Origin of the sequence: Mycobacterium asiaticum (assembly GCF_001673365.1) — a bacterium.
In the GTDB taxonomy this organism is placed as follows: domain Bacteria; phylum Actinomycetota; class Actinomycetes; order Mycobacteriales; family Mycobacteriaceae; genus Mycobacterium; species Mycobacterium asiaticum_A.
Window position 1 is genome coordinate 57,672 of the sequence record NZ_LZLS01000191.1, and the last position, 56,518, is coordinate 114,189.

Here is a 56,518-nt window from a genome sequence, read left to right on the forward strand (position 1 = left end):
GACGCTCAACGGCGAGCGCACCGGGTGGTCGGGGCTCGGACTGTTCGGCGTGCGCTGTGCCGCCACCATCACGGTGGCCGCCATCTCCTACTGGGCAATCGAACAACCGATCCGACGGTGGCGTCCGCAACGGGTGCCGCTGTTGCCGTTGGCCGCGGCCACCGTCGCCAGCGCGGCCGCCGCAACGATCCTGGTGGTACCGGTCGGCACCGGACTGCACGAGATCGGATTGCCGCCGGGCGTTTCGGCCGTCGCGGCGGTATCTCCGTCACCGCCGGGAGCCGGCCAACCCGCTCCGGCGCCCCGACCGCGAGATCCCAACCAACCGTTCACCGTTTCCGTCTTCGGCGATTCGATCGGCTGGACGATGATGCATTTCCTGCCACCGACGCCTGGCTTCAAATTCATCGACCACACCGTCATCGGCTGCAGCCTGGTGCGCGGCACCCCGTACCGCTACATCGGCCAAACCCTGGAACAGCGTGCGGAATGCGACACCTGGCCTGGTCGCTGGGCCACCCAGATCAACCAGGACCGACCAGACGTCGCGCTTCTGGTCATCGGACGCTGGGAGACGGTCGACCGGGTCAACGAGGGCAAGTGGACCCATATCGGGGACCCGACGTTCGACGAGTATCTCAACTTCGAGTTGCATCGGGCGCTGGATATCGTTGGTTCGACGGGTGTTCGGGTGATGGTCGCCACCGTGCCCTACAGTCGGGGCGGTGAGAAGCCCGACGGCCGGTTGTACCCCGAAGATCAGCCTGATCGGGTCAACCAGTGGAACACGATGCTGCGCAACGCGATTGGTGAGCGAAAGAACGTCGGCATTGTCGATCTGAACAAAAAGCTATGCCCGGACGGTGTTTACACGGCCAAGGTCGACGGCATCAAGGTGCGCAGCGACGGCGTCCACCTGACGCCCGAGGGGGTCAAGTGGCTGTTGCCGTGGCTGGAGGAGTCGGTCCGCTAGTTAAGTGCCGGTCCAGCAACTGATTTCCATGCTGTCGCTCTCTCGGGCCGGGAGATTGAAACTCACATAACCATTTTCGGTGTTGCGCACATGGTCGAGGTAGGGTCGGGTGTCGTCGGCTTCGGCGTTGTCCGCGACCACCAACGCGCCCGGCGACAACGCCGGTTCCAACAGGTTGATCACCGGCAGGTACAGGTCCTTCCAGCCGTCGAGCAAGACGAAATTGACCGGGCCGTCCAGATCGGCCAGCGTGGCAAGCGCATCCCCTGCCAAAATCGTTATCACCTCGGCCAACCCGGTGTCGGCGAAAGTCTGCTTCGCCGCCGCGATCTTGGTGTCGCTGAGTTCGGTCGTCACCACCCGGCCGCTGCCGTTGTCACGAACACCCGCCGCCAGATGAATCGCCGAAATGCCGAAAGACATCCCGAATTCGACGACCGTCGCCGGGCGCGCCGCGCGCACCAGCGAGTACAGCAGCCGCCCGGCGTCGGGGGTCACCGGGATATAGAACTCGCTCAACGCCTCGGTGCGTTCTGCCGGCGTCATCGGCCTGCTGAGCTCACCTCGTTTCTCCCGCAGCTTCGACATCTGCTGTGCCGACGCGGTGTACATGCGCTCGAGAGTCGAGGCGACCTTCGGGTCCTGCAGAGTATTTGCCATACCGTCGACACTAGGCTCCAGTCCCGCCTGCGTTTGACGCGCCGTGATCCCGGTGCCACCATGGGAAGCTGCAAGCACCTCGGTAGGTGAGGCGTCTGCACGGATACAGGCCACTGACCCCGAACGTCGAGAGACGCCCCGGGTCAGGACAGCTCTTCCCGGCTCAAGGGTTGAGCCCAAGTGGCTTCCGGTCTACCGACCGGATACGCCGTGCAGTGCCAAAGCTCCGACGAGAGGGGTGCGCTTGGCGGTGGTTTCCGTCGAGCATTCCTTCTCGTGTCCAGGTGGATGTGGTGACACCCCCGTGTGTCCTGGCCGTGAGGAGGTGAGGGCGAGATGAGCACTAGTCCAGGCGATAGTCCGTATCTGAAATCCGTCTTGTCCCGATCCGGTTCCGGCATTTTCGCTGCTGCCTGAGCGCATGCACTCTTGGTGACGCGGGCCGGTTGGGCTTTCCATCAGGAGTAGGCCAATGACCATGGTGACAATGCCTTTGATTGTCGTTCCTCGCTCAACGCCGATGCGGCGACGAGCAATTCGGCGCATGTTCCACGTGTGGACCGCAGCGCTGAACATGACCGCGCAGGAACGTGCAAACGCATACGTTGCACGGATGTCCGTCTCGGCGGTCGCCGGCTAGCGGACCGACTGGGTTTCGGGGTGCCGGCTACTAGCCGGTTCCTGGTACCGAACCAACCCTTCTGCACACCCAAAGTGCCTGCATGCCTACGTTTTCAAGTCAGATTGTGAGACACACATGACCTCGATCGCCGCCACCAGCACAGGCGCGGCAGAGCCGACGGTGCTGGATTCGGCGCACGCCGGAGACATCGTTGGAGCGTTCGGACGCATCGGGCGCGACGCCAACGTCAGCGGTCGTTGGCGTCGACTCCGCACACTGCTGGTGATCAGCGGTCCTGGCCTCATTGCGATGGTCGGCGATAACGATGCCGGCGGTGTCGCGACCTACGCGCAAGCGGGGCAGAACTACGGAATGGCACTGTTGTGGACCTTGGCGCTGATGGTGCCGGTGCTATATGTAAACCAGGAAATGGCACTGCGACTGGGCGCGGTCACCCGAGTTGGCCACGCTCGATTGATCTTTGCCCGCTTCGGCAAGTTCTGGGGCGCATTCAGCGTCGGTGATCTGTTGGTCCTCAACGCGTTGACGATAGTCACCGAATTCATCGGCGTTTCCTTGGCGCTCGGGTTTCTGGGCTGTCCGAAGGTCGTGGCGATTCCGGCGGCCGCGGTGTTGCTGTTCGCGGTTGTCGCCGGTGGCTCGTTCCGCCGCTGGGAGTCGCTGATGTTCTTGCTGATTGGGGTGAATGTGTTGATCATCCCGATGGCGCTGATGGTGCATCCGACCTGGACTGCGACCATCGACGGCTTGCTGCCCCGGTTCCCGGGCGGGCTTAACTCCACGGTGCTGTTGCTGGTCGTTGCGATTGTCGGCACCACCGTCGCACCCTGGCAGCTGTACTTCCAACAGTCCAATGTGGTGGACAAGCGAATCACGACACGCTGGATCTCCTACGCGCGAGCGGATTTGGCGCTGGGCATAGTCGTGGTGGTGGTCGGGGCGACAGCCCTGATGGCGGTGACGGCATTCGGACTGACCGGTACCACCGCCGCGGGAAACTTCACCGATGCGGGCGCGGTTGCGGTGGGACTGGCCGGCCACGCTGGGCATGCCGTGGGGGTGCTGTTCGCCGTCATCCTGCTCGACGCATCCTTGATCGGTGCCAACGCAATCGGGCTGGCCACCACCTACGCAGTGGGCGATGCGATGGGCAAACGGCATTCGCTGCACTGGAAGATCACTGAAGCGCCGATGTTCTATGGTGGTTACGCGTTGCTGCTTGGCGTTTCGGCGGCCATCGCGTTCAGTCCCGATCACGTGCTCGGACTGGTTACTCAAGGAGTGCAAGCGCTCGCCGGTGTGGTGTTACCGTCGGCCACCGTGTTCTTGGTGTTGTTGTGCAATGACCGAGCGCTGCTGGGGCCATGGGCAAATACGCTGCGGCAGAACATCGTTGCGTGGACGATCGTGTGGTGCCTGGTGCTGTTGTCGCTGGCGCTGACGGCGGCCACCTTCTTCCCGCACATGTCGACGAACACCATCGGGTGGGGTCTGGCCGCGGGTGTGCTGGTCGGAATCGTGAGCGGTGCCGGTGTTATCCTCGCTAGCCGTCGACAGTACGGTCGCGAAAACGCGGCGGTATCAGTCGATATCCCGACCCTGACGCGGACTCGACGTAAAGCCGCCCGCCGAGAGGACCTCGCGAGCTGGCGCACTCCCGATCTGAGCACCCTGCAGCGTCCGACCATGGCGCTGACGCGCCGTGCGGGATTGCTTACTCTGCGCGGTTACCTGGTGGTCGCCGTCGCGCTGGTCGTCGTCAAGATAGTGCAGACCGGGCTGGGCTGACGGGTTCAGCTCATGACGATCGAGCGGGTCAGGCCACGACGTCGATCGGATCACCGATGGTGACCATGTTGAAGTACCACGCGGCATTGTCCGGACTCAGGTTGATGCAACCGTGACTGACGTTCGCGTAGCCCTGCGAGTTCACCGACCACGGCGCCGAATGCACGTACACCCCACTGCCGGTGACGCGAACGGCGTACGAGGCGGTGATCAGATACCCGTCCGAAGAGTTCAGCGGGATGCCGATAGTGCGTGAATCCATCACTACCGTGCGCTCTTTCGACATCGCGTTGAAGTTGCCTATCGGAGTGGGGCGACTCGGCTTGCCCATCGATGCCGGCATGGTCCGAAGCACCTCACCGTTTCGGCTCACCGTAAAGGTGTGCGCTGAAATGCTGGCGACACCGAGCAATTCGTCGCCGGTCTCGAAGCCGTCGGTCATCTCCTGCACGCCGACCGAGACGCGGGTGTGGCCCGGCCAGTACCGGTCCGGAACCCATTGCACGACATTGCCGTCGAGCCAACGGAAGTGGCCGGTCATGTTGGCGGGTGAACTGATGTGGATGGACCGCTCGGCCGCGCGGCGATCGGTCACTGGCGCGGTGAAGGTCACTTCTACCGGAGCCCCGACGCCTACCACCGCACCATTGGACGGAGATATCGACGCCGGCGCCGGCACCGGATGCGGCACGGGGACGGCGCCAGTGGCGGGGCTGCCGGACCCGGCTGCGGCCATTGCCGTTGTTGCGACCAGAACGAATAGGTAACGAACTGCTCGACGCATGGCCTTCCCCCTCCGGGATGGTGCGATATACACGACTCGCATTCTAGTGGTTGTCCCCGCCATTCGGTCATAGCAAACAATTTGGACGTAGCGCGCTGACCGGGTTTTGCGGGACTGGCCGGGGTGGGGATCAACGCGTTAGCCTCAGCGAGATCGTGCCCCACTGGCTAGTCCTGAACGGGGGTCCGATAGAGCGTCCGATAGAGCGTCCCATAGAGCGGAGGTACGGGTGCTCTTCCGTCAGCTGGAGTACTTCGTGGCGGTCGCGCAAGAGCGTCATTTCGCTAGGGCCGCCGAGAAGTGTTACGTGTCGCAGCCGGCGCTCTCAGCAGCGATCGCCAAACTTGAGCGCGAACTCAACGTGACCTTGATCAACCGCGGCCACAGCTTCGAAGGCCTGACCCCCGAGGGGGAGCGGTTGGTGGTGTGGGCCAAGCGGATTCTGGCCGAACATGACGCGTTTAAAGCCGAGGTGCACGCGGTGCAGTCCGGTATCACCGGGACGCTCCGCTTGGGCACCGTGCCGACCGCGTCCACGACGGCGTCGTTGGTGCTGTCGGCCTTTTGCTCGGCCCACCCCCTGGCAAAGGTGCAAATCAGTTCCCGACTGGCGACAACCGAGCTGTACCGGCGTCTGCACGAGTTCGAACTCGACGCTGTTATCGCGCACCCGACGGCCGAAACAGCTCAGGACGTCGAGCTGGTGCCGCTGTATGAGGAGCACTACGTGCTGCTGTCGCGGGCAGACATGTTGGGATCTGGTGCGGCAACGCTGCGGTGGCCCGACGCCGCGCAGCTCCCGTCTGCGTTGCTGACACCGGACATGCGGGACCGTCAAGTCATCGACGCGGCGTTCGCCGACCACGACATCGTCGTCAGCCCGCAAGTTGAAACGGATTCAGTAGCATCGCTATTCGCGCAAGTGGCCAACGGCAATTGGGCGACCATCGTTCCGCACACCTGGCTGTGGATGACCCCGACCCGGGGCGAGATTCGCGCGGTCGAACTGGTCGACCCGCCGCTCAAAGCTTTGATTGCTCTGGCTACCAACGCCTCTGGACCGGGATCCCCGGTCGCGCGTGCCTTGGTCGCGTCGGCACGTCAGCTCGCACTCGACGAATTCTTCGACGGGCAACTACGCAGTATCACGCAGGCCCGCTAGGACCCCCGCTAGACCTTTGCCGCGCTGGTGGGGTTGAGGTTGGCCAGGTGCCCGCTCTCCACCCCGGCGGACGGGTCAAGTTGGCAGTCGATCAACGCGGGCCCGCCGGAGGCCAATGCTTCGGTCAGCGCCGCCTCGAGCTCAGGCGGCGTGGTGACGTGGTATCCCTTGCCGCCGAAGGCCTCCGCCAGCAGTTCGTGACGCGCGCCCGCATTGAGCACGGTGGGTGCGGGGTCGGTGCCGGCGACCGACTCGTCGCCTCGGTAGACACCGCCGTTGTTGAGGATGACGACGATGACCGGCAAATGATAGCGGCAGATGGTTTCGATCTCCATGCCACTGAATCCGAACGCGCTGTCGCCCTCGATGGCGAGGACGGGCCGTCCGGTCTCGACCGCGGCAGCGATGGAATAGCCCATGCCGATGCCCATCACGCCCCACGTGCCGGTGTCAAGCCGGTGGCGCGGCAGTTCCATGTCGATAACATTGCGGGTCAGGTCCAGCGCGTTGGCGCCCTCGTTGACGACGTAGACATCCGGGTTCTGTTGCAACACAGAGCGAATAGCACCGAGCGCGTTGTAAAACCGCATCGGGTGCGGATTCTCGGCGAGCCGTTCGCGCATCTTGGCGTCGTTGCGTGCCTTACGCTCGGCGAGCTCACCGGTCCACGTGGAAGACGCGGCGACCGAACGGGTGGCCAGACCGTCGATGAGCGCCGCCATTACCGAACTGATGTCGCCGGTCAACGGCGCCGCAATGGGCGCATTGCTGTCGAATTCCGAAGCGGCGATGTCGATTTGGATGAACCGTGCGTCGCTCGACCACTGGGGTGATTCTCCGTGTCCCAGTAGCCAATTCAGTCTTGCTCCGACCAGCAGCACCGTGTCGGCACGGCCGATCGCAAGCGAGCGGGCCGCGGCTGCCGACTGGGGGTGCGAGTCGGGCAGCAGACCCTTGGCCATCGACATCGGCAGGAAGGGAATTCCGGTTGCCTCGACGAACTCGCGAACTTCGTTGTCGGCCTGTGCATATGCGGCACCCTTGCCTAGTACGATCAGCGGCCGTTGGGCCCGGGCAAGCATGTCGAGCGCACGATCGACCGCCTCGGGTGCCGGCAGTTGACGCGGAGCGGGGTCGACGATCCGCCAGATCGACGCGGCGCCCGCCGCAACCTCCATAGCCTGGCCGAGCACCTCACCGGGGATGTCGAGGTACACACCGCCCGGTCGACCGGAGATCGCGGTGCGGATGGCCCGGGCTATGCCGCGACCGATGTCCTCCACGCGCCCGATGCGGTAGGCCGCCTTGGCAAACGGGCGCGCGACGTTGAGTTGGTCGATGTCCTGATAGTCACCGCGTTGCAGGTCCACCATCGGCCGCCCGCTGGAACCCGAGATCTGGATCATCGGAAAGCAGTTCGCGGTGGCATTGGCCAGAGCTGGCAAGCCGTTGAGGAAGCCGGGCCCCGAGGTGGTCAGGCACACGCCGGGCCGTCGGGTCAGAAATCCGGCCGCGGCAGCGGCATTGCCGGCTGAACCCTCGTGGCGGAATCCGATATACCGGATCCCGGCGGACTGAGCGGTACGCGCCAGATCGGTGATCGGGATTCCGACGACGCCGTAAATGGTGTCGACGTCGTTGGCCTTCAGCGCGTCCACCACCAAATGGAAGCCGTCGGTCAGTTGAGCCGGCGCTGGGTTGGCCGATTGGGTGGTCATGGCCATCACTGTTGTCCAGTTGGGCGGCTGTGTCCAAGACCCGATCCCTATTCAGCGATACACGCCGTCTATTGAACGGATCGATAGACGGCGACTATCGACCGTTAGCGCATCGGTATTGGACAGCGAGCATCTACCAGCGGCAGGGTTTCCAGTAGCTGCCGCACGGGGCACAGCTGGGGAAGGAGCACCCGATGACATTCGAGCCGATCGCCAGTGACCAGGCTGTCGCCGAGGGCAATCCGCGCCTGAACGATCTGATCGAGGCAGTGGCCACCAGTACACCCGATGCGACCGCACTCGTCGTCACCGCCAACCGTGTGCCGATCAGTTACCGCGAGTTGGTCCGTCTGGTCGACGGGCTTGCCGCCCAACTGAACCGGGCCGGCCTGGCGATCGGTGACCGGGTGGGGTTACGCACGGGCAGCAACGCCGAATTCGTCGTTGCGCTGTTGGCGGCGTTGCGTGCCGGGCTGATCGTCGTACCGCTGGATCCGGCGCTGCCGGTGGGTGACCAGCGCACCCGCAGCCAAGCGGCCGGAGCCCGGGTGGTGCTCGTCGACGGTGAAGGACCGGGCGACAGCAATGAGCCGTCGGTGGCGTGGTGGAACGTAGCCGTGACAGTCGACCAGGACGCCTGGTCGGCTCATCTGGACGCGGTGACCGAACCGAACCCCAGCAGTTCGTCTCCGGAGGGCTTGCGCCACGACGACGCCATGATCATGTTCACCGGCGGAACCACCGGCTTGCCGAAGATGGTTCCGTGGACGCACGACAATATCGTCAACTCGGTGCGGGCCATCATCGCCGGATACCAGCTGGGTCCAGAAGATGCGACGGTCGCGGTGATGCCGCTCTACCACGGCCACGGTCTGATCGCAGCGCTGTTGTCCACCTTGGCATCCGGCGGGACCGTGTTACTGCCGGCGCGCGGCCGTTTCTCGGCGCATACCTTCTGGGACGACGTCAGCAGCGTCGGGGCGACCTGGTACACGGCCGTGCCCACGATCCACCAGATCCTGCTTGAGCGGGCCGCAGGGGCACCGGCGGAAAACACCAAGGCTGCTTTGCGTTTCATTCGTAGCTGCAGCGCTCCGCTGACTCCGGAAGTGGCGCAGGCGCTGCAGGTTGAGTTCTCGGCTCCGGTGTTGTGCGCCTTCGGCATGACCGAGTCGACCCACCAGGTGGCCAGCACCGGTATCGACCAAAAGGTAAACCCTGCCGTCTCAACCGGTCTCGTCGGCCGCTCCACCGGTCCAGAGATCCGCATTGCGGGAAGTGACGGGCAGCCGTTGGCGGCCGGTGCCGTCGGCGAGGTGTGGCTGCGCGGCGCCACGGTGGTGCGCGGTTATCTCGGAGATCCGAAGATCACCGCCGCGAACTTCACCGACGGCTGGCTGCGGACCGGGGATCTTGGCACGCTGTCCGAGACGGGCGATCTCAGCATTCGGGGACGGATCAAGGAACTCATCAACCGGGGTGGTGAGAAGATCTCGCCGGAACGGGTCGAGGGTGTGTTGGGGACGCATCCAAACATCATGGAAGTAGCCGTGTTTGGCGTGCCGCACCCGATGTACGGTGAAGCCGTCGCAGCGGTGATCGTACCCCGGGGCCCGGCTCCCAGTGCCGACGACCTCGTCGAGTTCTGCCGGGATCGGTTGGCGGGCTTTGAGATTCCGGAGACCTTCCAGATCGCCGACGAGCTGCCTCACACCGCGAAGGGTTCGCTGGATCGCCGCGCAGTCTCCGCGCGGTTCGGTAAGCCAATCTGACGGCCTGCTGAGGAGTGTCACCCGAGGGTTGTCGCTCGGAGCCGGGCATTTGGGGAGGTGTCTCCGGCTCGGCGCGGTCTTCGGGGGTATGCCCCAAACCTGGCGCGGTCTCCGGGGATGGGTATGCCCTAACCCGGCGCGGTCTCCGGGGACGGGTATGCCCTAACCCGGCGCGGTCTCCGGGGGCATGTATGCAAGTGCCCGGCTCCGAGCGACAGAATTTTTGTCGCTCGGAGCCGGGCAAAGGTTACATAGTCCTACTGCCGCCTTACCGCCTCATGCCGAATACGCCCACGGCGGCCTTGCTTTGCTGCGGCGTCATGATGAAGCGGTGACGCTACCCCACGCAGCCCGCGCGCCGGAGTCGCCAACGCGGTAGGTCTGCACCAAAGTGGCGACCGCAGCCCCGACTACCAAAACCGCGATCACCACGTGCGCAACGGATTTCACGGCTCGGCCGCGTGCCAGTCGTAGGTGCACGATTGACAGCGCGGTGACGGTGACGACCAGCGCCGCGACGAAATACGCCAGAGTTTCACCGAGTTCGGCGTGCCTGCTGATCGCCGGTGCATCGCCGACCTTGCCAGCCAGCCACTCACCAGAATTGGTCGTAAGCGGCGTCACGGCCAGGGTGCCAACTGCTAACACCAGGGTCAGCCAGATCAGACGTTGCCGGGCCGCCGCTGATACCGCACACAGCACGGCCAGGATCGCCGCCAGCGGACCCAACACGACAACCAAATGGTTGAGCAGGATGTGGGCTGGAAGTCGGCTAACCGTCGACATAAAGTTACGCGCTGGTCGCCACCCGGGCCGCCGCGGATTCAGGCATGGGCTCGTACCGGGCGAACGAACGGGTAAATGACGCCGCACCGTGCGCCAGCGAACGTAGGTCGATGGCGTAGCGGGTCAATTCCACCTGCGGCACTTCGGCATTCACGACCGTACGTTCGTGGCCCGCGGTCTCGGTGCCCAGCACCCGACCGCGTCGGCCCGATAGATCACCCATCACCGCACCGACGAAATCGTCGGGCACCATTACCGAAATCTCGTCGATCGGCTCGAGCAGGATCACCTTCGTCGCCGCCGCGGCCTCTCGCAACGCCAGGCCGCCCGCCATCTGGAACGCGAAATCCGACGAGTCGACGCTGTGCGCCTTGCCGTCGAGCAGCGTGACGCGCAGGTCTACCACCGGATAGCCGGCGTGAACTCCCTTTTCCATCTGCGCGCGCACGCCCTTTTCCACGCTCGGAATGAAGTTGCGCGGTACGGCCCCGCCGACCACTTTGTCGACGAACTCGAATCCCGAGCCCTCCGGCAGCGGCTCCACCTCGATGTCGCACACCGCATACTGACCGTGCCCACCGGACTGCTTGACATGGCGGCCATGTCCTTTTGCCTTGCCGCCCAGAGTTTCTCGCAGTGGCACACGCAGTTCGACGGTGTCCACTGTGACGCCGTAGCGGTTGGCCAACGCATCGAGCACCACGCCCACATGGGCCTCACCCATGCACCACAGCACCACTTGGTGGGTCTCGGGATTCTGCTCGATCCGCAATGTCGGGTCTTCGGCGGCCAACCGGCCTAGTCCCACCGACAACTTGTCCTCGTCGGTCTTGGCGTGGGCTTGAATGGCCACGGGCAGCAGCGGTTCGGGCATCGTCCACGGCTTCAGCACCAACGGCTCTGCTTTATCCGACAGCGTGTCACCGGTTTCCGCGCGGCTCAGCTTGCCGATGGCGCAAATATCTCCGGCCACCACCGTAGGGGCGGGGCGTTGCTGCTTTCCAAGTGGAAACGACAGCACCCCGATGCGCTCGTCTTCGTCGTGGTCGGGATGGTTGCTGCCGTGGCCTCGCGAACTCCCGTTTTCCCCGAAGAACGATGAAAAGTGGCCTGACACATGCACAGTCGCATCCGGCTTGATCGTCCCCGAGAAAACCCGGACCAGACTGACCCGCCCCACATACGGGTCCGAAGTTGTCTTTACCACCTCGGCGAGCAACGGCGAGTTGACATCGCAGGACAAATCCTCGTGCGCGGCGCCCTGCGGCGTGAAAACCTCGGGCAGCGGATGCTCCATCGGGGACGGGAATCCGCGGGTGGCCACCTCAAGAAGTTCATAGGTGCCAACACCGGTGCTGCTGCACACCGGGATCACCGGGAAGAACGAACCCCGAGCGACCGCTTTCTCCAAATCGTCGATCAAGACCGTTTCGTCGATCGACTCTCCGCCCAGATAACGCTCCATCAACGACTCGTCCTCGGACTCCTCGATGATCCCCTCGATCAGCGAACCGCGCTCCTCCTCGATCCGGTCGGCATCGGACGGGTCGGGCGAAGATTCGGTGCGTTTGCCGTCGGAGTAGGTGTACTGGGTTTGGGAAAGCAACCCGATCAACCCCTGGCAGTTCGATGAGCTGGTCGGAAGGTACAGAGGTAAGACTTTGTCGCCGAACGCGTCCTGCGCTGCCGTCAGCGCTTCCGCGTAATTGGCGCGGGCATGGTCCAGTTTGGTGATGACCACGGCGCGCGGCATGTCGACCTGGTCGCACTCCTGCCAGAGCGACTTGGTCGGCTCGTCGACACCTTCGTTGGCCGCTATAACGAACAGGGCGCAGTCGGCGGCGCGCAGTCCGGCGCGCAACTCCCCCACGAAATCGGCGTAACCGGGGGTGTCGACCAGGTTCACCTTGATTCCCTGGTGCGACAGGGACGCCACGGCTACACCGACCGAACGCTGCTGCCGAATCTCGGCGTCGTCAAAGTCGCAGACCGTGTTGCCCTCGGTCACCGAACCCGGGCGGGACAACACTCCACCCGCCACCAGCAACGCCTCGATGAGAGTGGTCTTGCCGCCCCCGGACGGGCCGACCAGGACGACATTGCGGATCCCGTCCGGCGCGCTGGCAGTCGGGGCCGCCGCTGCGCCCTGGGAATTGCTCGCTCTGTCGGCCATGACATTCCTCCAGTTCTCCTGGGTTGCTGTCGCCAACTCCCGTACGCGGCGTGATCCAGCCCACAGGACGCATTTGCAACTTTTCCCCCAACCGAGGCCCAACACAAGGGTCGGTCTACCGAGGAATCAGGCGTGCCAGGCCGACCAGCGGGTCGCGCTGATCGTGATTACCGGGCCGTCCAACGAAACAGATTGGTATTGGGCGTATTTGGCGCGAAGCAGCCGATATCCGGTGTGCAACGCGTCGCCGTTGTCCGCGATGGACGCGCTTCCGTCGACCCGAATCCACCACAATTGCGTCCAGTCGTCGGCGTAGTGATCGACGAGCAGGCTGACGGCCGGATTGGCTTCGATGTTGGCGAGGCGGCGCAGCCGCCGAGTGGACTTTCGCTTTGCGTCCACAGCCGTATAGATGATGTCTTGATCGACCGCGAACACCACCGGCACCAAATGCGGCGCACCCTGCGGGGTAACCGTCGCGAGTCGTGCGATCGGCGATTCTGCGAACCAGGCCCTTGCGTCCACGGATTCAGGTTAGGTCCGGCCAAGGACGGGAATAGAGACGGAAGTCACTAGCTGAGCTCTCTGATTAGGCCTTTACCGCATCGTTTCGATTATGCTGCATATCCCGATCCTCTTTCGGTTCGAAACCCATCCAGGATTTCGCCGAATTTGAGGCCTGACCACCGCGTTAATTGGGTATTTGGATTACGGTGGTGGTCACAGTGAATCTCTGGGCTGCGCCGCCCGGATCTTACGGCTGGGACAATTTTGGACTATTCACGCGACTCAGGAGGTTTACGGGGATGAAATCGCGTCACCGTTCATTCACGTGGTCATGGCTGGTCGCCGTGCTGGCCCTGATTGGATTGGGCTTGGCGACTCCGCCCGTTCCCGCGTCGGCCGCACCCCACAAGCAATTTCCCACCGTTCCGCTGGATCCCTCGGCACTCGTCGGGCAGGTCGGTCCGCAGGTGGTCAACATCAACACCAAGCTCGGCTACAACAACGCGGTGGGCGCCGGAACGGGCATCGTCATCGACCCGAATGGCGTCGTCCTCACCAATAACCACGTGATTTCCGGCGCTACCGACATCAGTGCCTTCAGCGTCGGCGACGGTCGCACCTACGGCGTCGACGTCCTCGGGTACGACCGCACCCAGGACGTCGCGGTGCTGCAGCTGCGCGGCGCCGGCGGTCTGCCGACCGCTTCGATCGGCGGCGGCGTCAGCGTCGGGGAGCCGATCGTGGCGATGGGCAACACCGGCGGTCAAGGCGGCACGCCCCGGGCCGTGGCCGGCAGGGTGATTGCGGTGGGCCAGACCGTCCAAGCTTCGGACGCCTTGACCGGCGCCGAGGAGACGCTCAACGGCCTGATCCAGTTCGACGGCGCAATTGCGCCCGGAGACTCGGGCGGACCAGTGGTGAACGCCGGCGGACAGGTAGTCGGCATGAACACCGCGGCGTCGGAGAACTTCCAGATGTCGCAGGGCGGGCAGGGCTTCGCCATCCCGATCGGCACGGCGATCAATATCGCTAATCAGATCCGGTCTGGCGGCGGCGGACCCACCGTCCACATCGGTCCTACGGCTTTCCTCGGCCTGGGCGTCGTGGACAACGGCGGCAACGGCGCACGGGTGCAACGCGTGGTCGGCAACGCCCCCGCGGCGTCGATCGGGATCGCCAATGGCGACATCATCACCGCGCTTGACGGCGTCCCGATCAATTCAGCTACCGCGATGTCGGATGCGCTCAACGGTCACCACCCCGGCGACACCATCTCGATCAGCTTCACGTCGAAGTCCGGTGTCGCGCGCACCGAAAACGTAACGCTGGCGGAGGGTCCACCGGCCTGATCTGATGTTGCGGCAATCCAATTCTTTTGGTACAGGCCGTGATTCGACGACCATGCCGACCTTCCGTGTGGGGCCTGTCCGTCATCGCGTGATTCCCGACGAGCACTGTCGGGTACCCGTGGCATCGTGGATTTGATGAATGACGCGTTAGACGCCGGACGGCAGGATCCCGCACACGATCCCGCAGAGGGCAGTCACGTCGAAGGGGGGGTGGTCGAGCATCCGACCGCCGGGGACTTCGGCAATGCGGCCGCTCTGCCCGAGGATCCGACGTGGTTCAAACACGCGGTTTTCTACGAGGTACTGGTCAGGGCATTCTTCGACTCGAATGCCGACGGGTCGGGCGACCTGCGCGGACTCATCGACCGTCTCGATTACCTGCAGTGGCTGGGTGTCGACTGCATCTGGCTGCCGCCGTTCTACGACTCCCCGCTGCGCGACGGCGGCTACGACATTCGTGACTTCTACAAGGTGCTTCCCGAATTCGGCACCGTCGAGGACTTCGTCGTGCTGATCGACGAGGCGCACCAGCGCGGAATCCGGGTCATCACCGATTTGGTGATGAACCACACATCGGACTCGCATCCGTGGTTCCAGGAGTCCCGTCGTGACCCGGACGGGCCGTACGGCGACTTCTACATGTGGAGCGACACCAGCGAGAAGTACACGGATGCGCGGATCATCTTCGTCGACACCGAAGAATCGAACTGGACCTTCGATCCGGTCCGGCGCCAGTTCTACTGGCACCGGTTTTTTTCGCATCAACCGGACCTGAACTACGACAGTCCCGCGGTGCAAGAAGCGATGATCGACGTGCTGCGCTTCTGGCTAGAGCTGGGTATCGACGGGTTCCGGCTGGATGCGGTGCCTTACCTGTTCGCGCGGGAGGACACCAACTGCGAGAACCTGCCCGAGACGCATGCGTTTCTCAAGCGGTGCCGCAAGGTGGTGGACGACGAGTACCCGGGCCGGGTGCTGCTGGCCGAGGCCAACCAATGGCCGGCCGACGTGGTCGAGTACTTCGGCGATCCGAGTACCGGCGGCGACGAGTGCCACATGGCGTTCCACTTCCCGCTGATGCCGCGCATTTTCATGGCGGTGCGCCGCGAATCACGCTTCCCGATCTCGGAGATCATGGCCCAGACGCCGGACATCCCCGACATGGCGCAGTGGGGAATCTTCCTGCGCAACCACGACGAGTTGACCCTGGAGATGGTCAGCGACGAAGAACGTGACTACATGTACGCGGAGTACGCCAAGGACCCGCGCATGAAGGCGAACGTAGGTATTCGCCGTCGCCTGGCGCCACTGCTGGAAAACGACTTCAACCAGATGAGGCTGTTCAACGCGCTGCTGTTGTCGCTGCCAGGATCGCCGGTGCTCTACTACGGCGACGAAATTGGCATGGGCGACGTCATCTGGCTGGGTGACCGCGACGGCGTGCGCACCCCGATGCAATGGACCCCGGACCGCAACGCCGGGTTCTCCAAGGCAAATCCCGGCAGGCTTTACTTACCGACCATCCAGGACTCGGTCTACGGCTACCAGGCGGTCAACGTCGAAGCTCAGCGCGACACGTCGACCTCGCTGCTCAATTGGACGCGCACCATGCTCCAGGTGCGACGCCGGCACGACGCGTTCGCGATTGGGTCGTTTCACGAATTGGGCGGGTCCAATCCGTCGGTTCTGGCCTACGTGCGGGAAGTGCCGCGTGAGGACGCCGAAGACGACGTGGTGTTGTGCGTCAACAATTTGTCGCGGTTCCCTCAGCCGATCGAACTGAACCTGCAGCAGTGGAATGGCTACATACCCATCGAGCTCACCGGACAGGTGGAATTCCCGCGGATCGGGCACCTGCCCTATTTGCTGACGCTTCCCGGACACGGGTTCTACTGGTTCCAGCTATCCGCTTCCGATTCCGAGGAGGAGCGATGAACCTACCGGCCAAGCTGCCCTGGTTGGACTGGCTTCCGCAACAACGTTGGTATGCGGGACGAAACCGCCAGTTGGCCAGCGCCGAGCCAGCGGTGGTCGTACCTCTGCGAGAAAACCTGGATCTGGTACTGGTCGACGTCTCCTACACGGACGGCTTCGAGGAGCGCTATCAGGTGATCGTCGGTTGGGATACCGAGCCGGTGAGCGAGTACAGCACGCTGGCCACCATCGGCTCGGCCGACAGCCACATCGGTGCCGACGCATTGTACGACGGGTCGGCACCGAAGTTCTTGTTGTCCTTGATCGACTCCGCAGCAGAACGCAGCTCCTCAGACGCGCAGGTCCGATTCTCCAAAGAACCGGACGTCGGTTTGCCACTCGATGCCTACCCGCGGGTGGCCGACACCGAGCAGAGCAATACCAGCGTGATTTTCGACCGGGCGCCGAGCGCGATCTTCAAGCTGTTCCGCCGGGTGAGTCCCGGGGTCAATCCCGATATCGAACTCAATCGTGTGTTGGGCCGGGCGGGCAACCCGCATGTGGCCAAGTTGTTGGGTGCCTACGAGATCGGCGCGCCGGGCGGTCCGCCGGAGGCGGCGTCGCCGCTAGGCATGGTGACCGCGTTTGCCGCCAATGCGGCCGAGGGCTGGGCGATGGCGACCGCAAGCGTGCGTGACCTGTTTGCCGAGGGCGATCTGTACGCACACGAAGTCGGCGGTGACTTTGCCGGTGAGTCGTATCGGCTGGGCGAGGCGGTTGCCTCCGTGCATGCCACCCTGGCTGAGAGCCTCGGGACCGAGCAGGTGCCGTTCCCGGTGGATCACATGTTGTCCCGGTTGTCGTCGGCGGTGGCCGCGGTGCCCGAACTCGAGCAGTACGCCTCGACGATCGAAGAGCGGTTCGGCAAGCTCGCCGACGAACAGATCACCGTGCAGCGCGTGCACGGCGACCTGCACCTCGGTCAGGTGCTGCGCACCCCCGAGAGCTGGCTGCTGATCGATTTCGAGGGGGAGCCGGGTCAGCCGTTGGACGAGCGGCGCGCGCCGGATTCACCGTTGCGTGATGTGGCCGGTGTTTTGCGGTCCTTCGACTACGCCGCCTACGGGCCCTTGGTGGAGCAATCCGCCGACAAGCAGTTGGCCGCCCGCGCCCGGGAATGGGTCGAGCGCAATCGCACCGCCTTCTGCGACGGATATGCGGCTGGGTCCGGAACGGACCCCCGCGATGCGGCGCTGGTACTAACCGCTTACGAACTGGACAAGGCCGTTTACGAGACCGGCTACGAGTCACGACACCGCCCGACCTGGTTGCCGATTCCGCTGCGGTCGATCGCTCGTTTGGCCACGGCTTAGCGGAATTGAACATCGGCAGCAGCGCTGGCCGTTGCGCTGCTGCCGATGTGGTTCGGTGAGCTACTCGAGGCTCAGGTGGCGGGCCCGGTGACTGGGGCGGGCTCGGCGGCCGGCGCCGGCGCCGGCGCGTTGACCGCGTTGATCACCTGCAGCATGTCCGGCTTCATCGCCATCAACTGCTGGTTCCAGTAGTTCCACGAGTGCGTCCCGTTGCCCGGGAACTGGAACACGCCGTTCCGTCCGCCGTTGGCCGTGTAGGTCTGCTGGAACTGCTGATTGGTGCGCAGCGTCAGGCCTTCCAGGAACTTGGCGGGCATGTTGTCTCCGCCGAGGTCGCTCGGGGTGCCGTTGCCGCAGTAGACCCAGATCCGGGTGTTGTTGGCGACCAGGCGTGGGATCTGGACCATCGGGTCGTTGCGCTTCCAGGCCGGGTCGGTGGACGGTCCCCACATGCTGTTGGCGTTGTAACCGCCCGAGTCGGTCATGGCGAGACCGATCAGGGTAGGCCACCAGCCTTCGGACGGGTTGAGGAAGCCGGATAGCGACGCGGCGTACGGGAACATCTGCGGGTAGTAGGCGGCCATCACCAGTGCCGACCCGCCGGACATCGAGAGGCCCACGACCGCATTGCCGGCCGGCGACACACCCTTGTTGGTCTGTAGCCACGCGGGCATCTCCCGGGTTAGGAACGTCTCCCACTTGTAGGTGTAGTTCTGTCCGTTGCCCTGGGAAGGCTGGTACCAGTCGCTGTAGAAGCTGGATTGGCCGCCGACGGGCATGATCACCGAAAGCCCGGACTGGTAGAACTCCTCGAAGGCGGGGGTGTTGATGTCCCAACCGCTGTAGTCGTCCTGGGCGCGCAAGCCGTCGAGCAGATAAACGGCGTGTGCTCCGCCGCCCTGGAATTGAACCTTGATGTTGCGACCCATCGCAGGTGATGGGATCGACAGGGTTTCGACGGGAAGACCCGGCCGGGAGAACGCACCCGCCGTCGCCGTGGCGCCGACGGCACTGACGAGACCGGCCAGCAGGGCGGCTCCCACGGCAGCGATCGCCACCCGGCGGGAGACGGCTGACGCTGCGCCACACAGCTTTTCAACGAAGTTCATCGTTTGCACCTATCTCATCTCTTCATCTGTCGCTTGTGCGGTTGAATGTGTTCCCCGCGAGTGAAACACGAGTGACAGACGTGGCCTGTGTGACTCGGCCGTTCCGATAGGTCGCGGTTGACTAACGATTAGGCCTCGGGCCGGACACCGGGCGCGAGGGTCGCAATCCGATATCGATTGACCGGCGAATCAGTATCGCTGCCTTTCGACTTGGCAGCTGGTGCACTAAGCGACGAGCCGGCGCAAAAGTCTTGACGCCGTGAATATTCCGATCAGCGGCGCTATCACCAACACTGCGACGTCCACCGCGTGGAACGGGGCGCCGATCAGCAGCGACCGCAACACGTCGACCTCATAGCTCAGCGGGTTGACCTTGCTAAGTCCCTGTAACCAGCCGGGCATCGCATCGACCGGGTACAACGCGTTGGACGCAAAAAACAATGGCATCGTGATGGCTTGGCCGATGCCCATCAACCGATCGCGGTTGCGCACCAAGCCAGCCAATGTCATTGAGAGGCAAGCGAAGAAGGCGGCGCCCAGCATAACGGCGCCCATGGACGCCAGGATTCGCAACGGGTTAATCGTCATGCCGATCCCCATCACATATGCCAACGCGAGCACCCCGACGACCTGAGCCACGGCTCGCACGCCCGCCGCGAAGGACTTGCCGGTGACCAGCGCAGATGCGGGTGCTGGGGTCACCATGAGTTTGGCCAAGACGCCGGCATCGCGATCCCAAATGATCTGGATGCCATAGAAGATCGAGATGAACAGTGCCGACTGCGCGATGATCCCCGGCGCGAGGAAAGACAAATAGGAAATATTGCCGGTATCGATGACATGCAGGTGGTTGAAGGTGGTGCCGAAGATCAACAGCCACAGCGCCGGTTGCACCATCCGGGTCACGAGTTCGGTGCGGTCGTGCCGCAGCTTCTGCAGTTCGACGATGGCAAACGCGCCCACACGACTCAATGTCGCTCGGGCTCTGTCGATTCCGTGTGGAGCGCGAACCAGGTCGATAACAGGAGTGTAGGAGCGATCAACCGACATGGCGCTCAGTCCTTCTGCTGGAACGTATTTCACGCATGTCGACCGGCGGGGCATCCAGTCCGGACGCCGCATAGTGGCGGAACACGTCTTCGAGTGTTGCGTCCGGGGACACGGTTTCCTTCAGCTCCTCGGGTGTGCCGACCGCTTGCAAGGCGCCATGGTGCATCAACGCAACCCGGTCGCACAGGGCGTCCGCCTCTTCCATGTAGTGCGTGGTCAGCAGCACGGTCATGCCGAACTGCTCCTGCATCTGGCGCACCTGCGTCCAAACACCGTCCCGGGCAATAGGATCCAGGCCAACGGTCGGCTCGTCCAACACAAGCAGCGATGGCCGGTTGACGAGCGCCTGCGCCACTTCCAGCCGGCGAACCATGCCCCCGGAGTAGCTCGACGCCAGTTTGTCGGCGACATCCATCAGGTCCATGGCGGTTAGCGCCTGTTCGACGCGTTCGGTGCGTTCAGCGCGGGGGACACCGTAGAGCCGGGCGAACCAGGTCACGTTCTGCCGACCCGTCAGCGCCGTCTCGATCGACAGTTGTTGCGGCACATAACCGATGTTGCTGCGAATGTCGATCGTCTCGCGGCGCGCATCCAACCCGAAGATACGCAGTTCGCCGTGCTGGACCGGCGCGAGCGTGGTCAGCACCCGCACCACGGTCGTCTTGCCTGCTCCGTTGGGTCCTAGCAGGCCGACCGTTTCGCCCGGCTGCACCTCGAATGTCACGTCGTCGACGGCAGTGTGCTGGCCGTAGCGATAGGTCAGGTGTCGGCAATCGATCGCCAGGTTCATGTGTATCGCTCCTGCAGCCTCTTGGTCATCCCCTCGAGGACCTCCAATCCCTTCGCCAATACCCCGATCTGGTCTTCGTCAAGCTCGTCGAGCAGATCGGTGAGCACGGCACGACGCACGGCCGCAGTCGCATCCATCACTTCCTGTGCCGACGGCGTGAGCCGCAATCGGCTGACGCGACGGTCGGCGGGATCGGTCGTCTTTTCCAGCAAGCCCGCGCAGGACAGCTTGGACACCAGCGTGGACGCGGTGTTGGGTACCAGGCCGAGTTCGGCGGCAGCAACACTGACCGACACGTTGGGGCGGTGCGAGACCAGCCGCAATAGTTCGGCCTGGGCCTCGGACAGTTGGCCCGGTGCGTATCCGGTGCCGACAGACCGCCGCAATTGCCTGCGGAACCTGCCCAGGATCCGCGGGACGGCAGCGGCTAGATCGGTGTTAGGACTCACTGCGAGCCATAATACCTCTGTGGCAGAGCTATCTATTACCGGCCGCCGTGGCGTCGAGCCGGTGCAGGGCCACGTCCAGCGTCGGCTTCCCTCGGCGACCGAGGGTGGCAATCATGTACGTGCAGTGCGGCTGCCTGCGCCGATCCGTCGGTGACCCTGGGTTCAGTAGGCGCAGGCCCGTCGCCGTCGTCGTGTCCCACGGAATGTGGCTGTGCCCGAAGACCAGCACGTCGGTATCCGGATAGAGCCGCGACATCCGCGCGTCGCGGCCGCCGGCGGCCCCGGTCTCGTGCACCACGGTGAAGTGCAGACCGCCCAGGTCAGCGTCCGCGCGTTCCGGCAAGCGGGAACGCAGCTCGTCGCCGTCATTGTTGCCCCAGCACGCGAGCAACCGCTTCGACCTGGCTTCGAGGTGGTCGAGCAAATCGGGTGTGACCCAGTCACCAGCGTGCACGACGACGTCGGCCGAAGCGACCTCGTCCCAAACCTGGCCAGGTAGGTCGCGGGCCCGCTTCGGGACGTGCGTGTCGGCAATCAGGAGAAGCCGCATGATTCCACGATGGCACGACCAGCGACAGCGCCCGTATCGGCCGTGTTTATCAACCGATGAACTGGAGAAACTCTCGTCAGGGAAGAAGGTGGGAAATGACGCTCGAAGGTGATGCTCGCCGTGAACCGAACGCGACCCTGTGGTTGGACCCGGTGTGTCCGTTCTCCTGGAACACTGCGCGTTGGCTTCGCGCCGTGGGCGAGAAGACCGGCATCGCCGTGGATTGGAAGCTGATGAGCTTGGCGATCCTGAACGAAGGTCAGGAACTGCCGCCCGCTCAACAGACCCGCATGCGCGACTCGCGAGCCGTCGGCCGGATCATGGCCGCGCTGGCGCGTGACAAGGGCGCCGCCGAGTGGGTCAATGCGTATTTCGTATTCGGTGAGCGGTACTTCGATCGATCTGAACCGCTCAGCGAAGAGCTCATAACGCATGTGTTGTCCGAAGTGGGAGTCGCAAATGGCGTTGCGGCCGCGAAGTCCGATACGTCCCTGGACGCAGTTTTGCTCGATTCGCACCAGGCGGGTCAGGACGCTCTCGGTGATTCCTCGGGTAGCCCGATTTTGCGGATTGACGGACAAACCTTTTTCGGTCCGGTGTTAACAGGCTCGGTCGACGAGCAGGACACGGCCGCGGTATTCGACGCGATAGCTACGCTGGCCGCCGCCCCGGTGTTCGCCGAATTGCAGCGGCCGCGCGAACGCAGTTCGTGAGTCGCGTTGATCGAGATCTATCTGCTCAGCCCACGATTCGGTCAGCTCACACGGTGCTGGGAAAGCGCAGACCACGCCGCGGCTAAGTCGCCAACCCGACAGCACAGCGCATTGCCGCATCCGGCAGTATTGGTCGCAACCGACCGAAAGTAGGGACAATGCGCACCTTTGAGTCAGTCGACGACCTTGCTGCCGCCGCGGGCGAGACAATCGGTCAGAGCGACTGGGTGACGATCAGTCAGGAAGAGGTCAACCTGTTCGCCGATGCCACCGGTGATCACCAATGGATCCACGTCGACCCGGAGCGCGCCGCCAAAGGTCCATTCGGGACCACCATCGCCCACGGCTTCATGACCCTGTCGTTGCTACCGCGGTTGCAGCACGACATGTACACCGTCAAAGGCATCAAGCTGGCAATCAACTACGGCCTCAACAAAGTTCGTTTCCCGGCGCCGGTCCCGGTGGGTTCCCGGGTACGTGCGACCAGCTCGCTGGTCAACGTCGAAGACGTCGGCAACGGCGCCGTGCAGGCAATCGTGTCGACCACCGTTGAGATCGACGGATCGCCCAAGCCCGCCTGTGTGGCCGAGAGCATCGTGCGCTACGTCACCTAAGCCTGCGTCTGCTCGCGCGAGGAACGTGCGGCTAGAACTCGGCGATCGAGTGTTCCAGCCGCGCGGCCAACCTGGCCTCGGCCTCAGCTTTGCGCGTCGGAATGTGCTGAGACGGGAAAGGCGTTGATACCGGCTGATATTCACGCAAGGTGCGACGGGCCACCGTCATCTTGTGCAACTCGGTGGCGCCGTCGGCGATACCCAGTGACTCCGCGGCCACCATCATCTTGACGAACGGCATCTCGTCGGAGACGCCGAGTGCGCCATGTAAGTGCAGGGCCCGCTGCGCCACGTCATGCAGAACCTGCGGCATGGCGACCTTGACCGCCGCGATATCGCGCCGCACCTTCTGGTAGTCGCGGTGCTTGTCGATCAGCCACGCCGTACGCAGCACCAGCAACCGGAACTGCTCGATCTGAATCCAGCTATCAGCGACCTTCTCCTGGGTCATCTGGAAGTCCGACAATCGGCCGTGCCGCGTTTGGCGCGACACCGCGCGCTCGCACATCATGTCGAATGCCCTGCGCGCCAACGCAATTGTGCGCATGGCGTGGTGAATACGCCCGCCGCCGAGCCGGGTTTGGGCGATCATGAACGCCTGCCCCTCACCGCCGAGCACGTGGTCGGCGGGCACCCGGACGTCGCGGTAGCGGACATAAGCATGCGAAGCGCGTTTGGCTGACTCCACCCCCACGCCGACATTGCGGATGATCTCGATGCCGGGCGTCTCGGCCGGCACGATGAACAGCGACATCTTCTCGTAAGTTCGGCCCTCGGGATTGGTGACGGCCATGACGATGAAGAACGACGCATGCTTGGCGTTGGTGGAAAACCACTTCTCGCCGTTGATGATCCAATCGTCCCCGTCCCGCTTGGCCGACGTGACGAACAGTCCCGGGTCCGACCCGCCCTGTGGCTCGGTCATCGAATAACAAGACGTGATCTCGCCGTCCAGCAACGGCTGCAGGTAACGCGCCTTCTGCTCCTCGGTCCCGAACAACGCCAGAATCTCGGCGTTACCCGAGTCCGGCGCCTGGCAGCCGAACACCGACGGGGCCCACCTCGAGCGCCCGAGAATCTCGTTGAGCAGCGCCAGCTTGACCTGGCCAAAACCCTGTCCGCCGAGATCTGGGGTCAAGTGGGCCGCCCACAGCCCCTGGTCTTTCACCTGCTGCTGCAAAGGCTGCAGAATCGACATCATCTCGGCGTTGTTCTTGTCGTACGGATCAAGCGCCACGAGGTCGAGCGGTTCGAGTTCGTCGACCATGAATTTCTCGACCCAGTCCAGCTTTGCCTGATATTCCGGGTCAGTTTCGAAGTCCCACACCGTTAGTCACCGTCCTCCGGCGCAGCATCGCACCGGCATCGTTGATGGAGCCACCCCATCGTATGTGCCGAGCCGGCAGCCGGGTACGCGCTGGCGCAGCGGGGACCACCCACCTACGGTGTGTGAGGTGACCGCACAGGCGCGCCCGGCGCGGAAAGCTGATGTTGGCGAATTGGCCCGTACGCTCGGCCGAGCGTTTTTCGACGATCCGGTCACCACATGGATCGTCCCTGACGACGATGTGCGCCGGGCGCAGCTGCACCGAGTCTTTGCGACGATGACCCGTCACCATCACCTCGCCAAAGGCGGCGTTGAAGTGGCCTGCGACGGGCCGGGTATCGGTGCCGCCGCCCTGTGGGACCCCCCGAACGGTTGGCAGGAATCGCGTTGGGCGCAGCTTCGCCAGATGCCGGCATTCCTGCGGGTGACCGGCTTGCGATCAGCGCGCGGCCGCGTGGTGCAGGAAATTATGAAACGCGAGCACCCCGAGGAACCGCACTGGTATCTGGCCGTTCTCGGCAGCGATCCGACGGTCCGCGGTAAAGGCTTCGGTCAGGTGCTGATGCAATCGCGGCTAGACCGCTGCGACGCCGAGTACTGCCCCGCCTATCTCGAGTCGAGCAAACCCGAAAATGTGCCGTACTACGAGCGTTTCGGCTTCCGGGTCACCGGCGAGATCACCATCCCCGACGGCGGCCCGACGCTGTGGCCGATGTGGCGCGATCCACGCTGAGCGGCGACTGCCCAAGGTTTAACCCGCGCCTCCCCGGGCAACCAAACGCCTATGCAAGGTGGTCCCGACGAAACCCTGAGGCCTCAAGAGGCCACCGACTCCGACGAAGTTCGCAACGATGACGGCGACACCGTGGTGGACCCGCCGGACGACTGGAGCGAAGCCGATAAGTTCGGTATGACCGCGCGTGAAGAACGCGAGGGAGAATCGCTTGACGCCCGACTGGCGGCCGAAGAACCAGACGTCATTACGCCCGGTGGTGAGCCCGCTGACGACCTGCCGGGACGCGTTCACCGCGGCCAGGTCGACGGCACTCCGGAGGACGGACAGTCGCTGTTCACCGTCGTCGACGAGTGAATCAGGGATTACTCTTCCAGCCGGCGACACCGATAGCGATCATCCGCAATTGCTTAACCGCGATCCGGTGAATCTCTTCTAACGCTTCGGTGCTCTGGGCGTCCTCGATGGCCTCGGCGGTGACGATCATCGCGTTGACGAACAGGCTGGCCAGCACGTTGAGGTCTTCGGTGCTCCACTCGTTGAGCCGTGGGAAACGAGCGAGGTCGGTCGCGAGTTCAGAGACGATCAGCCTGATCTCGGTGCGAATCGCATAGCGCAGCACCGAAACGCCGGTCGATCGTTCGCGCGAAATAAAGCGCCAGTGCTCGCGCTGCTCGGCGACACTGCCGACCAGGATTTCCACCGACGATTCGATCACGCGGTTGGGGTCCAGCTTGCCCGCGCGTGCCCCGCGCAACGTGTCACGCAGGCTGCGGAACGACTCGTCGATCAGCACCAGGCCGAGGGCCTCCATCGACTCGAAGTGGCGATAGAAAGCCGCGGGTACGATTCCGGCCTCGCGGGTTACCTCACGCAGGCTCAGCCCGCTGAAGCTGCGGTCATTGAGCGCCTTAAGAGCGGCGGCGATGATCGCGCGCCGGGTCGCCTCTTTGCGTTCCTCACGCGAAGGCGTGTCGCGGGAGCTCTCTCGGCTCCGGTCCCGGCTCGATCGCCGCGGGTGTGAGCTAGGAGTACGACTGTTCACTATGTGAACCGTAACACAGAGCTGGCGAAACCCTTGACCACCTGCGCAGAACGATGTCACGGTGTACATATGTTCACTCAAACTTTCACTCGGACGTTCGCCAAGCGAGTCCTGAGTTCAGACCTCGTCGATCTGCTCACCGGGCCGCACGGCGTCGACCGGTACACCGAGCTTGTGACGCCGACCTGGACGTCGGGCGAACCCCGCGCCAAGGTGATCGACGTGCGGCGCACCACGCCCCGCAGCGTCACGCTAACGCTGGCTCCGAACGATGCGTTCACTGAGCGTCACCGCGTCCGGGCGGGCCAGTTCGTCAACGTGACTGTCGAGATCGACGGGCGGATGCACTCGCGGTGCTACTCGCCGGCCAACGTCGAAGGCAGCAACTCACTCGAACTCACGATCGGTGTCCACGACGGCGGCCTGGTATCGACGTACCTGTACGAGCGGGCACGTCGCGGCATGGTCGTTGGGTTGGACGGCGTCGGTGGCGACTTCGTCATGCCCGAACTGCGTCCGCGAAGGATCCTGTTCGTCTCCGGCGGGAGCGGCATTACGCCGGTCATGGCGATGCTGCGCACACTGGTCGCCGAAGGCCATTCCGGCGAGATCGCTTTCGTGCACTACGCCCGCACCCCTAAGCAAGCGTGCTACCGCGAGGAGCTGGCCGCGATGCCCGGAGTGCGGGTGCTGCACGGCTACACCCGCTCGGGTGTCGGCGACCTGGACGGCCGCTTCGACGCCGCGCACCTGGCCGCCGCGATGGAGGCGCCCGACGCGGTGTTCGTCTGCGGGCCAACCCCTTTGGTCGACGCCGTCAAGGCGCACTGTGAAAACGTGTTCACTGAAAGTTTCGTGCCGCCCGTGTTCGAACCGCCGGCCAATCCGTCCGGTGGTCGCGTCAAGTTCGCGGACAGCAAGATCGACGTCGAAGACGACGGCCGCTCGCTGCTGGAACAGGCCGAGGCGGCAGGCCTGAAACCGGAAAACGGTTGCCGGATGGGTATCTGCCACACCTGCACGCGGCGCAAGACTTCCGGCACGGTGCGCAACCTGGTGACCGGCGCCGTCTCCACCGCACCCGACGAGAAGGTGCAGATCTGTGTATCCGTCCCCGTCGGCGACGTCGATATCGCCCTCTAAGCCGACCGTGAATCTGGCGACGGCCCCGCGGCTTTTCGCGTCGTCAGATTCACACTCGCCCAGACCCGTCAGCCCCAAAACTCTGGAAGGAAATGCCATGTCCCAGAACAAAATCGTCCTCACCAAAGACCAGACCGACGCCTTCGGACGTGAACTCGACGCCATCAAGGAACGTGTGATGGCAAAGCTCGGCGAAGAAGACGCCGAGTACATCCGCAAGGTCATCAAGACCCAGCGTGCCCTGGAAGTCGGCGGCCGCGTGCTGCTGTTTCTGCCCCCGGCCTGGCTGCTCGGCACGGGCATGCTCGGCATCGCGAAGATCCTGGACAACATGGAGATCGGGCACAACATCATGCACGGCCAGTACGACTGGATGCGTGACCCGACGATCTCCGGCCGTGACTTCGAGTGGGATACCGCCTGCCCGGCCGATCAGTGGCGGCATTCGCACAACTACATGCACCACACTCACACCAACATCGTCGGAATGGACCGCGACATCGGTTACGGCATCATCCGGATGAGTGAAGACCAGCCCTGGGAGCGGTACTTCCTGGGCAACCCCGTCTACGCATTCCTGCTGATGGTGCTGTTCCAGTACGGTGTGGCGCTGCACGAGCTGGAAACCGAGCGGATCCGCTCCGGTGAGATCACCGTCCGCGACAAGCGCGAGACGTTGAAGGAGATCTGGAAGAAAACCCGCCGCCAGACGCTGAAGGACTACGTCGCCTTCCCGCTGCTGGCCGGTCCGTTCGCACCGTTCGTCTTCACCGGGAACCTCACCGCCAACCTGATGCGCAACGTGTGGTCCTACATGATCATCTTCTGCGGGCACTTCCCGGACGGGACGCAGGAATTCACCATCGACGAGACCAAGGACGAAACGCGCGGTCAGTGGTATTTCCGTCAGGTACTCGGTTCGGCGAACCTGACCGGCGGCAGGGTCTTTCACCTACTGTCGGGCAACTTGTCGCACCAGATTGAGCACCACCTGTTCCCGGACATGCCGGCGCGCCGGTACGCCGAGATCGCACCCGAGGTGCAGGAGATCTGCGAGCGCTACGGGATCCCCTACAACAAGGGCCCGCTGCTCAAGCAGTTCGGCACGGTGGTCCGCAAGATCGTGCGGTTGACGTTCCCCGATTCGTGGACCCGTAAGCGCAAAGCCAAGGTGTCCGCCGGACGGGAGTTGGTGGCTGCGTAGCGCTAATGGCGCCGGGACTGCGTCCAGGGTGTGTCAATTCGACATCGGGTCACCCTGGACGCAGACTCGGCGCCATTTCGGGTGGACAATAGGGCGGTGGAGTGGACCGGTGTGCGCTATTCGGATAAGCCGACCGTGGAAGCTTCCACCTGGGTCGACGCCAATCCCCAGCGTGTCTGGAGTCTGGTCTCCGACATTGAGCTGATGCCCTCCCTCAGCAATGAACTGCAGTCGGTGGCGTGGTTGGACGGGGCCAGCGAGCCCCGGATCGGGGCCCGTTTCGTCGGGCACAACGAGCACGACGCATTCGGCACGTGGAGCACGACTTCCCAGATCGTGTCGTTTGACCAGCCACGCGAATTCGCTTGGGCTGTTGGGGAAATCGCCAATCCAGCGGCAGTCTGGCGGTTTCGGCTGACGCCACGCGACGGCGGCACTGCGCTGTCGTTCTGGATGCAGATGGGCCCGGGTCGTTCCGGATTGTCGAATGCCATCGACTCGATGCCCGACAAGGAAGAAAAGATCGTCTTCGTACGGTTGCGGGAATTCGAAGCCGCGATCGACAAGACCCTGGCATCGATCAAGAGGCTGGCCGAACACGGAGTGCGGTGATGCGGACCGCGACGACGGTCGAACTCTCGGCAGGCCACGCCGCTACGGAAGCAGTCGCCTTCGTCGTCGAGGCGCAGCGGCTGGGTCTCGACGTTTGCTGGGTTGCCGAGGCCTGGGGCACCGACGCCCCGTCGGTCATCGGATACCTGGCGGCCCGCACCGACCGGATGCTGCTGGGGTCGGGCGTCATCCAGATCGGTACGCGCTCGCCGGTGCTCGTGGCGCAAACGGCGATCACGTTGGCCAACCTCTCGGGTGGACGGTTCCTGCTGGGTCTCGGTGTGTCGGGGCCGCAGGTGATGGAGGGTTTGCATGGAGTGGCGTTCGCCCGGCCACTGACCCGCACCCGCGAGACCGTCGAGATCGTCCGCCAAGTGTTCGAGGGCGGCAAAATCTCCTACTCCGGCAAGGAAATTCAGATCCCCCGCCCGGGCGGTGAGGCCGTCCCGATGCGGCTGTCGACCAGACCCGAGCACCCGATACCCATCTATCTGGCCACTCTCTCACCGGCGATGCTGTCCCTGACCGGCCAGATTGCCGACGGTTGGCTGGGCACCAGCTTCGTTCCGGAAGGTGCCGACGAGGCCTACTTCGCCCACCTGGACCAGGGTTTGGCCGCTGCCGGACGCACCAGGGCCGACATAGATATCTGTCAGGGTGCCGAAGTCGCCTTCGCCGCCGACGAGGATGAGCTGCGTGAGATGGTGGCCGGGCGCAAGATGGAGCTTGCCTTCAGCCTCGGCGGAATGGGTTCGGCCACTACGAACTTCTACAACCAGGCCTACAGCCGGCAAGGCTGGGAAGAGGTTGCCGCCGCGGTGCGGGAACGCTGGCAGGCCGGTGACCGCCCGGGCGCCGCCGCGCTGATCACCGACGAGATGGTGCTCGCCACAACGCTTATCGGTACCGAAGCGATGGTCCGTGCGCGCCTTGCCGTTTGGCGTGACGCGGGAGTTGACACTGTGCGTCTCTATCCCGCGGGGGACACGCTGGACGCCAAGCTCGCCACGCTCGGTCGGGCCATCGAACTGGTCCGCGAGGTCTAACGCACGGCGGTGGGCGCGTCCGACACCTTGACGAGTTGCACCTCCGGGCGCGACGGCACCCCGTCGGCGAGGAACCATCGAAACGCTAGGTTGCCGCGCGGATAGCCCAGTGTCGTCAGTGAATTGGGGTGGCCCGTGCTGGCGCTGGCCAGCACGATGGTGACCGACCCGTCACTGTTGGGCACTGCGCTATGCCCGTTCACCGAACACCGTGCGTCAGCCGCACCGTAGGTCGCCATGAACTGATTCCACACCACCATGTTCCAGAATCTGCACGACGGCGGCCGATGCGTGATCACCAGCGCTTCGTCATCCTCGAGCACGAAACTGCCGTAGGCATAGCAGGCATCTCGCGCCGACCAGCCGAAGTTGGCATCCGGAACCTGGTACGGTTCGGCGAATTCGTTTGCCGCATGGGCGACTTCGTGGCCCAGCGCGTGCCCGTCGTCGCTCCGCGTCCCCACGGCCAACGGCACGATGGCAAACATGGTGCGCAGCCACGTGGTCGCCGCCCGTAGGCTGGCCGCGGTCTCGGCGTCGCCATGTTCGATCGGATCCGGCTCGTCGAGCGGTTCGATATTCCAGACGACCGGGCGCCCGGTCAACGGATCGGCCTGGTAATCACGAGTCATCAGCGCGGCCGCGTCAGGCGTCGGCGGGAATTCGAAGGAGAAGTTTCCTTCGGCGTCGATGTCCAGATCGGTGTCGCGGACGATGGCAACGACTCGGTCCGACCACGCGCCCGGCGCGGGCTCGTTGTAGGCCGTGACCGAAAAGTACACGCTGTCACCCTTATTGCCGCTGATGCGATACCCGCGTCGCGGATCGACCGGGCACAGGTAGTAGTACGCGTCGGTGTTGTCGCCACCCCAACGGCGGTCCCGGCGGAACGGGGTGTTCACGGCGACGAACTGCGGGCGCCCGGGTTCGGGAAACAGGTAGTTGTCCAGCGCCACACCCAGTGTCGTGGCGAGCATGCGGTAGCCGTCGGCGACGTGCCGGTCATCGGTCACGGCGCGGTCGCCCTCCAGGAACGAACGGTCGAGTTCGCCGAGCGTGGCGAGCAGATCTTTCCACGCGGCAGTCGACTCGTGCGTCATGCGCTGATTCCTTTCAGGAGCAAGGTCGTGGTGCGATCGATCCACGCGTCGTCCATGTCGTTGGGTCTGGTGAGCAGGCCCAGCAGTATGACGCCCGCGATCGTTTCGGCGAGTTCGTCCGCGGTTACGTCGGGTCGTACCTCGCCGCGGTGTGCACCCTTTTCGAGTAACTGGGCGAGGCCACCGGCGATGATGTCGGAAAACCGTTCCAGCAGTGCCGAATGCAGGGTGGGATCGGCGGGCATCTCGCCTATTAACCCGGGTAGGGCGGCACGCGCGGCGGGTGTCGTGAGGGCGCTCTTTGTGCGACAGACCATTTCGCGCAGATCGTCGGGTAGCGAGCCGGTGTCGGGAATAGCGGTTTCGGCGCTGATCGGGAACACCGCCTCGTGTACGAGGTGCGCCTTGCTCGGCCAACGCCGGTAGATCGCGGGCTTACTCGTCCCGGCCCGTTCGGCGATGGCGGAGACCCTTAGTCCCGAGTAATCGGTCTGCTCGAGCAGTTCAACGGTGGCGTTCAGCACCGCCGCATCGATTCGCGGATCACGGGGACGACCAAAGTCTACTACCATTACGAAACTCAGAGTAACATAAGTCGCCGTGCCGGAAACCATGCGGTTGGACGACCTTACCGAGCCCCGCTTCAGTTCGGAGGCTCAACCGATCCTGGACATGATGGGCGCAATGGCCCCGGACTGCCCCCTCGATGCTGATGCGTTGTGCGCCAAGGCGAGTGCTGACACCGGCCTAGACGATTTCGGTCCCGCCGACTACCGCGAGCGTCTCGACGTCTACCTGAAAGCCCTGCGCGACATCGACGGCTTGCACGGGGCCGGGGTAGTCAACTTCTACGGTCAGCTGCTGCAGTTGCTGAAGAACCGCTTGCTGCTGGCCGACCTGCTCAGCCGGAACCCGGAGATCAACGACATCGAGTTGCCGTCGCCAGTGGTAATCGCCGGGCTGCCCCGAACCGGCACCACCCATCTGCACAATCTGCTGGCCGCGGCGCCCACGTTCCGCACCATGCCGTACTGGGAAAGCAACGAGCCGTTCCCGTTGCCGGCCGAGGCCGGCCAGCAGCCCGACCCGCGGCGCACCCGGATGGACGTCGCGGTCGGCGTGATCAATCTGGTGATGCCGCATTTCGCGTTGATGCACGAGATGACCACCGATCACGTTCATGAAGAGATCCAGCTGCTGGCCAACGATTTTTCGACGATGCTGTTCGAAACGCTGGCCCATGTACCGCAATGGCGCGACTACTACCAGGCGCACGACCAAACGCCGCACTACCGCTACCTCGCCACCCAACTCCGGGCCATGCAGTTCCTGCGCGGCGGGAAGCGGTGGCTGCTCAAGTCACCCCAGCACCTCGAGCAGGTGCCGGTGCTGAATCGGGTCTTCCCCGACTGCATTGTGGTGTTCACCCACCGAGACCCCGTCCCGGTCGCACTGTCGATGGTCGCCATGATCACCTACTCGGCCCGCATGCACCGCTCGCCGGTGCCGGTCGCGCAGATCGCCCGATACTGGATCGACCGGCTCGAGCAAATGCTCAACGCACTCGTCCGCGACCGGGACACCATCGGCCCGGACCGCTCCATTGACATCCGCTTCGACGACTTCATGGCCGACGAATTCGGGGTTGCCGAAAGGGTTTACGCACTGGCCGGCGAAGAGTTCACCGATGTGGCCCGCGCGGCGATCGGTGACTATCTCACCGGCCATCGGCGGGGCCGGTTGGGCAGTGTCGAAACGTCGCACGAGATGTTCGGACTGAACGAAGGCGATCTGCGAGCCCGCTTCGCGCCCTACGTCGAGCGCTTCCTGCGCTAGTACTAGTTTCTCAACATGGTCACCATGCCTGAGCTCGAAGGCGTTGAGCACCGATTCGTCGATCTGGGTGACGACGTCGTAATCCACGTAGCCGACGCCGGCCCGGCCGACGGACCCGTCGTGATGATGGTGCACGGCTTTCCGCAGAACTGGTGGGAATGGCGTGCGCTGATCGGCTTACTGGCCGCGGACGGCTACCGCGTGCTGTGTCCTGACCTACGAGGTTCGGGGTGGAGTTCGGCGCCTCGCACGACATATCTGAAAGGCGAGATGGCCGACGACCTGGCCGGTGTTTTGGATCAGCTGGGCGTGCAAACGGTCACGATGGTCGCGCACGACTGGGGCGGGCCGGTCGCCTTCATCATGATGTTGCGACACCCGGAGAAAGTGACGGGCTTCTTCGGAGCTAATACTGCGGCTCCCTTCGTCAAACGCGATCTGAGGTCATTGCGCAGTCTGTGGCGGTTCTGGTATCAGATTCCGATTTCGTTGCCGGTGATCGGCCCCCGACTGATCAGTGATCCCAAGGCTCGGTTCGCTCGCATGCTGGAATCGTGGGTGGGCGGCGGTTTCCGCCTCCCCGAGGAAGACATGCGGCTGTACCTCGAGTGCATGAACGAGCCCGGGCACGCGGAGGCAGGTTCGCGCTGGTATCGCTCGTTTCAGTCCAAAGAGATGCTGAGCTGGTCGCGTGGTGAGTACGACTCAGCTCGCGTGACGGTCCCGGTGCGCTGGTTGACCGGCACCGAGGATCCGGTGATCACCGCCGACGGGACCAACGGATACGCCGACCACATCAGCGATTTCGACGTCGAGTTGGTTCCAGGCGTCGGACATTGGATTGTGGACCAGCGACCCGATCTGGTGCTGGATCGGCTACGCGCGTTTCTCAGGTCCTGACCAGAGCCCGGATCGGAATACCTTCCAGCACAACCCTTTTAGTGTCTGCTTAGCAGCGCTCGGCACGCATGGTGCCCGGCGCGGTTACTCGACGCCGATCGTAACTTCGGTGGACTTGATGAAGACTGTCGCGGGCTGACCGACCTCGAGGCCGAGGTCGACGGCGGCGTCCTTGGTGACCGATGAAGTGACGATCTGATCGCCACCGTCGAGTCGGATCTTGACGATCGCCATCACGTTGCCGAGGTCAACCTCGGTAATGGTTCCCTTGAGCTGGTTTCGGGTCGAAAGGCGCATGATGGCAGCCTAGTGTCGCGGTCCGAGCAATGCGATCGAGGCATCTACCGCGGGCTCGACGATGTCGCGGGCGGGCCGACCGTCCTCGACGGCCAGCGCGACCAGTTCTCGCAACCCCCCGACCAGGATGACCGCCAGCGGGGGCGTCAGCGGCGGCAAGTTGGCGCGTCGGAAGCCAGGGCTGCTACTCAGGTTGATCAACAGGTTGGTCAACAGATCCAAACCTTGGCGCTGTACCGGCCGGGCCACGTCGCCCAGGTAGGGCAGTTCGCGAATCCAGCTCAGCGCAATGGCCGGCCGGGACTCGATGCTGCCGACGTAGCCCTCAACGGCTTGGCGAATCTGTTGCTGCCAGTCGGCCTCGGGATCGACCGCGCCGCGGATGTCGGCCGCCATGGTCTGAATCTCCAGGCGCAGCAGTTCCAGGAAGCACAGTTCCTTGCTGGCGAACTGGCCATAGAACGTCCGCTTGGAGGTGCGTGCGTGGCGGACGATATCGGCGACGGTAGTGGCGCGGTAACCGCGCTCGCGGATCGAAGCGTCCAGGCCGTCGAGCAGTCGAAGCCGGAACGGATCAGGCTCAGCCAAAACTGTGTCATCGGCCAGTGCCGTCACCCAGCCTGCCCCTTTCGGCCGAACGCTTGTCAGGTTTGGTACTACAGAGTACCGTTCGTGTAAAGACCTCTGGTACCCCGCAGTACCACCCCTGTGCTGGGGTAGATATTGGGAGCAGCGACGCGATGAGCACCGACGCTATAAGCGAAGTCACCACCCCTTCGGCCGCCCCCGCGGTGCGGCTTCCCCCCGCTCTCAAGGGGCCAAAGTTGTTGCAGGGCTTCGGCTTCGCGTTTGGGCGCCGGCGCTTCATGGACCGGTGGGTGCGTCGTCACGGCGACGTGTTCACGGTGCAAATTCCGGTCTTCGGAAACGTCGTGGTGGTGTGCGACCCGCAGCTGGCCCGGCAGATCTTCACGACCAGCCCCGACGAGCTGGGCAACATTCAACCCAACCTGAGCCGGCTGTTCGGTTCGGGCTCGGTGTTCGCCCTCGACCGCGATGACCATCGTCGACGCCGCCGCCTGCTGGCACCGCCGTTTCACGGCAAGAGCATGAAGAAGTACGAGACCATCATCGAAGAGGAGACGCTGCGCGAGACGGCGAACTGGCCGGAGGGGCAGTCGTTCGAGACGTTGCCGTCGATGAATCACATCACGCTCAATGCCATCCTGCGCGCGATCTTCGGGGCCGACGGCGCCGACCTCGACGACCTGCGTCGCATCATCCCGCCATGGGTGACGTTAGGTTCCAAAATGGCGCTGATGCCGCAGACCAAGCGCACCTACGGTCGCTTCAGCCCATGGGGCCGGATGGCCCACTGGCGACGACAGTACGACCTCGTCATCGACAAGTTGATCGAGCGCGAACGCACCGATCCGGGCTTCGAGGATCGCACCGACGTGCTGGCGCTGCTGCTGCGCAGCACCTACGAAGACGGTTCGGTGATGTCGCGCAAGGACATTGGCGATGAACTGCTGACGCTACTGGCGGCGGGTCACGAAACCACGGCGGCGACATTGGCGTGGGCTTTCGAGCGGGTGAGTCGGGACGGCGAGCTGTTGGCCGCGTTGGTCGAGGAGGCTGACAGCGGCGGTAGCGAGCTACGCCAAGCCACGATTCTGGAAGTGCAGCGGTTCGGCAATGTCATCGACTTCGCGGCACGCAACGTCAACGTGCCGGTGTATCAACTCGGGGAATGGACTATCCCGCAAGGGTATTCGTTGATGACCAGCATTTCGCAGATCCACCGAAACCCGGACGTCTTTCCCGACCCGGACCGGTTCGACCCGCAGCGCTTCATCAAATCCAAGCCGTCGTCGTTGGCGTGGATCCCGTTCGGCGGTGGCACTCGCAGGTGCGTTGGTGCGGCCTTCGCCAACATGGAAATGGACGTGGTGCTGCGAACGGTGTTGCGCGACTTCGTCATTGAGACCACTGACGCGCCGGGGGAGCGTTCCTTCAACCGCGGTGTCGCGTTCATTCCCAGAGACGGCGGCCGGATCGTGGTGAAGCGCCGAGAAAGTGTGCGGCTGGGGCTTTGAAAGTGCATGCAGGGCGGGAAAATTGGTACATTCCCGCCCTGAGTGCACACCGAAAGCCGTGATTACACAGCCAGCGCCAAACCGCTAAACCTCAGCGCGGCGCGGTAGCTTCCAGCCGGGCCGCACGAAGTGGCAGGTGTACCCGTGCGGATACCGCAAGAGGTAATCCTGATGCTCGGGTTCGGCCTCCCAGAAATCCCCGGCGGGACTGACCTCGGTCACCACCTTGCCCGGCCATAGGCCGGACGCGTCGACGTCAGCGATGGTGTCCAGCGCCACCCGCTTCTGCTCGTCATCGAGGTAGAAGATCGCTGACCGATAGCTGGTGCCACGGTCGTTGCCCTGTCGGTTCTTCGTCGTCGGATCGTGGATCTGGAAGAAGAACTCCAAGATGCTGCGATAGTCGGTGACCGACGGGTCGAAGACAATCTCGATAGCTTCGGCGTGCGTGCCGTGATTGCGGTACGTCGCGTTCGGGACGTCGCCGCCGCTGTAGCCGACGCGAGTGGAGACCACACCCGGCTGTTTACGGATCAGATCTTGCATGCCCCAGAAACAGCCACCGGCCAGGATGGCCTGCTGCGTACTCGCCATTGCGGTCCTCCTAACCGGTCCGGGCGCCAATTACGCCCCAGGCTACACTCCGCCCGTGAGGTGTAACGGCTCGTGACCGGCCCGAAATTCCCGAAAAGCGAACTGGCCGCGGCCTTCGCGAAGTTCGAACAGACCGTCGCCCGAGCAGCCGAAACGCATGATTGGGACGCCTGGGTCGAGCACTACACCCCCGATGTCACCTACATCGAGCATGCGGCGGGCACGATGCACGGCCCCGACGAAGTGCGTACCTGGATCAAGCGCACGATGACCGCATTCCCCGGCAGTCACATGGTGGAGTTCCCGTCGCTGTGGTCGGTTATCGATGAGCCCACCGGGCGCGTGATCATGGAACTGGACAATCCGATGCGCGACCCCGGTGACGGCAGCGTGATCACCGCGACCAACATCTCGATCATCACCTACGCCGGCGACGGGCTGTGGCGTCAGCAAGAGGACATCTACAACCCGCTGCGTTTCGTGCAGGCCGCGCTGAAGTGGTGCCGAAAAGCCCAGGAATTCGGCAATCTCGACGACGACGCCGCAGCGTTCCTGAAGCAGTACGGCGGCACGCGATGAGCGCCAAACCGAAATTAGTCATAGGTGCCAACGGGTTTCTCGGATCGCACGTCACCCGACTGCTGGTCGAGGACGGTCATCAGGTGCGCGTGATGGTGCGCTCCACCGCCAACACTCGCGCCATCGACGACCTGGACGTCACCCGGTTTCACGGCGACGTATTCGACACTGCCACCGTGCGCGAGGCAATGGACAGCTGCGATGACGTCTACTACTGCGTCGTCGACACCCGTGCCTGGTTGCGGGACCCCGCGCCGCTGTTCCGGACCAATGTCGAGGGTCTGCGCAACGTTCTTGAAGTCGCCAAAAATGCTGACCTGCATAGGTTTATCTTCACCAGCACGTATGCGTCGGTGGATCGTCGGCGCGGAAAAGTGGCCACTGAATCCGACCGGATCCGTCCGGACCAACGGGTCACCCCCTACGTCCAGTCCCGGGTTCAGGCCGAGGACCTGGTAATGCGCTACGTCGCCGAGCACGGCCTGCCCGCCGTCGCGATGTGTGTGTCGACCACCTACGGCAGCGGCGACTGGGGCCGCACCCCGCACGGCGCGTTCATCGCCGGCGCGGTCTTCGGCAAACTGCCGTTTTTGATGAGCGGCATCGAGTTGGAGGTCGTCGGTGTCGACGACGCGGCCCGGGCGATGATCCTGGCCGCTGACCGCGGGCGCAACGGGGAGAAGTACCTCATCTCCGAACGCATGATCCCGTTGAGTGACGTGGTGCGCATCGCGGCCGACGAGGCTGGGGTACCGCCGCCGCAGCGGTCGATCCCGGTGCCGGTGCTATACGCCCTGGGGGCGATCGGGAGCCTGCGGGCCCGGTTCACCGGCAAGGACGCCGAACTCAGCCTCGATTCGGTGCGGATGATGCGTGCCGAAGCTCCCCTCGACCACAGCAAGGCGGTCCGCGAGTTGGGTTGGCAGCCCCGCCCGGTCGAAGACTCAATCCGCGAAGCGGCCCGATTCTGGGCTGCCATGCGCAAGACCAGGCGAAGTAGCGAGGCCACCCGATCTGAATAGGCTCGGCTGGGTGGAACGCGTGCATGTCGACCTGACGGGGCCACCCCAGACGATGCTCGCGACCCTGTACGCCAAAGCGCTCGACGCCGACGCGCGCAAGCCGATTCTTAACGACCGTTACGCGAAAGCCGCCGTGGCGCGCCTCGATTACGACTGGATCGCAACGTCAATCACCGCGCGTCGGGCGCCGTCGGTAACAATCCGTACCGCCCATTTCGACAACTGGACCCGGCAGTTCCTGGCCGTACACGAGCAGGCCACCGTGTTGCACGTCGGCTGCGGTCTCGACGCCCGCATATATCGCCTGAATCCGGGACCCGGTGTGCGATGGCTGGACATCGACTATCCGGAAGTCATCGAGTTGCGCCGGCAGGTCTATCCCGACCGGGACAACTACCGGATGGTCTCGGCGTCGGTCACTGATCCAGACTGGGTGGCTGACGTGCCAGCCGACCGGCCCACGCTGTTACTCGGCGAGGGGCTGACGATGTACCTGACCGAGGCTGACGGCTTATCGCTGCTGCGTCGCGTGGTGGACCGATTCCCTTGCGGTGAACTGCAATTCGACGCCTTCAACACCTTCGGGATCCGCATACAGGTGGTCAACTCCGTGGTCCGCCGGTCCGGTTCGACGTTGCGGTGGGGGATCGACCGGCCCGCCGACATTCTCGAGGCCGTCCCGGGCACACGTCTGTTGGCGTGGGAATCGGTGTTCGACAGCGAAACCTTCGACCGAGTGGCACCGGCGGCCCGCTGGACCGGCCGGGCGATGGCCAAGCTGCCGGCCTTGCGCATGATGGCGCAGTATCACCGTTATGCCTTCTGACGGGAATGCCGTTCGTCGGGGAGCGTTGAACCTTTCGAGAAAGAGGTGACAAATGACCCACCCGGAAATCAAGGAACCCAACGCCGGACATCCGATCACCATCGAGCCGACGCGGGGGCGTGTCCAAGTTCGGATCAACGGTGAACTCGTTGCTGACACCACTTCGGCGCTGGGACTGCAGGAAGCCAGTTTGCCGTTGGTGCAATACATTCCGTTGGCGGATGTAGCGCAAGAACGGCTGACCCGTACCGATACCAGCACATACTGCCCGTTCAAAGGCGACGCCAGCTACTACAGCGTCACCACCACGGCCGGCGACACCGTCCAAGACGTGATCTGGACCTACGAGCAGCCCTATCCCGCGGTCGCCGCGATCGCTGGGCATGTGGCGTTCTACCCGAACAAGGCCGAGATCAGCGTCGGCTCGGCCTGACGGGGCCTGATGGTGGTGACCCGCGGCGCCCGGCTGCGCCGCGCTTGCGATCACGCGGCTTAATGGTGGTGACCCGCGGCGCCCGGCTGCGCCGCGCTTGCGATCACCACGGGGGCTTAGGCCGGGTAGACCTTCGCTATCGCCTGGGTGTCGGTGTATTCGCGCAGCGACACGATCAGGCCGTCCAGGGTGTCGAAAATGCACACGAACGGGCTGTCGTATTCGGTGCCGTCCGCCGTGGCGCCGTAGACCTGGCCCTCGACGACCACCGTTTCGCCCTCGTTGACGCAACGGCGCAGATCGATGTTGACCTCGAAGACTTGTTTGCGCCGCTCGATGACCCGACGCATCGTCTTTTTGTCCCATTCCTCCCGGCTGACGATGCTCCAGTAGCTGAAGTCGTCGCGGAGCAGTTCGAACCCCTCGTCGAGGTCGCCGCCCTCGCACATGCTCTGCAGAAACATCCATGCCAGTTCGGCTTGCGGGTCGTCAAACGGCGTCGTCACGGCGTCATCACTGGGTCCTCACTGGGTCCTCACTAGGCCATCCTGTCTCGCAACACAGATCGGGGGCAAATGGCCGTCGGTGCCAGAGCGCAGACTGGTCCAGGTGAAGACCGCCGCGCGAACCGTCACGTTCCCCGGAGCCGGCGGCTTCGGCCACACGTTGGCGCCATGGCGGCGCGGTTTCGGGGACCCGTGTTTCCGAATATCCGGCGATGGCGCGATCTGGCGCGCGTGCCTGCTGCCCAGCGGGCCCGTCACGGCGCGGATCACCCGCGCCGGACGGGACGCGGCGCAGTGCGAGGCGTGGGGCACGGGTGCCGAGGAGTTCGTCGAAGTGTTTCCGGCCATGCTGGGCTGCGACGACGACGCCTCGTCTTTTCGGCCGCAGCACCCGGTGGTAGCAGACGCCCATCGGAAGGTCCCCCATCTGCGCTTGGGCCGCACCGGCCAGGTGCTGGAGGCGCTGATTCCGGCGGTCATCGAGCAGCGGGTGCCGGGGGCCGATGCCTTTCGTTCCTGGCGCGTGTTGGTGACCAAATACGGGACGCCAGCACCCGGGCCGGCCCCCGACGGCATGCGGGTGCCGCCGTCCGCCGACGCCTGGCGACACATCCCGTCCTGGGAGTTCCACCGTGCCAACGTGGACCCCGGTCGGGCTCAGACTGTGGTGGTGTGCGCCAGGCGGGCCTCGTCGCTGGAGCGACTGGTCGCGGTGCCGCCGGACCGGGCTCGGGAAGCGCTCATGTCGCTGCCGGGCGTGGGCGTGTGGACGGCTGCCGAGACGGCGCAGCGGGCGTTCGGCGACGCCGATGCGCTGTCGGTCGGCGATTACCACGTCCCCAAGATGATCGGCTGGACCTTGATCGGAAGACCCGTCGACGACGCCGGCATGCTCGAGTTGCTGCAGCCGATGGCTCCGCACCGGCACCGGGTGGTCCGCGTACTGGAAGCCAGCGGATTGGCCTACGAACCGCGTCGCGGTCCCCGCCTTGCGGTGCAGCAGATACACGAGCTGTAAGGGTTAGCCCCTGGCTCATCGGGTACACGCCTGGAGGACACAAAGCGAAAACTTCAGGGGGAAACTGATGACGCAGTTCACCATTCCGGGACTCACCGACAAGCAGGGCGCGCGGCTCGCCGAATTGCTACAGCGCCAGTTGAGCACATACAACGACCTGCATCTGACACTCAAGCACATCCACTGGAATGTGGTGGGCCCCAACTTCATTGGTGTTCACGAAATGATCGACCCGCAGGTGGACGCGGTACGTACCTTCGCCGATGATGTGGCCGAACGGATTGCGGCCCTTGGCGCTTCGCCAAAAGGCACGCCGAGCGCGATCATCGAGGACCGTGACTGGGACGACTACTCGGTGGGCCGCGACACCGTCCAGGCGCACCTGGCCGCGTTGGATCTGGTCTACACCGGCGTGATCGAAGACATCCGCAAAGCCATCGACGAGACCGACGAACTCGACCAGGTCACCCAGGACCTGCTGATCGGTCAGGCGGGCAGCTTGGAGAAGTTCCAGTGGTTCGTCCGTGCCCACCTGGAGAGTTCGGGCGGCAAGCTCGCCCATGCGGGCGCGACGAGCGAAAAGGACGCCGCGGAAACCGTCCGCGGAAAATCCTGATTCGCCCAGCGCGGGTGCTCAAGCGGGCCCGTCGGTCTGAGCCGTCCGGCGTGCCCGTTCGGCTTCCGCGGCTTCTCGGTTGAGCCGTTGTGCCTCGTAGATCGTCACGTTCGTTCGGGACATGAGTAACGAAGCGACGCCGACCGCCAGGATCGCGCCGGGTACCACGGAGAACGAACCCGTCATCTCCGCAACCATGATCATGATCGCCAGCGGAGCGCGGGCGACGCTGCCGAAACACGTCATCATTCCGACGACCACGAAGATGCCGGGCTGCTCGGGGATACCCGGCAGCCCGGCCAGTTCGCCGAGGCGCCAGATAGCAGCTCCGACAAAGGCGCCGATGACAATTCCGGGACCGAACAGACCGCCGGATCCGCCAGAGCCGATGGACAGGCAGGTGGCCGCGATCTTCGCGATCGGCAGTATGACGATGATCCACAGCGGGATACTCAGCAGCGTTTCGCGATTAGCGGCCAGTTGTGCCCAGCCGTAGCCGCTACCCAGAACTTGCGGAATCAGCAGGCCCAACAACCCAACCAGCAGCCCGCCCAACGCGGGCTTGAGGATCGGCCCGCCGGACAGCCGCTTGAACAGCGCCACAGTCACATGGAAGGCCCGCGCGTACACGTAACCGACGGCCACCGCGACCACACCGATCACCGCGAACCACAACAGCGGTGCGGCCCGCTCGAAGCGGTACTCGGCATCGATGTAGCCGAACAGCGGCTCGAACCCTAAAAACGAGCCGAGGACCGCGTACGCCGTCCCAGAGGTGATGAAGCCGGGCAGCAGGCTGCGGTAGTCGAAGTCGTCGCGGTAGGCGATCGATGCGGCCAGCACCGCCCCGCCCAGTGGTGCGGCGAAGATCGCGCCGATGCCTGCGCCGATGCCGAGCGCGACGGCGACCCTCCCGTCCTCGTCGCTGAGCCCAAGTCGGCGGGTGAGCAGCGAGGAGAATCCTGCCGAGATCTGAGCCGTCGGGCCCTCACGTCCGGCCGACCCACCTGAGCCGATGGTCAGCGCACTGGCCACCATCTTGACCAACACGGCGCGGGCGCGAATCGCGCGCGGATCGGTGTGTACCGCTTCGATCGCCTCGTCGGTGCCGTGCCCGGTGGCCTCCGGCGCGAATTTGGCGACGATGACCGCCGAGAGCAACGCTCCGCCCGTCGTCACCAACGGAATCGCCCATGGGCGAACGAAGCCGGCGGACCCGCGGCTGCCACCTTCGCCGAACGGGGTGGGGACGTGGTATCCGGCCAGGTAGCCGAGCAAAAAGTCACCGGTGTACTTCAACGCCAGATAGAAGATGACTGCGCCCAGCCCGGATATGGCGCCGATCGTGACACCCAGGATTAGCCACTTAGGCAGGTAGCCCGCATTCCTGATCGAGGCGCCGAATCGTCCGCCGGACGCCTCGAGGGGTGCCTCCTCGGGCTCCTCGGGCATGGTCCGAAGTTAGCAGTCACGGGAGTGCCGGCGCCTGCGCGGAATAATCGGACCGTGGTCCGGTTATACGGGTAACTCGTATTCAGGAGGTCAAAATGCCCGCCATTACCGCAGACACTCTTACGCTGCCGCGAGTCGGTCCGCCCGGCCCGGCAGACACCGAACGACCCGTCCGAACCATCACCTCCGGTCCCCGCGGCTACGAAGGCCTGGGGTTCCCGGTGGTTCGCGCATTCGCCGGGGTAAGCACCGCCGCGCTGGATCCGTTCATCCACATGGACCAGCTGGGGGAGGTGGAATACGAACCGGGCGAACCCCGTGGCACCGATTGGCATCCCCACCGCGGCTTCGAAACCGTGACGTACATGATCGACGGAAAGTTCGCCCACCAGGACTCCTACGGCGGGGGCGGGCTGATCAGCGATGGCGCCACGCAATGGATGACCGCGGGATCGGGCATTCTACATATCGAGACCCCGCCCGTCGAGATGGTAAATTCCGGCGGAATTTTCCACGGCATCCAGTTGTGGGTGAACCTGCCGAAGCGGGACAAGTTCGCCCAACCGCGTTACCAAGCCATCGAAGGTGCCGACGTCATGTTGTTGTCATCCGAGGACGGGGGCGCGCTGGTCCGCGTAATCGCCGGCGAGATTGATGGCCGGCGCGGACCGGGCGTCACCCACACCCCCATCACCATGGCGCACGCGACCGTCGAAAGCGGTGCGCGGCTTAACATTCCGTGGAACCGCGACTTCAACGCCCTGGTCTACGTGTTGTCCGGAGAAGGAACCGTCGGGCCCGTCGGCCACCCCGTCAAACAGGGTCAACTGGTCGTACTGGGCCCGGGTGACCGGATCACCGTCGCTGCCCGGCCCGGCCACACCCGGCCGCTGGACGTCTTGCTGCTGGGCGGTCGTCCGATTAGGGAGCCGGTATTCCACTACGGACCATTCGTGATGAACACCCGCGCCGAGGTAATCGAGGCCCTGGAGGACTACCAAGCTGGCAAGTTTCGTAGCATCCCGCAGAACGGTTTAACGCCGCACCGTGGCGGTGGCACACTCTAGTAATGCCGCAAGTGGCAAGTCGCGGGCCGGGGCGCCCACCCGCAGCAAAAGCTGATGAGACGCGCAAGCGGATCGTGCGCGCTGCGAGGCAGGTTTTCAGCGAGCGCGGCTATGACGGGGCGACGTTCCAAGCGATCGCCCTGCGTGCCGATTTGACCCGTCCCGCGATCAACCACTACTTCTCCAGCAAACGGGTGCTGTATGCAGAGGTGGCCGACCTCACCCACGAACTCGTCGTCAGCACTGGAATCGAGCGGGCGAGTGGCGTGCCTACCCTGGCCGGCAAGCTGGCTGCCTATATCGGCGTGGCACTCGAGGCAGACGCGCAAAACCCGTCCACCGCGGCGTTCTTGACCACCGCAGTGCTGGAATCCCAGCGTCATCCCGAACTGCGTCACACCGAGAACGACCCGGTGCGGACCACCCGCGACTTCTTACTCGGGGCCGTCAGCGAAGCCATCGAAAGTAGGGAGCTCGACTCCGGCACCGACGCCGCGGCGCTGGCCGAGGCGCTTCTGTTGATGTTGTGCGGTGTCGGGTTCTATGCCGGGTTTGTCGGCAGCTACCAGGAAGTCGAGAACATCCTCGGCACGCTGCGCAAGCTGATCGCGGGGACCCTGTGGAGGTCCCCGGTCTGAGGGCGGTGACCTGGCGCACAGAGCGTATAGCTTGCCTAACTTATTAGGTAGCATGGTCGGGTCATGACTGATCTGGACTCGCCCTCGTTGCGCACGGCTGGCGACAGTTGGCTGATCACCGAAAGTGTCGGCGCCACCGCATTGGCGGTCGCCGCCTCGCGCGCGGTGGAAACCGCCGGAGCGGACCCGCTAATTCGCGACGAGTTCGCCGCGGTTTTGGTGTCCTCGGCGGGTGCGGCCTGGGCCCGGCTGGCCGACCCCGAGATCGCCTGGCTCGACGGTGACGAGCATGGCCGACGGCTGCACCGGATCGGCTGCGACTACCAGGCCGTGCGAACCCACTTCTTCGACGAGTACTTCGCCGCTGCCACTGGCCCGGGGGTCGGCATCCGGCAGGTGGTGATCCTTGCCGCCGGCCTCGATTCGCGGGCCTACCGCCTGCAATGGCCGGCGGGCACCGACATCTACGAGATCGACCAACCCAAAGTGCTGGAGTACAAGGCGGAGGTCCTCGGCTCGCGCGGCGCACTTCCGGCCGCACACCGGCAGCCGGTAGCCGTGGACTTGCGCGACGACTGGCCGGCCGCCCTGGTCGACGCCGGATTCGACCCCACCCAACCGACCGCGTGGCTGGCCGAGGGCCTGTTGGCTTATTTGCCCAGCGATGCCCAAGACCGGTTGTTCGAAATTTGCACCGCACTGAGCGGGCCAGGCAGCCAGATCGCCGTCGAAGCGTTCAACATGCGGGTGACCGGCAACAAGCAGCGCTGGAACCGGATGCGGGATCGGTTGGGCCTGGACGTCAACGTCGAAGCCCTGACCTACCACGAGCCGGACCGCTGCGACCCCGCCCAATGGCTGGTCGACCACGGCTGGCAGGTGCACACCGTGGACAACCACCAAGAGATGGGCCGGCTGGGTCGCCCAGTACCTCATGACATGGTCGACGAGGCCATCACCACCAGGTTGATACGAGGAGTACGCCCATGAGCACACTGCGCAGCCACGACGACACCTGGGACATCCGCACCAGCGTCGGCACCACGGCCGTAATGGTGGCCGCCGCCCGAGCAGTCGAAACCGACCAACCCGATGCGCTGATCCGCGACCCCTACGCCAAGCTACTGGTCACCAACGCCAACGCCGGCGTGCTGTGGGAAGCCATGCTCGACCCGTCCGTCGCCGCAAAAGTGGAAACCCTCGACGAAGAGGCCGCCGCCATGATCCGGCACATGCGCGGGTATCAGGCCGTGCGCACCAACTTTTTCGACACGTTCTTCGCCGATGCAGCCGCCGCCGGGATCCGGCAGATGGTGATCCTGGCGTCAGGCCTGGACTCACGCGCGTACCGACTGGACTGGCCGGCCGGCACCGTCGTATACGAGATCGACCAGCCGCAGGTGCTCGAGTACAAGTCCACCACCCTGGCCGACAACGATGTGACACCCTCGGCCGACCGCCGCGCGGTCGCCATCGACTTGCGCCAAGACTGGCCGGCCGCGTTGCGCGAGGCGGGATTCGACCCGTCGGCACCGACGGCGTGGCTGGCCGAGGGGCTGTTGATGTACTTGCCCGCCGAAGCCCAGGACCGCTTGTTCACCCAGATCGGTGAGCTGAGTCCGCCGGGCAGCCGGATCGCCGCCGAAACGGCCGCATCGCACGCCGATGAGCGGCGCGAGCAGATGCGGGAGCGGTTCAAGAAGATCGCCGAGCAGGTCGGTCTGGAGGAGAGCATCGACGTGGGCGAGCTGATGTACCGCGACGAAAACCGCGCCGCCGTCGCCGATTGGCTGAACGAGCACGGGTGGCGGGCCACCGCGCAGAGCTCCGCGGATGAGATGCGGCGCCTGGACCGCTGGGTTGTCGACGTGCCGATGGCTGACGACAAGGACGCCTTCTCCGAGTTTGTGACAGCGGAGCGGCAGTAATGCCGCGCACGGCCGACGACTCCTGGGACATCGCCACCAGCGTCGGGGCTACCGCGGTGATGGTCGCGCTGGCCCGGGCCGCCGAGACCGCCAGCGCCGACCCCGTGATTCGGGACGAGTTCGCCGGACCGCTGGTCTCCACGCCGGAACTCGCCGGCGTCCGCGAGCAGGTGGCCGCCTGGTGGGCCGGACCGGATCCGCAAGACGACGCGGATTACACCGTCGACTCCCAGCAGATGATCAACTACCAGGCCGTCCGCACGCATTTCTTCGATGCCTACTTCGCCGACGCGGCCGCGGCCGGCATCCGGCAGGTGGTCCTGCTGGCGGCCGGGTTGGACTCGCGCGCCTACCGGTTGGACTGGCCGACGGACACGGTCGTGTACGAAATCGACCTGCCCAAGGTGCTGGACTACAAGTCCGAAACGCTTGCCGACCACGGTGCCGCACCGCGCGTCGACCGACGCCCGGTTGCCGTCGACTTGCGCCACGACTGGCCGCAAGCGCTGCGCGACGCAGGCTTCGAACCCAGCCGTCCGACGGCGTGGCTGGCCGAAGGTCTGTTGCCGTTCCTGCCGGGGCCTGCGCAGGAGGCCATGTTCGACGCGATCGACGCGCTGAGCGGGCCGGGCAGCCGTGTTGCCGTCGAGATTTTCGGCATCGACGAGGAGCGGCGCGCAGAGGCGCAGCAGAAGTTCGCCGAGCTGCGAGCCAGGCGTACAGAGCGCGGCGAGGACACCTCGTTCGACCCCTTCGACCTGTGGTTCGACGACGAAGGACGGCCCGACCCGACCGAATGGTTCAGCACCCACGGCTGGAACACCGCGGCGATCTCCGCACGCGAGGAGTCGATCCGGCTGGGCCGACCGCCGGACGCCGAGGATGACAAGCCGTTCCAGAACGGGTTCGTGACCGGCGATAAGGCCTGACGAGGCCTGACGGCAACGTAAAAAAAGTGTTCTCTTATCTGACACGTGTTGGTTAACATTAGGTTTCCGCCGGTCAGGGAGGCTCGCATGAGCGTCGACAGCGCAACTGCCGATTTCGACAGTCCGATGATTTCCGACCGGCTACAAGTTCCCGTCCTGAGCTAGCGGTCGCACCGCGCCATGTCGCTGCACGACTGGATATCCGGCGGCCGCGGGGCACGCACCCGGGTACCCCCTGGTGCCCCGGTGGGGATGATCACCGCACTGGCGACGGCGACGGCATTCTTGTTGTTCGCGCAGATCTTCATGGTGGCGCCGCTAGTACCCACCCTTGCCCGCGAATTCTCCGCCAGCGCCGGTCTGGTCGGGTTGGGCGTCCCCGCCTACCTAGTGCCCTATGGCCTGATGGTGCTGCTGTGGGGTCCGTTGTCGGACCGTTGGGGACGCCGCCGAATCATCCTGGTCTCGCTGGTGCTGTTCGTCGCCATGGTCGCCGTCACCCCGCTGGTCCGTGACGTCGGCCAATTCATAGTCCTGCGGATGGCGACCGGCATCGGTGCCGGCGGGGTGGTGCCGATCAGCGTGGCACTCGTCGGCGATCTAGTGCCCTATCAGCGCCGAGGCCGCGTGTTGGGTTGGATGTGTGGCGGCATGGCCGGGGGGACGGCGTTTGGCGCGGCGGGCGGGGCACTAGGTGAACCGTTGCTGGGCTGGCGTGGGTTGTTCACGCTGGTCGCCGTTTTCGCCTGCGCCCTGCTGACCCTGAGCCTGTGGCTGATTCCGGACACCACCCCGAAAGCCAGTAATGCCGTCGCGGCGGGCGTAGCGGTCACCGGTTTCCGCGGGCTGCTGCGGCTTCCGCGAGCCCGGCGGACCTACGGTTATGTGCTGATCAACGCGATGCTGCACGCCGGCATCTACAGCTGGCTCGGTGTGTACCTACAGCAGCGCGCTGCGCTCAACGAAGCGCAACTGGGACTGATCCTGCTCGGTTACGGCGTTCCGGGGCTACTGCTTGGTCCCGCCATCGGATTGCTGGCTGATCGCTACGGCCGTGCCCGGATCATTCCGCTCGGCCTGGCCGTGGCCGGGGTTTCCGCGGCGACTTTCGCCTCCGAACCCTCGTTGGTGGTAGCGCAATCGGCGATCATCATCCTGTCCCTGGGATACGACATGACCCAGCCACCGCTGGTAGGCATCGTGACGGACCTGCCCGGAAATCGCGGGCAGGCGATTGCGCTCAACTCGTGCGTGCTCTGGGTCGGCATGGGCATCGGCAGCCTCGTATTCCAGGCAATCCTGATGCCCTGGGGTTTCCACACCGCGTTCGGCGCCTTCGCGGCCGTCGCCTTGGTGGGCGCGGTGATCGCGATTCCGATGTTTCGGACCGAAAGGCCAGCCAGCGCGATCCCGATTTCGGGTGGCTTGTCCTGATCTTTCCTGTCGCCGTCCTACTGCTGTCAGGACCAGATGACTAGGATCGCGGGTACACCAACGAGCAACCGCGCGCTTCGGGCTGCGGGCACCTCGGGAAGGAAGGACAACGATGACCACCGATTCCCTGCCAAAGGCTGCAAACGCCGCCAACGGGCACGCCGCGCCCGAACCGAACGTTGCCGAGACTGTTGCTCGGTTGCGCAAGACGTTTGCCACGGGCCGCACTCGCAGCTACGAGTGGCGCAAACGGCAGTTGCTCCAACTGGCGAAGTTGATGGAGGAGAACGAACCCGCCATCGCCGCTGCGCTGGCCGAAGATCTGGACCGCAACCAGGTCGAGGCGTTCATCGCCGACATCGCCACCACTGCCGGCGAAGCCAAGTACGCGGCCAAGAAACTCAAGAAGTGGATGCGCCGCAAGTACCTGCTGCTAGAGGCGCCGCAGCTGCCCGGTCGGGGCTGGGTCGAGTACGAGCCCTACGGCACCGTGCTGATCATCGGGGCTTGGAACTACCCGTTCTACCTCACCCTGGGTCCTGCCGTCGGCGCGCTCGCAGCCGGTAATGCCGTCATCCTCAAGCCGTCGGAACTCGCTGCGGCATCGTCGCGGTTGATGGCAGAGCTGGTACCTAAGTACCTGGACAACGACGCGGTGGCGGTCATCGAGGGCGACGGCATGGTCAGCCAGGAACTGATCGCGCAGGGCCTGGACCGCGTCATGTTCACCGGTGGCACCGAGATCGGCCGCAAGGTCTACGAAGGCGCGGCACCGCACCTGACCCCGGTCACTCTCGAACTCGGTGGGAAGAGCCCGGTGGTCGTGGCGGCCGATGGCGACATCGACGTCGCGGCCAAGCGAATCGCCTGGCTGAAGATCCTCAACGGCGGTCAGACCTGCGTCGCGCCCGACTATGTGTTGGCTGACGCGTCGATCCGCGACGAACTCGTCGACAAGATCGGCGCCGCCCTCACCAAGTTCCGCTCCAAGGACGACCAGACCGGCATGCGCATCGTCAACGAGCGCCAGTTCAACCGGTTGAGCGGCTACATCTCCGAGGCAGAGGCCGATGGGACCTCCAAGGTCGCCGTCGGCGGCAAGTCCGACCCGTCGACGCTGCGTATTCAGCCGACCGTGGTGGTCGATCCCGCTCCGGACGGACCGCTGATGCAAAACGAGATCTTCGGGCCGCTGCTGCCGGTAGTCACCGTGAAGAACCTGGACGAGGCGATCGACTTCATCAACGCCCGGGCCAAGCCGCTGTCGGCATACCTGTTCACCAAGTCGAAGCAAACGCGCGAGCGCTTCATCAAAGAGGTCCCAGCCGGCGGCATGCTGATCAACCACATCGCGTTCCAGGTGTCGACAGCCAAGTTGCCATTCGGCGGTGTCGGCGCCTCCGGCATGGGTGCCTACCACGGCAAATGGGGCTTCGACGAGTTCAGCCACCGTAAGTCGGTGCTGACCAAGCCGACGCGTCCCGACTTCTCCAGCATGATCTATCCGCCCTACACCGATCGGGCTTTCAAGCTGGCTCGCAGGTTGTTCTAACTTGAGATTCACACCGCCGGCACCGGCCCTCGCTGGTGCCGGCGCTTAACCCTGATAGCCCCGCAGAGAGGAAACTGATGCCTGGAGTGCAGGATCGCGTCATCGTAGTGACTGGAGCCGGCGGCGGACTGGGCCGGGAATACGCCCTGTCCCTCGCTCGCGAAGGTGCCAGCGTCGTCGTCAACGACCTCGGCGGCGCCCGCGACGGCACCGGCGGTGGTTCGGCGATGGCCGATCAGGTGGTCACCGAGATTCGCGACGGCGGGGGTCGGGCGGTTGCCAACTACGACAGCGTCGCCGAAGCCGACGGCGCGGCCAACATCATCAAGACGGCGCTCGACGAGTTCGGCGCCGTGCACGGTGTGGTGAGCAACGCCGGCATCCTGCGCGATGGCACCTTCCACAAGATGACGTCGGAGAACTGGGACGCCGTCCTCAAGGTGCACCTGTACGGCGGCTACAACGTGATCCGCGCAGCCTGGCCGCACTTCCGCGAGCAGAGCTACGGCCGCGTGGTGGTCGCCACCTCGACCAGTGGGCTGTTCGGCAACTTCGGGCAGACCAACTACGGCGCGGCCAAGCTCGGGTTGGTGGGCCTGATCAACACGCTGGCGCTGGAGGGGGCCAAGTACAACATCCACTCCAACGCCGTAGCGCCGATCGCGGCCACCCGGATGACCGAGGACATCATGCCCAAGGAGGTGCTGGAGAAGCTGACGCCGGAGTTCGTGGCCCCGGTGGTGGCTTACCTGTGCACCGAGGAGAATTCCGACAACGGATCGGTCTTCGTCGTCGGCGGCGGCAAGGTGCAACACGTTGCGCTGTTCGGCAACGAGGGCGCCAATTTCGACACGCCTCCGACGGTGCAGGATGTGGCGGCCCAGTGGGATGTCATCACCGACCTGTCGGCCGCGCAAAAAGCTGGATTCAAGCTCTAAATGTAATCGATGAAAGCCTCAGTCGTACAAGAGCTTTCGGGTCCGTCCGGGGTTGTCTACACCGATATCGACGACGTACCCGATGGCGGTGGCAACATCGTCATCGAGGTGCGCGCCGCGGGCGTCTGCTTTCCCGATCTGCTGTTGACCAGAGGCAAGTATCAGCTCAAGTTGCCGCCGCCGTTCGTGCCCGGAATGGAGACGGCCGGTGTGGTGCGTTCGGCACCGGCCGATTCGGGTTTCCGTGTGGGCGAACGTGTTTCGGCCTTTGGTGTGCTCGGCTGCTACGCCGAGCAGGTCGCCGTTCCGGTTTCCAACGTGATTCGCAGTCCCGCCGAGCTCGACGACGCCGAAGCGGTGTCGTTGCTGGTGAACTACAACACCATGTATTTCGCGCTGTCCCGTCGCGCCGTGATGCGGCCCGGCCAGACGGTGTTGGTGCTCGGCGCGGCCGGCGGGGTCGGTACCGCGGCCATCCAGATTGCCAAGGCGTTGGGCGCCAGTCAGGTAATCGCCGTGGTACACCGCGAAACCGCGATCGACTACGTCAGCGCGCTAGGCGCCGACCAAGTGCTGCACCTGGCCCCCGGCTGGGTGGACCGGGTGCATGAATACACCAACGGCCAAGGGGTTGACATCGTCGTCGACCCGATCGGTGGCCGCACCTTCGACGACGCGATTCGCGCGCTGGCGATCGACGGCAAGCTGCTGGTGATCGGGTTCGCCGCGGGCAGCGTGCCGACACTAAGTGTCAACCGGCTACTGCTGCGCAATATCGGCGTGCTGGGCGTCGCGTGGGGCGAATACCTCACCAAGGTCCCCGGTTCGGCGGTGCTGTTTTCGGCCGGTCTCAACCAGTTGGTGTCGCTGGGCCTGAGACCGCCTCCGCCGCAACGTTATCCGCTGTCCGAAGCGCGCGCCGCGCTGCAATATCTGGACGACGGCGGCGTGCTCGGCAAGGTCGTCCTGGAGCCTTAAAGCAGGGCCCTGAGCTCGTCGGCGATGTCGCTGGCAGCGTGCTGGAAAACGCGCACCTCGAAACCTGCCATCAGAACGGCCAAGCCGATGTCCGCCGCGATCGGTTTGCCGAAGGCGTTGATCAGTCCGCCGACGGGATCGCCGTTGAACGCTTGCAGTAGGCCGCGCCCGAACAGGTCGATGTTGTAGGCCGGAATGGCGGTCACGGCCGCGTTGACGATATCGGTGGTCGGGAGCACCGTGGCGTAGGCCGACCCGGCAATGGCCGAACTGGCATAGCCGAGCTTGAGGTTGGCCGCCAGCAACGTTTGGATGAAATTCTGCGGTGACGCGAACGAGTACTGCGCGCCGGTTGCCAGCTGGCCAAGCTTTACCGTGTCCACCGTCGGGATCAGGGCGGTGAAGTGCGACGGCGTGATCAGCGAGACTTCGTGGGAGAAATTGACGATCCCTTCCTGAGTCCCGGCGGCGAGCGCGGCGACGATTTCGCCCGGCGGAACCGGCGGGAATACCCCGAACTCGGTTGGCACATTCGGAGCATCCGGCGACCACCCGTGGGTAGTGCTGCCGTAGCCGAGGTTCACGAGGACACGCATGTCGGGCTGGATCAGTTCCGCCAGCGGGTTGCCGATGATCGGGATGGCACGCAGCGGAGACAGAATGGGCAGGTTCTCGGTGGGGATCATGTAGTAGTGCGTCTGGACCGGTCCGACGGTGTTCGTCAGCTCGACGGCCGTGCCGCCCGGCGGCACCGTCAACTCCATGCCCGACAGGAACGGGTAGCGACCGTGCAACTCGATGATTCCCAGGAACGCGTTGATATCGGACAGCACATTGAGCGGGTATTGCGGGAAGTCGCCGAATCCGTCGTACTCGATGGTGAAGATACGTGTGGGGAAGGAATTGTCAGGGGTCGCGATGCCGAACACATCCAAGCCCAGGCTCGGCAACGCAAGTCCCGGGAAGCGCGCCAGCAGACCGCCATTCGGATTGCTCGGATTGCCGACCAGCGTGAAGTTCAGGTTTGCCGGGCCGCCCCCGAGCGTGTTGGTGGGGTTCAGCGCCATCATTTCCATCGAAGCGATGACCGCGCTCTGCGAATAGCCGAAGACGTTGACCGAGGTGGCGCCGAGTTGGCCGAATGCCGCGGTGATGGCGTTGTCCAGGATCGTCAGCCCGCGCGCCGCCGACACATCGAACGTCAAGTCCTTGATGCCGGTTAGGGGATACAGCCCCTCGGGGGTGTTGATGCCGATATTGATGCCCCCGGTATAAAACGGGTCGATGTACAGGGGCGGGATTCCTTGGATGTAGTCCTCGATCGGGATCGGGTACCCGCTGGCGCCCATCACCAGGGTGATCGCGGCCGCCGGAGCGGTTGCGGCCTCGCTGAGCAGTGATTTGAGCGGCGAGAGAATCGGACTCAAGGCATTCGACGCCGCGTTGACGATCTCAGTCTCGAGATAGGCGAGCCCGCCGGCGGCTAGCGTGCGGGCGAATTCCTCTTGGAGCGCCCCCACTTTGGCGATGGCCGCGTTGTATTCCGCGCCGTACGCGCCGAACAACTGCGCGACGGCCTCGGAAACCTCGTCGGCGGCCGCCGAGAGCAGGCCGGTGGTCGGACCGCTCGCGGCCGCACTGGCCGCGGACACCGCCGTCCGAATCTCCGCCAAATTCGTTGCGGCGCTGGAAATCACGTCCGGTTGCACTGACAAGTACGACATCGACCATCCTTCGTGACGAGGCCCCCCTGCCGCAGCGGCAAGGTCAGCCTAGATCCAATGGCGTCCTACGTGCGCAGTTTTACTAAAGCGCAAGAACTTTCAGTCGGCCGCACCGGTGAGGTCGCCGATCACCGACGAGATGGTGTCGATCGTCACGATGGTCTGGAAGCCACCGGCCAGGGTCAACAACGCGACATCCGCGGCGATCGGATTGCCGAATGCATTCACCAGCCCCATCGGATCGCCGTTGACCGCCTGCTCGATGCCGTCCAGGAACAGGTTGAAGTTGTACGACGGCAGCGTGGTGACGATGGTGTTCGCAATGTCTGCAGTCGGCAGCGCCAACGCGTAGCCGTCGGCCGCCGCACTCGTGATCGCGGTGGTGATGTTCGTGTTCGCCGACCTGATCGCGTCGAAGATGCTGTTGGCCGAGAAGCCGGTCGTCGGTGGCAAGGCGAACGGCAGTGAAAGGCCTCCGCCCCCACCGCCTCCTCCGCCGCCGCTGGGCAGCAGGTCGGTCAACGACGACAGTGCCGGCGCGGTGAAGTGACCGGCGAAGGCGTTGAGCCCCTGGCCGGCCAGGGCGATCTGGTCGCCGACGAAGTTCTCCGGGATCGGTGGGATCAGGCCGAACGGGGTGTGCACGTCGGCGTAGCCGGTCGAGTAGCCGTAGTGCGGGTCGCCGTAGCCCCAGTTGACCAGGTACGTCAGGTTGGGTTCGACCAGGTCCGCCAGGGCGTTTCCGATGCCGGGAATGGCTCGCAGCGGCTGCACCAGGGGCAGGCCGTCGTAAGTGATCATGTAGTAGTGGTCGGTGGTGTTACCAGGGGAGACCGGCAATTCGAGCATCTTGTAGCCCGGTGCGAGCTGGCCCGTCGAACTGATGATGCTCGGGTAATCGCCGTGAATGGATTGGATGCCCAGGAACGCGTTGAGGTCGGCCAGGAAGTTGATCGGGTACTTCGGGAAGTCGGTGTAGCCGTCGTATTGCAGCGAGAACGTGTTGACCTGGTAACCGGTGTTGGCCGGTGTCGGGCCGAAGAATTCCAGCCCCAGGGCCGGCATGTTAAGGCCGGGGAAGCGGGAGAGCAGCCCGCCGTTGGGAGCCATCGGATTGCCCAGCAGGGTGAAGCTGAGGTCTGCGGTGTGTGGGCTGCCCATCGCCACCAGATTGCGCAACTCCATCGAGGAGAGGATGGCACTCTGCGAGTAGCCCAACACCGATACCGAATCGCCTTTCGTGATCAGGCCGGTGGGTGAGAACAGCGCGTTGTGCAGCATCTGTGTGCCCAGCTGGACCGACTGGCTCAGCGGCAGGTCCTTGATTTGGGTGAGTGGGTACAGCCCCTCGGGAGTGTTCAGCGGTATCGACAACGGGTCGGCGATCCCGAACCGCATCCACGGCCGGACGCTGGCCATGTAATCCAGCGACGGTATCGGTGTGCCGCTGCCGGTCATGATCAACGCTTTGTCGTACATCCCGACCAGTGGCAAGGGCGTGCTGACCGGCGTCCCGCCACCGCCGGGACTCGCGGACGGCGCGAACAACGGGCCCAGCAGAGACTGGACGGGAGTGACCAGCGGCTGCAGTGGCGCGAGCACCGGGGCGAGAAGCGCCTCGATCGGCGAGGCGGCGGCGAGCGCGCCGCCCACCGCGGCAGCGTTGAGGACCTCCGATTCCGCGTAGGCGATGCTGGCCCCCGACAGCGCCTGCTGGAACTGCTCGTGGAAGACCGCCGCTTGACTGACGACGTCCTGGTATTCCACACCGAAAGCGCGGAACACCTGGGCCGCCGCCGCCGACACTTCGTCCGCTGCGGCGGCCGCCAGACCAGTCGTCGAACCCGCCGCCGCCGCATTGGCTTCGGCGAGGGCGGTCCGGATACCGGCCAGATTTTCGGCGGCGGCGCTGAGCAGTTGCGGTTGCGTCGTCAAGTACGACATAAGTCAATCCCCTTCACAGCCAGGGTATTTCGGCAGTTATACGGTTATCGCCAGGGCTCGCTCACGCGGCACGGTCGGTCATCGCGGAGCCCGGCAGTGTCAGACTAGATCGCTCAGGCCA

Annotated in this window: 55 protein-coding genes and 1 riboswitch (1 of these 56 running past the window's edge); of the genes, 33 read left to right on the forward strand and 22 right to left on the reverse strand. The window is 64.5% G+C overall.

Features of this window, described 5'->3' with window-relative positions; translation table 11 throughout:
• Positions 1 to 973, forward strand: the 3' portion of a protein-coding gene (locus A5634_RS21605; RefSeq protein ID WP_065146063.1) for an acyltransferase family protein. 1,067 nt of this gene lie to the left of the window's left edge; only the last 973 of its 2,040 coding nucleotides appear in the window; its start codon lies beyond the left edge, outside the window; its stop codon occupies positions 971 to 973.
• Here the strand turns inward: A5634_RS21605 and A5634_RS21610 are convergent, their stop codons facing one another.
• Positions 974 to 1,633, reverse strand: coding sequence for an O-methyltransferase (locus A5634_RS21610; RefSeq protein WP_065146064.1), 660 nt, complete (start codon positions 1,631 to 1,633; stop codon positions 974 to 976).
• Between the two features lie 71 nt (positions 1,634 to 1,704).
• A riboswitch (M-box (ykoK) riboswitch) is annotated at positions 1,705 to 1,878 on the forward strand.
• Between the two features lie 512 nt (positions 1,879 to 2,390).
• Here A5634_RS21610 and A5634_RS21615 point away from each other — a divergent pair.
• Positions 2,391 to 4,064, forward strand: coding sequence for an NRAMP family divalent metal transporter (locus A5634_RS21615; RefSeq protein ID WP_065146065.1), 1,674 nt, complete (start codon positions 2,391 to 2,393; stop codon positions 4,062 to 4,064).
• Between the two features lie 28 nt (positions 4,065 to 4,092).
• Here A5634_RS21615 and A5634_RS21620 read toward each other — a convergent pair whose 3' ends face one another.
• On the reverse strand, positions 4,093 to 4,848 hold the full coding sequence (locus A5634_RS21620) for a L,D-transpeptidase (protein WP_065146066.1): 756 nt from the start codon (positions 4,846 to 4,848) through the stop codon (positions 4,093 to 4,095).
• 229 nt (positions 4,849 to 5,077) lie between these two features.
• On the opposite strand from A5634_RS21620, the gene A5634_RS21625 reads away from it, so the two are divergent.
• A complete protein-coding gene (locus tag A5634_RS21625; protein WP_065146067.1) occupies positions 5,078 to 6,010 on the forward strand; it encodes a LysR family transcriptional regulator in 933 nt (310 codons plus the stop codon).
• Positions 6,011 to 6,018: 8 nt separating this feature from the next.
• Here A5634_RS21625 and oxc read toward each other — a convergent pair whose 3' ends face one another.
• Positions 6,019 to 7,728, reverse strand: a complete 1,710-nt coding sequence (gene oxc, locus A5634_RS21630; protein WP_065146147.1) for an oxalyl-CoA decarboxylase — start codon at positions 7,726 to 7,728, stop codon at positions 6,019 to 6,021.
• A 194-nt stretch (positions 7,729 to 7,922) separates the two neighbouring features.
• On the opposite strand from oxc, the gene A5634_RS21635 reads away from it, so the two are divergent.
• Positions 7,923 to 9,500, forward strand: coding sequence for a FadD7 family fatty acid--CoA ligase (locus A5634_RS21635; protein ID WP_065146068.1), 1,578 nt, complete (start codon positions 7,923 to 7,925; stop codon positions 9,498 to 9,500).
• A 318-nt stretch (positions 9,501 to 9,818) separates the two neighbouring features.
• Here A5634_RS21635 and A5634_RS21640 read toward each other — a convergent pair whose 3' ends face one another.
• From A5634_RS21640 to A5634_RS21650, 3 genes are all read right to left on the reverse strand, one after another.
• Positions 9,819 to 10,286, reverse strand: coding sequence for a DUF2231 domain-containing protein (locus A5634_RS21640; protein WP_065146069.1), 468 nt, complete (start codon positions 10,284 to 10,286; stop codon positions 9,819 to 9,821).
• 4 nt (positions 10,287 to 10,290) lie between these two features.
• Positions 10,291 to 12,459: an elongation factor G-like protein EF-G2 gene (locus tag A5634_RS21645; protein WP_065146070.1), complete on the reverse strand. Its 2,169-nt coding sequence runs from the start codon at positions 12,457 to 12,459 to the stop codon at positions 10,291 to 10,293.
• Positions 12,460 to 12,585: 126 nt separating this feature from the next.
• Positions 12,586 to 12,984 carry a TIGR03668 family PPOX class F420-dependent oxidoreductase gene (locus A5634_RS21650; RefSeq protein WP_065146071.1) on the reverse strand — a complete coding sequence of 133 codons (399 nt, stop codon included), beginning with the start codon at positions 12,982 to 12,984 and terminating at the stop codon, positions 12,586 to 12,588.
• Positions 12,985 to 13,265: 281 nt separating this feature from the next.
• Between A5634_RS21650 and A5634_RS21655 the strand changes: the two genes are divergently transcribed.
• From A5634_RS21655 to A5634_RS21665, 3 genes are all read left to right on the forward strand, one after another.
• Positions 13,266 to 14,315 (forward strand): S1C family serine protease, encoded by a 1,050-nt coding sequence (locus tag A5634_RS21655; protein ID WP_065146072.1) that lies wholly within the window; start codon positions 13,266 to 13,268, stop codon positions 14,313 to 14,315.
• 135 nt (positions 14,316 to 14,450) lie between these two features.
• The gene (gene treS, locus A5634_RS21660; protein ID WP_065146148.1) at positions 14,451 to 16,250 is read left to right on the forward strand and encodes a maltose alpha-D-glucosyltransferase; all 1,800 of its coding nucleotides are present in this window, start codon (positions 14,451 to 14,453) and stop codon (positions 16,248 to 16,250) included.
• Positions 16,247 to 17,602, forward strand: coding sequence for a maltokinase N-terminal cap-like domain-containing protein (locus tag A5634_RS21665; protein ID WP_065146073.1), 1,356 nt, complete (start codon positions 16,247 to 16,249; stop codon positions 17,600 to 17,602). Before treS ends, A5634_RS21665 begins: the two co-directional genes overlap by 4 nt.
• Before the next feature lie 71 nt (positions 17,603 to 17,673).
• Here A5634_RS21665 and ag85C read toward each other — a convergent pair whose 3' ends face one another.
• The 5 genes from ag85C to A5634_RS21690 all read right to left on the reverse strand — a co-directional run bounded on the left by ag85C (position 17,674) and on the right by A5634_RS21690 (position 21,550).
• Entirely contained in the window at positions 17,674 to 18,711 is a 1,038-nt protein-coding gene (ag85C, locus tag A5634_RS21670; protein ID WP_065146149.1) for a diacylglycerol acyltransferase/mycolyltransferase Ag85C, read from the reverse strand.
• Positions 18,712 to 18,936: 225 nt separating this feature from the next.
• Positions 18,937 to 19,761 carry an ABC transporter permease gene (locus A5634_RS21675; RefSeq protein ID WP_065146074.1) on the reverse strand — a complete coding sequence of 275 codons (825 nt, stop codon included), beginning with the start codon at positions 19,759 to 19,761 and terminating at the stop codon, positions 18,937 to 18,939.
• Positions 19,751 to 20,551 (reverse strand): ATP-binding cassette domain-containing protein, encoded by an 801-nt coding sequence (locus A5634_RS21680; RefSeq protein WP_065146075.1) that lies wholly within the window; start codon positions 20,549 to 20,551, stop codon positions 19,751 to 19,753. The genes A5634_RS21675 and A5634_RS21680 overlap by 11 nt, the downstream gene beginning before the upstream one ends.
• The gene (locus tag A5634_RS21685) at positions 20,548 to 21,000 is read right to left on the reverse strand and encodes a MarR family winged helix-turn-helix transcriptional regulator (RefSeq protein WP_065146076.1); all 453 of its coding nucleotides are present in this window, start codon (positions 20,998 to 21,000) and stop codon (positions 20,548 to 20,550) included. Before A5634_RS21685 ends, A5634_RS21680 begins: the two co-directional genes overlap by 4 nt.
• A 28-nt stretch (positions 21,001 to 21,028) precedes the next feature.
• Positions 21,029 to 21,550, reverse strand: coding sequence for a metallophosphoesterase family protein (locus A5634_RS21690; protein WP_065146077.1), 522 nt, complete (start codon positions 21,548 to 21,550; stop codon positions 21,029 to 21,031).
• A gap of 95 nt (positions 21,551 to 21,645) precedes the next feature.
• Between A5634_RS21690 and A5634_RS21695 the strand changes: the two genes are divergently transcribed.
• Positions 21,646 to 22,263: a mycothiol-dependent nitroreductase Rv2466c family protein gene (locus A5634_RS21695; RefSeq protein WP_065146078.1), complete on the forward strand. Its 618-nt coding sequence runs from the start codon at positions 21,646 to 21,648 to the stop codon at positions 22,261 to 22,263.
• 158 nt (positions 22,264 to 22,421) lie between these two features.
• The gene (locus A5634_RS21700; protein ID WP_065146079.1) at positions 22,422 to 22,877 is read left to right on the forward strand and encodes a MaoC family dehydratase; all 456 of its coding nucleotides are present in this window, start codon (positions 22,422 to 22,424) and stop codon (positions 22,875 to 22,877) included.
• 31 nt (positions 22,878 to 22,908) lie between these two features.
• Here A5634_RS21700 and A5634_RS21705 read toward each other — a convergent pair whose 3' ends face one another.
• Complete coding sequence (locus tag A5634_RS21705) at positions 22,909 to 24,204, reverse strand: acyl-CoA dehydrogenase family protein (RefSeq protein WP_065146080.1); 1,296 nt, start codon at positions 24,202 to 24,204, stop codon at positions 22,909 to 22,911.
• A gap of 127 nt (positions 24,205 to 24,331) precedes the next feature.
• Here A5634_RS21705 and A5634_RS21710 point away from each other — a divergent pair, with 127 nt between their 5' ends.
• Complete coding sequence (locus tag A5634_RS21710; RefSeq protein WP_065146081.1) at positions 24,332 to 24,937, forward strand: GNAT family N-acetyltransferase; 606 nt, start codon at positions 24,332 to 24,334, stop codon at positions 24,935 to 24,937.
• Positions 24,938 to 24,988: 51 nt separating this feature from the next.
• Positions 24,989 to 25,294, forward strand: coding sequence for a hypothetical protein (locus A5634_RS21715; protein ID WP_065146082.1), 306 nt, complete (start codon positions 24,989 to 24,991; stop codon positions 25,292 to 25,294).
• Position 25,295: 1 nt separating this feature from the next.
• Here the strand turns inward: A5634_RS21715 and A5634_RS21720 are convergent, their stop codons facing one another.
• Positions 25,296 to 25,982 carry a TetR family transcriptional regulator gene (locus A5634_RS21720; RefSeq protein ID WP_065146083.1) on the reverse strand — a complete coding sequence of 229 codons (687 nt, stop codon included), beginning with the start codon at positions 25,980 to 25,982 and terminating at the stop codon, positions 25,296 to 25,298.
• A gap of 69 nt (positions 25,983 to 26,051) precedes the next feature.
• Between A5634_RS21720 and A5634_RS21725 the strand changes: the two genes are divergently transcribed.
• From A5634_RS21725 to A5634_RS21740, 4 genes are all read left to right on the forward strand, one after another.
• Entirely contained in the window at positions 26,052 to 27,125 is a 1,074-nt protein-coding gene (locus tag A5634_RS21725; RefSeq protein ID WP_065146084.1) for a flavin reductase family protein, read from the forward strand.
• Positions 27,126 to 27,222: 97 nt separating this feature from the next.
• Entirely contained in the window at positions 27,223 to 28,329 is a 1,107-nt protein-coding gene (locus tag A5634_RS21730; RefSeq protein WP_065146085.1) for a fatty acid desaturase family protein, read from the forward strand.
• Positions 28,330 to 28,425: 96 nt separating this feature from the next.
• A complete protein-coding gene (locus A5634_RS21735) occupies positions 28,426 to 28,941 on the forward strand; it encodes an SRPBCC family protein (protein WP_065146086.1) in 516 nt (171 codons plus the stop codon).
• Positions 28,941 to 29,987 carry an LLM class flavin-dependent oxidoreductase gene (locus A5634_RS21740; RefSeq protein WP_065146087.1) on the forward strand — a complete coding sequence of 349 codons (1,047 nt, stop codon included), beginning with the start codon at positions 28,941 to 28,943 and terminating at the stop codon, positions 29,985 to 29,987. The genes A5634_RS21735 and A5634_RS21740 overlap by 1 nt, the downstream gene beginning before the upstream one ends.
• Here A5634_RS21740 and A5634_RS21745 read toward each other — a convergent pair.
• Together A5634_RS21745 and A5634_RS21750 are read right to left on the reverse strand one after the other, a co-directional pair.
• A complete protein-coding gene (locus A5634_RS21745; protein ID WP_065146088.1) occupies positions 29,984 to 31,087 on the reverse strand; it encodes a DUF1214 domain-containing protein in 1,104 nt (367 codons plus the stop codon). The two genes, A5634_RS21740 and A5634_RS21745, sit on opposite strands and share 4 nt — an antisense overlap.
• On the reverse strand, positions 31,084 to 31,659 hold the full coding sequence (locus tag A5634_RS21750) for a TetR/AcrR family transcriptional regulator (RefSeq protein WP_065146089.1): 576 nt from the start codon (positions 31,657 to 31,659) through the stop codon (positions 31,084 to 31,086). Before A5634_RS21750 ends, A5634_RS21745 begins: the two co-directional genes overlap by 4 nt.
• A 40-nt stretch (positions 31,660 to 31,699) precedes the next feature.
• Here A5634_RS21750 and A5634_RS21755 point away from each other — a divergent pair, with 40 nt between their 5' ends.
• Positions 31,700 to 32,923: a sulfotransferase family protein gene (locus A5634_RS21755; RefSeq protein ID WP_155769652.1), complete on the forward strand. Its 1,224-nt coding sequence runs from the start codon at positions 31,700 to 31,702 to the stop codon at positions 32,921 to 32,923.
• A 15-nt stretch (positions 32,924 to 32,938) separates the two neighbouring features.
• Positions 32,939 to 33,823 (forward strand): alpha/beta fold hydrolase, encoded by an 885-nt coding sequence (locus A5634_RS21760; protein WP_065146091.1) that lies wholly within the window; start codon positions 32,939 to 32,941, stop codon positions 33,821 to 33,823.
• A gap of 84 nt (positions 33,824 to 33,907) precedes the next feature.
• Here the strand turns inward: A5634_RS21760 and A5634_RS21765 are convergent, their stop codons facing one another.
• Positions 33,908 to 34,120, reverse strand: coding sequence for a TOBE domain-containing protein (locus A5634_RS21765; RefSeq protein ID WP_065146092.1), 213 nt, complete (start codon positions 34,118 to 34,120; stop codon positions 33,908 to 33,910).
• Positions 34,121 to 34,129: 9 nt separating this feature from the next.
• Positions 34,130 to 34,735, reverse strand: a complete 606-nt coding sequence (locus A5634_RS21770) for a TetR/AcrR family transcriptional regulator (RefSeq protein WP_065146093.1) — start codon at positions 34,733 to 34,735, stop codon at positions 34,130 to 34,132.
• Between the two features lie 140 nt (positions 34,736 to 34,875).
• On the opposite strand from A5634_RS21770, the gene A5634_RS21775 reads away from it, so the two are divergent.
• Positions 34,876 to 36,219, forward strand: a complete 1,344-nt coding sequence (locus tag A5634_RS21775) for a cytochrome P450 (protein ID WP_065146150.1) — start codon at positions 34,876 to 34,878, stop codon at positions 36,217 to 36,219.
• Positions 36,220 to 36,303: 84 nt separating this feature from the next.
• Here A5634_RS21775 and msrA read toward each other — a convergent pair whose 3' ends face one another.
• Complete coding sequence (gene msrA / locus A5634_RS21780; protein WP_065146094.1) at positions 36,304 to 36,813, reverse strand: peptide-methionine (S)-S-oxide reductase MsrA; 510 nt, start codon at positions 36,811 to 36,813, stop codon at positions 36,304 to 36,306.
• A gap of 72 nt (positions 36,814 to 36,885) precedes the next feature.
• Here msrA and A5634_RS21785 point away from each other — a divergent pair, with 72 nt between their 5' ends.
• The 4 genes from A5634_RS21785 to A5634_RS21800 are packed head-to-tail and all read left to right on the forward strand — an operon-like array spanning position 36,886 to position 39,673.
• Complete coding sequence (locus A5634_RS21785; protein WP_065146095.1) at positions 36,886 to 37,392, forward strand: nuclear transport factor 2 family protein; 507 nt, start codon at positions 36,886 to 36,888, stop codon at positions 37,390 to 37,392.
• Positions 37,389 to 38,414, forward strand: coding sequence for an NAD-dependent epimerase/dehydratase family protein (locus tag A5634_RS21790; RefSeq protein WP_065146096.1), 1,026 nt, complete (start codon positions 37,389 to 37,391; stop codon positions 38,412 to 38,414). Before A5634_RS21785 ends, A5634_RS21790 begins: the two co-directional genes overlap by 4 nt.
• Positions 38,415 to 38,433: 19 nt before the next feature.
• Positions 38,434 to 39,240, forward strand: coding sequence for a class I SAM-dependent methyltransferase (locus tag A5634_RS21795; RefSeq protein WP_065146151.1), 807 nt, complete (start codon positions 38,434 to 38,436; stop codon positions 39,238 to 39,240).
• A gap of 52 nt (positions 39,241 to 39,292) precedes the next feature.
• Complete coding sequence (locus A5634_RS21800) at positions 39,293 to 39,673, forward strand: DUF427 domain-containing protein (RefSeq protein ID WP_065146097.1); 381 nt, start codon at positions 39,293 to 39,295, stop codon at positions 39,671 to 39,673.
• Positions 39,674 to 39,789: 116 nt separating this feature from the next.
• Here A5634_RS21800 and A5634_RS21805 read toward each other — a convergent pair whose 3' ends face one another.
• The gene (locus tag A5634_RS21805) at positions 39,790 to 40,137 is read right to left on the reverse strand and encodes a nuclear transport factor 2 family protein (protein WP_155769653.1); all 348 of its coding nucleotides are present in this window, start codon (positions 40,135 to 40,137) and stop codon (positions 39,790 to 39,792) included.
• A 145-nt stretch (positions 40,138 to 40,282) separates the two neighbouring features.
• On the opposite strand from A5634_RS21805, the gene A5634_RS21810 reads away from it, so the two are divergent.
• Both A5634_RS21810 and A5634_RS21815 read left to right on the forward strand, forming a co-directional pair.
• Positions 40,283 to 41,197, forward strand: coding sequence for a DNA-3-methyladenine glycosylase family protein (locus tag A5634_RS21810; protein WP_065146099.1), 915 nt, complete (start codon positions 40,283 to 40,285; stop codon positions 41,195 to 41,197).
• Positions 41,198 to 41,264: 67 nt separating this feature from the next.
• The gene (locus tag A5634_RS21815) at positions 41,265 to 41,813 is read left to right on the forward strand and encodes a Dps family protein (RefSeq protein WP_065146100.1); all 549 of its coding nucleotides are present in this window, start codon (positions 41,265 to 41,267) and stop codon (positions 41,811 to 41,813) included.
• An 18-nt stretch (positions 41,814 to 41,831) separates the two neighbouring features.
• Here the strand turns inward: A5634_RS21815 and A5634_RS21820 are convergent, their stop codons facing one another.
• Positions 41,832 to 43,265, reverse strand: a complete 1,434-nt coding sequence (locus A5634_RS21820; protein WP_065146101.1) for a chloride channel protein — start codon at positions 43,263 to 43,265, stop codon at positions 41,832 to 41,834.
• A gap of 95 nt (positions 43,266 to 43,360) precedes the next feature.
• Between A5634_RS21820 and A5634_RS21825 the strand changes: the two genes are divergently transcribed.
• From A5634_RS21825 to A5634_RS21865, 9 genes are all read left to right on the forward strand, one after another.
• On the forward strand, positions 43,361 to 44,332 hold the full coding sequence (locus A5634_RS21825) for a pirin family protein (protein WP_065146102.1): 972 nt from the start codon (positions 43,361 to 43,363) through the stop codon (positions 44,330 to 44,332).
• 2 nt (positions 44,333 to 44,334) lie between these two features.
• Positions 44,335 to 44,970, forward strand: a complete 636-nt coding sequence (locus tag A5634_RS21830; protein ID WP_065146103.1) for a TetR/AcrR family transcriptional regulator — start codon at positions 44,335 to 44,337, stop codon at positions 44,968 to 44,970.
• A gap of 63 nt (positions 44,971 to 45,033) precedes the next feature.
• Positions 45,034 to 45,960, forward strand: coding sequence for a class I SAM-dependent methyltransferase (locus A5634_RS21835; RefSeq protein WP_065146104.1), 927 nt, complete (start codon positions 45,034 to 45,036; stop codon positions 45,958 to 45,960).
• A complete protein-coding gene (locus A5634_RS21840; protein WP_065146105.1) occupies positions 45,957 to 46,898 on the forward strand; it encodes a class I SAM-dependent methyltransferase in 942 nt (313 codons plus the stop codon). The genes A5634_RS21835 and A5634_RS21840 overlap by 4 nt, the downstream gene beginning before the upstream one ends.
• Positions 46,898 to 47,827 (forward strand): SAM-dependent methyltransferase, encoded by a 930-nt coding sequence (locus tag A5634_RS21845; RefSeq protein ID WP_065146106.1) that lies wholly within the window; start codon positions 46,898 to 46,900, stop codon positions 47,825 to 47,827. The genes A5634_RS21840 and A5634_RS21845 overlap by 1 nt, the downstream gene beginning before the upstream one ends.
• Before the next feature lie 180 nt (positions 47,828 to 48,007).
• Positions 48,008 to 49,261, forward strand: a complete 1,254-nt coding sequence (locus A5634_RS21850) for an MFS transporter (RefSeq protein WP_253861814.1) — start codon at positions 48,008 to 48,010, stop codon at positions 49,259 to 49,261.
• 112 nt (positions 49,262 to 49,373) lie between these two features.
• On the forward strand, positions 49,374 to 50,813 hold the full coding sequence (locus A5634_RS21855) for an aldehyde dehydrogenase family protein (RefSeq protein WP_065146107.1): 1,440 nt from the start codon (positions 49,374 to 49,376) through the stop codon (positions 50,811 to 50,813).
• A 77-nt stretch (positions 50,814 to 50,890) separates the two neighbouring features.
• A complete protein-coding gene (locus A5634_RS21860) occupies positions 50,891 to 51,751 on the forward strand; it encodes an SDR family oxidoreductase (RefSeq protein ID WP_065146108.1) in 861 nt (286 codons plus the stop codon).
• Positions 51,752 to 51,760: 9 nt separating this feature from the next.
• A complete protein-coding gene (locus A5634_RS21865; protein ID WP_065146109.1) occupies positions 51,761 to 52,729 on the forward strand; it encodes an NADPH:quinone oxidoreductase family protein in 969 nt (322 codons plus the stop codon).
• Here the strand turns inward: A5634_RS21865 and A5634_RS21870 are convergent.
• Both A5634_RS21870 and A5634_RS21875 read right to left on the reverse strand, forming a co-directional pair.
• Complete coding sequence (locus tag A5634_RS21870; RefSeq protein ID WP_065146110.1) at positions 52,726 to 54,453, reverse strand: PE family protein; 1,728 nt, start codon at positions 54,451 to 54,453, stop codon at positions 52,726 to 52,728. The two genes, A5634_RS21865 and A5634_RS21870, sit on opposite strands and share 4 nt — an antisense overlap.
• Before the next feature lie 99 nt (positions 54,454 to 54,552).
• A complete protein-coding gene (locus tag A5634_RS21875) occupies positions 54,553 to 56,397 on the reverse strand; it encodes a PE-PPE domain-containing protein (protein WP_065146111.1) in 1,845 nt (614 codons plus the stop codon).
• Positions 56,398 to 56,518: the final 121 nt, after the last annotated feature.

Coding starts and splice junctions, on each gene's coding strand:
- msrA (WP_065146094.1), bottom strand. CDS start 36,813: ATGGCGAGTACGCAGCAGGCCATCCTGGCCGGTGGCTGTTTCTGGGGC.
- A5634_RS21860 (WP_065146108.1), top strand. CDS start 50,891: ATGCCTGGAGTGCAGGATCGCGTCATCGTAGTGACTGGAGCCGGCGGC.
- A5634_RS21620 (WP_065146066.1), bottom strand. CDS start 4,848: ATGCGTCGAGCAGTTCGTTACCTATTCGTTCTGGTCGCAACAACGGCA.
- A5634_RS21655 (WP_065146072.1), top strand. CDS start 13,266: ATGAAATCGCGTCACCGTTCATTCACGTGGTCATGGCTGGTCGCCGTG.
- A5634_RS21700 (WP_065146079.1), top strand. CDS start 22,422: ATGCGCACCTTTGAGTCAGTCGACGACCTTGCTGCCGCCGCGGGCGAG.
- A5634_RS21845 (WP_065146106.1), top strand. CDS start 46,898: ATGCCGCGCACGGCCGACGACTCCTGGGACATCGCCACCAGCGTCGGG.
- ag85C (WP_065146149.1), bottom strand. CDS start 18,711: ATGAACTTCGTTGAAAAGCTGTGTGGCGCAGCGTCAGCCGTCTCCCGC.
- A5634_RS21645 (WP_065146070.1), bottom strand. CDS start 12,459: ATGGCCGACAGAGCGAGCAATTCCCAGGGCGCAGCGGCGGCCCCGACT.
- A5634_RS21740 (WP_065146087.1), top strand. CDS start 28,941: ATGCGGACCGCGACGACGGTCGAACTCTCGGCAGGCCACGCCGCTACG.
- A5634_RS21750 (WP_065146089.1), bottom strand. CDS start 31,659: ATGGTAGTAGACTTTGGTCGTCCCCGTGATCCGCGAATCGATGCGGCG.
- A5634_RS21790 (WP_065146096.1), top strand. CDS start 37,389: ATGAGCGCCAAACCGAAATTAGTCATAGGTGCCAACGGGTTTCTCGGA.
- A5634_RS21730 (WP_065146085.1), top strand. CDS start 27,223: ATGTCCCAGAACAAAATCGTCCTCACCAAAGACCAGACCGACGCCTTC.
- A5634_RS21840 (WP_065146105.1), top strand. CDS start 45,957: ATGAGCACACTGCGCAGCCACGACGACACCTGGGACATCCGCACCAGC.
- A5634_RS21855 (WP_065146107.1), top strand. CDS start 49,374: ATGACCACCGATTCCCTGCCAAAGGCTGCAAACGCCGCCAACGGGCAC.
- treS (WP_065146148.1), top strand. CDS start 14,451: ATGAATGACGCGTTAGACGCCGGACGGCAGGATCCCGCACACGATCCC.
- A5634_RS21690 (WP_065146077.1), bottom strand. CDS start 21,550: ATGCGGCTTCTCCTGATTGCCGACACGCACGTCCCGAAGCGGGCCCGC.
- A5634_RS21865 (WP_065146109.1), top strand. CDS start 51,761: ATGAAAGCCTCAGTCGTACAAGAGCTTTCGGGTCCGTCCGGGGTTGTC.
- A5634_RS21835 (WP_065146104.1), top strand. CDS start 45,034: ATGACTGATCTGGACTCGCCCTCGTTGCGCACGGCTGGCGACAGTTGG.
- A5634_RS21850 (WP_253861814.1), top strand. CDS start 48,008: ATGTCGCTGCACGACTGGATATCCGGCGGCCGCGGGGCACGCACCCGG.
- A5634_RS21825 (WP_065146102.1), top strand. CDS start 43,361: ATGCCCGCCATTACCGCAGACACTCTTACGCTGCCGCGAGTCGGTCCG.
- A5634_RS21815 (WP_065146100.1), top strand. CDS start 41,265: ATGACGCAGTTCACCATTCCGGGACTCACCGACAAGCAGGGCGCGCGG.
- A5634_RS21745 (WP_065146088.1), bottom strand. CDS start 31,087: ATGACGCACGAGTCGACTGCCGCGTGGAAAGATCTGCTCGCCACGCTC.
- A5634_RS21875 (WP_065146111.1), bottom strand. CDS start 56,397: ATGTCGTACTTGACGACGCAACCGCAACTGCTCAGCGCCGCCGCCGAA.
- A5634_RS21640 (WP_065146069.1), bottom strand. CDS start 10,286: ATGTCGACGGTTAGCCGACTTCCAGCCCACATCCTGCTCAACCATTTG.
- A5634_RS21765 (WP_065146092.1), bottom strand. CDS start 34,120: ATGCGCCTTTCGACCCGAAACCAGCTCAAGGGAACCATTACCGAGGTT.
- oxc (WP_065146147.1), bottom strand. CDS start 7,728: ATGACCACCCAATCGGCCAACCCAGCGCCGGCTCAACTGACCGACGGC.
- A5634_RS21695 (WP_065146078.1), top strand. CDS start 21,646: ATGACGCTCGAAGGTGATGCTCGCCGTGAACCGAACGCGACCCTGTGG.
- A5634_RS21870 (WP_065146110.1), bottom strand. CDS start 54,453: ATGTCGTACTTGTCAGTGCAACCGGACGTGATTTCCAGCGCCGCAACG.
- A5634_RS21725 (WP_065146084.1), top strand. CDS start 26,052: ATGTTCACTCAAACTTTCACTCGGACGTTCGCCAAGCGAGTCCTGAGT.
- A5634_RS21755 (WP_155769652.1), top strand. CDS start 31,700: ATGCGGTTGGACGACCTTACCGAGCCCCGCTTCAGTTCGGAGGCTCAA.
- A5634_RS21800 (WP_065146097.1), top strand. CDS start 39,293: ATGACCCACCCGGAAATCAAGGAACCCAACGCCGGACATCCGATCACC.
- A5634_RS21830 (WP_065146103.1), top strand. CDS start 44,335: ATGCCGCAAGTGGCAAGTCGCGGGCCGGGGCGCCCACCCGCAGCAAAA.
- A5634_RS21805 (WP_155769653.1), bottom strand. CDS start 40,137: ATGTTTCTGCAGAGCATGTGCGAGGGCGGCGACCTCGACGAGGGGTTC.
- A5634_RS21675 (WP_065146074.1), bottom strand. CDS start 19,761: ATGTCGGTTGATCGCTCCTACACTCCTGTTATCGACCTGGTTCGCGCT.
- A5634_RS21665 (WP_065146073.1), top strand. CDS start 16,247: ATGAACCTACCGGCCAAGCTGCCCTGGTTGGACTGGCTTCCGCAACAA.
- A5634_RS21760 (WP_065146091.1), top strand. CDS start 32,939: ATGGTCACCATGCCTGAGCTCGAAGGCGTTGAGCACCGATTCGTCGAT.
- A5634_RS21820 (WP_065146101.1), bottom strand. CDS start 43,265: ATGCCCGAGGAGCCCGAGGAGGCACCCCTCGAGGCGTCCGGCGGACGA.
- A5634_RS21680 (WP_065146075.1), bottom strand. CDS start 20,551: ATGAACCTGGCGATCGATTGCCGACACCTGACCTATCGCTACGGCCAG.
- A5634_RS21610 (WP_065146064.1), bottom strand. CDS start 1,633: ATGGCAAATACTCTGCAGGACCCGAAGGTCGCCTCGACTCTCGAGCGC.
- A5634_RS21615 (WP_065146065.1), top strand. CDS start 2,391: ATGACCTCGATCGCCGCCACCAGCACAGGCGCGGCAGAGCCGACGGTG.
- A5634_RS21715 (WP_065146082.1), top strand. CDS start 24,989: ATGCAAGGTGGTCCCGACGAAACCCTGAGGCCTCAAGAGGCCACCGAC.
- A5634_RS21635 (WP_065146068.1), top strand. CDS start 7,923: ATGACATTCGAGCCGATCGCCAGTGACCAGGCTGTCGCCGAGGGCAAT.